Below are 57,671 nucleotides of genomic sequence, written 5' to 3' on the forward strand. Positions count from 1 at the left end.
AGAGACAAAATGCTCTATATGAACAGGGGAGGACAAAACGGGGCAATATTGTGACAAATTCCAAAGCTGGCGAATCCTATCATAACTACGGACTCGCCTTTGATTACGCACTAAAAAATGAAAATGGAGATATCATTTGGGATATTCATTATGATGGAAATCACAATGGTGAAGCCGACTGGTTCGAGGTTGCAGACATTGCAAAGCAGCTTGGCTTTGATTGGGGTGGTGATTGGGCCAATCATAAGGATTATCCGCATTTGCAGATGACATTTGGATTAAGTGTCGATATGTTAGAAGAAGGTTATCGACCTTAAAAACAGATTTTTGTATCGTTTCCGCTTGATGAAGGACGCCCCTTCCAACTTTTTTCCTTGAAAGATAGGAAAGTATAAATTTGCGCTTTGATGTCTAGCTCCATCGCCCAGCGACTAGCGGACTTCCCTCACCTCCGTACGATAAAGAAGTCTTGCCGCCGATTGGTGAAACCAGAGGCTTAGTCGCACTTATACCCTTTCGGTGAAAGTCAACATCGATTCGGGTTTAGGAAGGCCGACTAAAAGCGGGCTAGCGCTCAGGCGTCGGCATACCCCTATGAAGGGGCATGTTTCCTTTTCGCTCTTCAAGCATAAGATTCACTAAGATTTTTACATTCGTAAAAATCAAGATCATCTAATCTCCTACGGGAACTGTTCGGTTAAAACCGCCGCTTTACGCGGCAACACCGAACCACCTGACATGGCCAGGCGCAGTCCGTACGTCGCTAAACGGGCGCTTGCGCTTTTTTTATTCGGTCTTTCATCAGCTGGATCAGTTTTCCACGATAACGAAACTGCTTTTAGAATTAGTTATCCCTTGTTTTGGGCCATCTCCAAACATTGCACAACCTGTCTGCTTCTTTCCATTGCATATTGATAAGCGTGAATATCCCTTTCCATTATGATCCGGATAAATTCATCTGCTTCATAAACCATATCCAATTCTAATTGTTCTTTTCCTAATTCGTGCTGTTGTTTGGTTTCTCGGTTATAATGCGTAATTTTCGTGATTGGAGCAATATGATCAATGGTAATCGTTCCATTTTCTCCATGAATTTCTGAAGGAATTGTTGCGTCTGCGATTTTAGAACATAAAATCGTAACAACAAAATCTTTATACGTTAATACAAGTGTTCCACTACCGTCTGCCCCATTATCTAGTAAAACAGGGAAATATTCCAAACGATTCGGTTTACCAAAAAGATCAACTGCCATACTTAATGGATACACTCCCAAATCCATAAGGGCACCACCGGCAAATTCCTTTGAAAAAACATTTGGTTCTTTCCCTGCTTTAAATGCATCATACCGAGACGAATATTGAATATAATGGAGAATTGCACTTCGAACTTGCCCTATATTAGCTAAGGATTCTTTGAAAACAGTATAGTTTGGAGAATACAAATGCCGATATCCCTCAAATACAAAAACACCCTCTTGTTTCGCTAATTCAGAAACGGCTCTCCACTGCTCTTCTGAAATAACCATCGGCTTTTCACAAAATACATGTTTTTTGCTCTTTATTACTTTTATCATTTGCTCAAAATGCACAGAATTCGGGGAAGCAAGATACACAAAATCCGTATCTTCCTTTAACATTTCATCCAGGTCTGTATACCAGCGCTCTGCTCCATTATTGGATGCAAAACCTCTTGCAGTTTCTTCTGACCTGGAATATATCGAGGAAAGGCGTACTTTGCCCGTTTGCTTCGCAGCCTGTATAAAGGACTCCGTAATCCAGCTTGTTCCTATTGTAGAAAATGTTATCACTTTATATCACTCTTTTCTTCTTGAATGTCTTCACCTGGTAATGGGTCAATTGTATGTTTGTACTCATACCCCTTTTTAATTTGGGTCATCGTAAGCAATAAAATCAATATTACAATAATAACAGAAAGGATGACTCCAACTAAAGTACTCATTATTATCCCTCACTTTTTATTTTGGCTCTTTTCGCAAAGTTTGTTGTTATAGAATCTATATAAACTGCGAAGGAAATACACGGAGACTCCTGCGGGAACAGTGACCAGAGTGAGCCCCCTAAAGAAGACAGCAAGAGGAGGCTCACGGGTCGCCCTAGGTGCACGGAGTGTATTTCTGCAGCGGTAAGTTGATGCTCCAACATCATTTAAAATAAGTTCGAAATTTTCATCAAATGCAAAATAAAACTTTCCTGCAAAAGCAACATTTCTTTTCGGTGGGACGAGTAATCGCAGTCCCACTCTTTTGGAAAGCAGCCTTTTCATTTTATACAACCATTAGCTACACTCTGATTATAATACTATTATACTATCCTTTGCCATTTTATCGAAAAACCCGTATATCTTCTTTCAGTAAATATACTGGTTTTCTAATGTTTTTCCATCCCTCAATAATACTATTCATACAAATCATGAGTATTTGGAAGCATATTTAACTATTTCCAAGCATATCTTTGGATATCACAAATGATTAGTATTTAATTCCCCGAGAAGGCAATTATTCCTGAATTATCAGAATATATTGGATTTGAATCAACTTCCTAACACGACTATCATTATAATAGTAGATATTTAACCATCTTCCCCCTAATCTTTTAATCTATATTTTTGCATCTAAGGTTTTCATCTACAATAGTACTGGAATTCACGTACGAAAAGCACGGAATTTTAGTATGGACTGGATTCATAGTAGCTTAAATTCTAAGCACTGGATATGAGGAAAACGGCCCATTCACGAAAGAACAAGTGGATACAAGTTTTTCTTAATATTAGAAACATAGGTATAATTTTTAAAATTAAACAGGGAGGTCATTTAGACTTGAAGAAATTATTACTTACATTAGTGACAGTATTTGGATTAATAGTACTGGCCGCATGTGGATCAGATGATTCGACATCTGGTGAAGGCGGTGAAGGCAGTGAAGGCGGGAAATTAGCCGAATTACAAGAATCAGGCACAGTGAAAATCGGTTTTTCCAATGAGGCTCCATATGCTTATGAGGAAGATGGAGAATTGAAAGGGGCAGCAGTTGATATTGCTATAGCAGTATTTGCTGAACTAGGGATCGACAATGTGGAATCCCAATTATCTGACTGGAGTCAGTTAATACCAGGGGTTCAAGCAGGACAATTTGATGCTATTACTGCCGGTATGGCTATCAATCCTGACCGATGTGAAAATGTACTATTTGGAGAACCAGAAATGCAATACGGTGAAGGGCTAGTTGTTCCAGCTGGAAACCCACTGGATTTACACAGCTATGAAGATATTGCAAATAACCCTGATGTAACCGTTGTTGTCATGGAAGGAACAACAGAAATTGAATTCTTAAAACAAGAAGGCGTTAGTGAAGATCAAATCACAACCGCACCGGATATCCCGGCTACATTCTCTGCGGTTCAAGCAGGGCGTGCCGATGCAACTACAGGTACAGAAATGACAGTTAAAATGGCGTTAGAATCAGCTGGCACAGATGAACTGGAATTTGTTGAATCATTCGAGCAACCAGATGTGGAAGGTGTACCAAGCTACGGTGCAGCTGCATTTAACTTAAATGATCAAGATTTAGTTGATGCTTATAATGAAAAACTGGCAGAACTAAAAGAAGATGGTACAGTTGCTGAATTGCTGGAGAAAAATGGATTCAGTGGAGAAACCAATTTCGTACCAGTAGGTGAAGTAACAACAGAACAGGCTTGTAACGGGGAAGTTTAATTGACATCTGGCCTATAAAAGTAAAAAAGCATGACTCCATAGGGTCCGGTTCCCTCACCCAGGGGCCTGACCCTATGTTTTTTCCTTAAGCGATTCCTCGGAAAATTACAAATAAATTTTGGGGCTAACTTCCATTTCCTCCTATTTGAACGTTTTAAATATATATACAAACACAAAGGAGTGATTACGATTAACGCAATACTAGATATTTTCCCGCAATTAATGAGGGGGCTTGGCGTTACTGTTACTGTATTGCTGGCATCAGCTGTCCTAGCCTATTTAATGGCCTTTATCGCTGGGCTTTGTCGTCTCTCGCAAAATGTTATTATCCGAAAATTTACCGGTTTTTATGTAGAAGTATTCCGCGGAACTTCTTTAATTGTCCAGTTATTCTGGCTATATTATGCGATTCCGATGCTTTTTGGCATCCAATTAGGATCGAATTGGTGGACAGGTGTTATTGCTATCGGCTTGAATTACGGAGCATACCTATCTGAAGTTGTACGCGGCTCTATTCTTTCCGTTGCAAAGGGACAAACCGAAGCAGCTGTCGCATTAAATATGTCCCGTTTTCAACGAATGCGCCTCATTATTTTCCCGCAGGCCGTTCGTATGATGCTTCCTGAATTTGGAAACTATACAATCCAGATGTTAAAGGGAACCTCTCTCGTTTCCTTAATTGGTATGACAGACGTCCTTTACTATGGTGACATTATGCGAAGTACAAATCTTGCACAAGCACCACTTATTTATTTATTAGTACTCGTCTTCTACTTTATCCTTGCATTACCGTTAATTTGGTTAACAAGAAAAGGAGAGAGTATTTCTAAGAAAGGGGTGGCTAGCGGATGAGCAGTACTTACTGGAGCTGGGAAAGATTCTTTGACGCCCTACCTTTCGTATTACAAGGTCTTGGTATGACCGTGGGCTTAACCATAACTTGTTATCTTTTCGCTTTACTATTTGGTTTTGTTTGGACGTTCTTAAGAAGGATACCAAATAAAGCCTTTCACTGGATTGTGACATGGGTAATGGAATTTATCCGTTCTACCCCGCCACTTGTCCAATTATTCTTTATTTATTATGCATGGCCAATGATTCCAGGAATTGGTGTTACTCTCGGTCCATTTACAAGTGCGGTATTGGGACTAGGTATTCACTTTAGTACGTACATTGGCGAAATCTATCGTTCCGGCATTGAAAGTGTGGACAAGGGACAATTGGAAGCATCGAAAGCCTTAAACTTCTCCACCTTTGATAAATGGAGGAAAATTATTTTACCACAAGCACTGCCACCTACCATTCCGATGCTAGGAAACTACTTTATTATCATGTTTAAAGAAGTTCCCCTTGCATCAACAATCGGTGTTGCAGGCATCCTGCTAATGGCTAATACGTATGGGGCACAGAACTGGGCTTATCTAGAGCCATTAACAATAGTTGGTATGATTTTCTTAGCCCTAAGTTATCCATCTGCAGTTCTTATTAAAAAACTGGAAGTAAAAATGAACACTCGTTTTGATAAAAAAGCGACGGTCGAAAAAGCGAAAAAAGGAGCAGTGATGTAATGACCGAACCAATTGTACAATACCGAGACGTCCATAAATCATTCGGTGATGTTAAGGTTTTAAAAGGAATTAACTTAGACATTCACCCGGCTGAAAAAATTGCAGTCATTGGTCCGAGTGGATCGGGTAAAACTACGATTATTCGTATGCTGATGACACTAGAAGAACCAACATCTGGTGATATTATCGTTGATGGTACGAATCTATGGAAGATGGAGAAAAGCGGAAAAATGGTAAGAGCGAGTGAAAAACATTTACGTGAAGTTCGCGGTGACATCGGAATGGTGTTTCAGCATTTCAACCTCTTCCCTCATATGACAATTTTAGATAATTGTATGGCTGCACCAATCCATGTTAAGAAAGAAAATAAAGAGGAAGTGCGTGAGCGAGCTGTTCAAATGCTTGAACGCGTTGGACTTGGTGACAAATTTGATAGCTATCCCAGCCAACTTTCCGGTGGGCAAAAACAGCGTGTCGCAATGGCACGCGCACTCGTAATGCGCCCTAAAATCATGTTGTTTGATGAAGTAACATCTGCACTTGACCCTGAGTTAGTTGGTGAGGTATTGGAAGTGATTCGTGATATCGCAAAGAACGATGATATGGCGATGGTGCTTGTGACACACGAAATGGATTTTGCCCTTGATATTGCGGATAAAGTGCTTTTCCTTGATGAAGGTGTCATTACCGAGCAAGGTACAGCAAGTGAAGTCATAGAGCATTCGACAAATGAACGACTGCAAACCTTCCTGCATCGATTCAGGAAAGTATAGAATACAATTTTTAATGCTAAATCGCAGTTTATTAAAGCTGATGTCAAAAATAATACGCTTTTAGAATACCGCCTTTTATAAAGGTTAGTTCATATAACTGAAAGAGGATCGTCTAACTCAGAGACAATCCTCTTTTTAAAGGATTAAGAAAGTATAAATTTGCGCTTTGATGTCTAGCTCCATCGCCCAGCGACTAGCGGACTTCCCTCACCTCCGTACGTCGCTAAACGGGCGCTTGCGCTTTTCTTATAATGGTATGAAATGTGAATTTCCTGGCCATCCAGGGATTCTTTTAGATAGAGGGGAATACCTAAACGAAACTCTAATATTATTTATCTTAAATCCTCACCTATAATTCTTACTTCCCTTTCCAATGTTACGTCAAATTTTTCCTTCACCGTTTTTTGAACAAAGTGGATTAAATCGATGTATTCATTTGCAGTTGCATTATCTATATTAACAATAAAGCCGGCATGTTTTAAGGATACCTGTGCACCACCAATTTGTTTACCTTGCAGATTACTATCCTGAATTAACTTCCCTGCAAAATATCCTGGAGGACGCTTAAATACACTTCCGCATGACGGGTATTCTAAAGGCTGCTTGGATTCACGGCGTAAAGTCAGGTCATCCATTAACGCTTTAATTTCCTCGTAGTTTCCATTTTTCAAGGAAAATTCTGCTTCCAGAACAATGTACCCCTTATCCGGGATATTACTCTTCCTATAAGCCAAGTCCAATTCATTGGCTGCAAGTGTCAGAAGTTCCCCTTCCCTTGTCACTACTACTGCACTCGTTAATACATCTTTAATTTCTCCACCATAGGCACCGGCGTTCATGTATAATGCCCCACCTACAGACCCAGGAATACCACATGCAAATTCAAGTCCGGTAAGACGCTCCTTTAAAGCCTCTCTGGAAACATCGATAATTCTTGCCCCGCTTTGTGCAACAATCATATTTTCATCAGTTTTGATTTCATTTAACTTCTGTAAATTTAATACAATTCCACGGATCCCACCGTCTTTGACAATTAAATTGGATCCATTGCCCAGTAAAGTAAAGGACGTATTTTCTTTATTTGCCAGTTTGACAATTCCTTGTACTTCCTCATACGTATCAGGAGTCACATAGAAATCTGCTTCCCCACCTAATTTGGTATACGTATGATTTCTTAACTGCTCATTCACCTTCACATTTTCTTCGGCTGTAATCTCTGTTAATTTATCATAAAGATGATGATTTATTTTCAATGAAATCATTCCTTTTATTTTTTTGCCTCTTACCATTTCAAATATATGTTTAAAACATATAAAGTGAATCTTCAATCAATGGGGGGGTTATCCCCACTGATTGTTAGATGAACGAATCAGGTGTTTACTGGCTGTCCGCCCCCACTTATCATTTAAAGTATCTCGAATTCTTGAAGTGGGGGGCTTACAGCCAGTTAATCACGTGATAAAAAACCACCAAAGAACATGGTGATTTTTAATCCTTTTTCTATTGTAAGTTATTGCAGCTCTTCATGCCACAAAAAAGAATGAATCATCTTATCTACTTGTATGCTTTCATGCATTCCACTGTGACCTAATTCATTATCTTGAATAATGACTTCCCGAAGCTGATTTTCCGAAACCATTTTCCGAATCGCTTTGACACTTTCAGTAAATGCAACAGTATCTCCAGCGCTTCCAATATTTAGAACCTCTATATTTCCAGGTATTTTTCCCTGATGAAGCATCTGAAATGCAGGGGAGTCTGGTTTTAAGTCTGTTGCTGCAGGGTCATGGTGAATACGGAAATATTCTGTGCTGTATATACCATCAAACGGGCTTCCAATGGCAACAAATCGGTCAACATTGGGATAATCATCGGACCTATAATCCATCATGTATTTCATAGAAATAATTCCTCCCATGGAATGACCAACCAAGTTTACCGTCTCTACCCCATATTTTGCTTTGAAATGCTGCAATACAGATGCCAGCCATTCTGCACTATCAGCAAAACTTGCACGGTTATTTTGCAAAATAACTTGAACAAACGTTTGTTTAGCTGGGTCAAATTTCACTGGATGATCAACGACTCTTCCCCTGGAGGAAACGTAATAAACCAAGCCTTTTTTCCCCCACCCATTTTCTTCAAATCGATCGAGCATCGTATGAAAAGAATTGGTTGTTCCTTTATAACCATGGACAAATACGGTTGGAATACCGTATAGTTTTTCTGAATTTGCTCTGTTTGGTACATATATATAAGCAATGGTACCGAAGATAAAGACAATAAACAGAATAATACTTATGATATGCTTTAGTTTATGTTTCAAATGCGTTCCCTCTCAATTAACATTCTGCTGCAACGTTTTTTGTTTGATAATAAACCAAGTAAAATAAGATGCAATCAGCAATAGTAAAATTTTAATGATAACGAGTGGTACAACAAAGATAACGGTAAATAACATAGATACCCATAGTAACGTAACACCAATAACCTTTGCTTTTAATGGAATGCCATTTCCATCACGGTAATTTAAAATATACAGTCCAAAACGTTTATTGGTGATTAACCAATGATATAAACGATTCGAGCTTCGGATATAGCAAGCCGCCGCTAATAGCAACAAAGGTGTTGTTGGCAATAAGGGCAGGAATATTCCTAATACACCTAAGCCTAATGAAAGTGAACCAGCGACGATTAAGAATAATTTTTTTATTGATTTCACAGGGAAACACCTACTATATAAATATATTTACCCCTTTCATTATAACACCCGTAAAACCTTAAACCCTTTAAGAATGGGACAATTTTATGAAATTCCTACCTATCTTTTTATCTGATTAATGGAATGAAAAATCGGTTTCCCGTCCTCGTAGCTTGCTATATAGTTAAAACCAATGGTCTCAAGAAGGTCCAATGATTCTTTAAATTTATACGCAAGGGTCGTCTCCACATGGGAATCAGAGCCAAGTGTGATGATTTCACCACCACATTCCTTATACAAAGATAAGATATCAGTACTTGGCATTCCGCCTCCCAATCCATACCTGTAACCCGACGTATTTAATTCTATACCCTTACCAGCCGGAATGATTTCAGTAAAAATTTCCCGAACGATTTCATGAAAGTCGTTGGAGCTTTTTTCTTCTGTATACCTTTTTACTAAGTCAATATGTCCTAAAATACTAAATCCTTTAAAGCGTTTCACACATTCTAGTAATTCCTCATAATATATTTGATATGCCTTATCAACGATTTTATCTTTGAAGAAATTTCCTGAATGAAGGTCCTTTTGCTCTGTTGAATGCATCGAACAAATGACAAAATCAAAGGTTTCTTCGTTCATTAATTTTTCATACCGGTCCAACAAACGTGGTTCCACACCAATCTCTACGCCTTTCTTTATACGGATTTGGTTGCGATACACTTCCTGGATTTCTTTTACCTTCTTATCATAAGCAGGTAAATCAAATTCAAATATCCAGTCTTGATCGGGATAATCATAATCAATATGATCTGTAAAACAAATTTCCTCCAATCCGATGTCGATGGCTTTTTCAACGGTTTTTTCCATCTTTGTCTCACAGTCTGCCGAAAAATCACTATGTATATGATAATCAAACATCTTAAAACGCTCCCCATGAATTGACTTTTATCTTTTTCTTCTTTATAATACTATATAACTTTAATTAGATAAAGTGATAAAGCAATAAAGTTTTCAAGAAATATTTACTCAATACAAATCATACCAAAAATCAGCAATATTCTTTATACTTATACCTAAAAAAAGTATAATTTTCTTATTATTACATAAACCGAAGAACTACATTTTCCAAAAGCATTAAAAAAAGAAGGAGAATTCTTCATGCAGAGATATGTTATGGATAACAACAAAAATACGAATGTGCAAGACTTTCAAATAAGGGACGATCTTATCTCCACGTTAAAAAACCGTTTCACCACTTATGGCTATAAACAGGTTCGGACTTCTACATTTGAATCCTATGATATGTATTCCAACCTTATCGGTACAGTCAACAAAGATGAAATGATCAAAGTAATTGATACATCGGGAAAGGTTTTAGTTCTTCGACCTGATGTAACGATCCCGTTAAATAGAATGACCACATTGAATGGCTTAAACACCGATAACCAGCGGCTTTTCTATGTACTGGACGTTTTCCGTCAGTCCCCTGAACAGATGGATCAGAAGGAAAGCACCCAGGCAGGTGTGGAATGTTTTGGTGATCATTCAGCTGAAACCGATTCGGAAATTATTATGATGGCCATCCATACGTTAAAGGATATAGGATTCCGTAATTTCAAACTGGAAATTGGCCATGCGGGTTTTTTCAAGGAACTCATTCAGCAAACCAAGTTAACCGAACAGGAATTAGACGCCCTGCAGTCACTCATCCAATCGAAAAACTTAGCTGAAATGGGGCCGTTTCTCACTCAGCTTGATATTGAAGAGGACGTACGAACGGCAATTCAATCCATACCAATGATGTATGGAAATCCTGAACATGTTATTGAACAGGCAAAATCTATTATTCGTAATGATTCCATGGAAGCAATCCTCCAAAATCTGATTGAAATTAATGAACTGTTAAAAGCATACGGTGCTGAAAACTCCGTCCTGTTTAACCTCGGTCTTATTAATAATATGAATTACTACTCTGGAGTTATTTTCCAAGGGTTTGTGGACAGTATTGGAAAGCCGGTGGTAATGGGCGGACGATATGATAATCTTGGCGAACAGTTCGACCATTCTATACCGGCGATTGGTTTTGCTTTTGAAGTCGATTTATTAATTCATGCTATGCAGCAGCAAGGTCTAACTAATACACAGCCATTAACAGCAGATATAATTATTCGTTACCCAAAAGAAAAGCAAACCGATGCACTGCGTTCTGCATATTTTCTTCGTGATCATGGCTATCAAGTCCTTACCTACTCCGTGGAAAAAACGGAAGAAGTGAACGTGGAGGGTAAAAATATTGCTGACTTTTCAGTGAGCCATAATACTTTGTATAAACAGAATATGAAGGAAACCTTCTCGAAACCGGAAGAGCTTTTATCGCTGTTAAAGAAGGAGGAGAAATAATTGCAACCCATCACACTTGCATTAGCGAAAGGAAGACCGGCAAAGAGCACGATTGAATTATTGGAGAAAACAGGTGAACATTTTATTGATTTACATGAAGATAGCAGAAAGCTCGTTTTTTATAATAAGGACAAATCCATTAAAGTGATTTTTGTCAAAGCACTCGATGTTCCTACCTATGTAGAAAAAGGAGCAGCAGATATCGGAATCGTCGGCAAGGATAACATTATGGAATCCCAGGCAGATGTATATGAGCTGCTTGATTTAAAGATAGGAAAATGTAAGTTTTCTGTTGCGGGAAAACCCGATCATCCAATTAAAAATAACCAAAAACTAACGATTGCAACCAAATATCCCAATGTTGCCAAAAAACATTTTCTGAAAAAAGGACAGCCAATCGAAACGGTAAAATTAAATGGTTCTGTAGAATTAGCACCGATTATTGGACTTTCCGACTATATTGTAGACATCGTCGAAACCGGCAGTACACTGAAAGAAAATGGGTTAGTCGTACTAGAGGATATCGAAAAAATAAGTACGAGATTAATTGTGAACAAAGCTAGTTTTGCTACCAAAGCAGCAGAGGTTCAACAGTTCATCAATCAACTAAAATTAGCCATGGAGTGATATGAGATGAAAATAATAACATCCGAGCAATTTTTCGCCGAGAAAAAAGTTCCCTCCTCCTCCAGCCAGTTAAATGAGGAACAGATCGACCGTTCGGTACTGGAAATTATTAAGCAAGTAAAACAAAACAAGGATGCTGCTTTGTTCCGCTATACTGAGCAGTTCGATGGAGCAGAACTTGACAGCCTTCTTGTTTCCGAGTCGGAATTTAATCAGGCGCGAGGAAAAGTCGATCATGAATTTATTGATGCAATCAAGGAAGCAAAAGAAAATATAAAAGAGTTTCACCAGGCTCAAAAAGAACAGTCATGGCTGATGGAAAAGGATAATGGAATCTTATTAGGTCAAAAGGTGACTCCGCTTGAAAAAGTAGGTGTGTATATTCCTGGCGGGAAAGCAGCATACCCTTCCTCTATATTAATGGATGTGATACCGGCACAAATCGCAGGTGTAGAAAAGATTGTAATCACCACTCCACCTCAAGCGGATGGAACAATCAATCCATATGTTCTAGTAACTGCAGAGGAAATTGGTATTCGTACGATTTACAAAGTAGGGGGCGCTCAAGCGGTCGCTTCACTAGCTTATGGTACGGAATCCATAGAAAAAGTAGATAAAATTGTTGGACCTGGAAACGCCTTTGTGGCAAGAGCAAAGAAATGGGTATACGGAGATGTAGCGATCGACATGATTGCAGGTCCAAGTGAAATCTGTGTCGTTGCAGATGAAACGGCCCCTGCTAGTTATATTGCAGCAGATTTGCTTTCCCAAGCAGAACATGATGAATCAGCAAGTGCCATCTGTGTCACAACAAATAAACAATTAGCTGAACAAATAAAAGCCGAAGTGGAAGAACAAACGGCACAGCTGGAGCGAAAAGCAATCATAGAACAGTCCATTGAACAAAATGGAAGAATCATTCTTGCTCAAGACGAACAAGATGCTTTCGCAGTTGTAAATGAGATTGCACCAGAACACTTACAGTTAATGGTAAACAATCCAATGGAAAGTGTTCAGCTGGTAAAACATGCAGGTGCTATTTTCTTAGGGAACTATTCCCCTGAACCACTTGGTGACTACTTTGCTGGACCGAACCATACGCTTCCAACCAGTGGTACAGCAAGATTTGCTTCACCACTAGGAGTTTATGATTTTGTGAAAAAGTCGAGCATCATTCATTATTCTAAAGATGCCCTTACGAAAGCAACCGATAAAATCACAAAAATTGCAAACACAGAAGGACTAACTGCGCACGCAAATTCTATTTCAATAAGGAAGGACAATCGAAATGCGTAATGCAAAAATTTCCCGAAAAACAAGTGAAACGGCCATCGATTTAGATTTCACAATAGATGGAACAGGCAATTCTTCCATCCATACTGGTGTTGGATTTTTAGACCATATGCTTACACTTATGACCAAACACGGTTTATTTGAATTAAATGTAACATGTGACGGGGATTTAGAAGTCGATCAGCACCACTCAGTAGAGGACATTGGGATTGCCTTAGGACAAGCATTCCTAGAGGCTTTAGGAAATAAAGAAGGAATTACACGTTATGCTACGGTAACGACACCGATGGATGAAGCCCTATCCACGGTATCCCTAGATATTAGCGGACGTCCTTACTTTGTTTATCATGTAGAAGGATTAAAAGATAAAGTGGGCAACTTTGACACAGAACTGGTGGAAGAATTTTTCCAAGCATTTGTAAGCAATGCAAAAGTGACACTGCATATTAACCTAGCTTATGGAACAAACTCTCATCACATCATTGAATCTATTTTCAAAGGGTTTGGCCGCTGTCTGGACCAGGCAACATTGAAGAACCCGCGTATACAAGGTGTTCCATCAACAAAGGGATCACTATAGAAACAGCTCTTTTCGTAAGTTTTGTAGCTTTTTAATGCAAGCAGTTGATATAAACTCCTGACTAATGAAAATTCCTATCGTGATGATCTCGCTTGTTCTAATGATGTATAGCGTGCATGCATTCGCTCCGGCAGAATACTTGTGGTTCGTGGGCACGACCTCAGCCTCCTCGCGGAAAAACCACCGCTGCTCAGGTCTGGAACGTGCTATTCCCACAGGACAAATCGGCTTTTATTTTCGAGGAGGCTCCGTATTCTGCCTACGCTAGTACTGGTTTTATGATTGAAGTATAGCTATAACCTATAAAAAGCACGTTTTATAAGCTTCTTTTCACCTGAAGAGAGACCTTACATTACTAATTAATAAGATACGCACTCAACCAGATTGTTTTCTGGTCGTAAAAATTCTAGTTACCTGCAGAACAGCGGTACATCTCAAAAAGGAAGATAGCTTTGTGTATTAGAGAAAAAATGTTCTTTCTTCTAATCAAACATCGATTAGTAACACTCGGGAATAAAGTTGAATAGCTCACAATAGCGGAGGAAATACACGGAGACTCCTGCGGGAAAAGCGGCCAAAGTGAGACCCCTAAAGTCGCTTTAGCTCGAGGGAGGATCACGGGTCACCCTAAGGGGCGCGTAGTGTATTTCCTTAGCGACAAATTAAGCTCCAATATCATTTGAAGTTAGTTCGCAGTTTATATCAAATATGGAACAATATTTTCTGTAAAAGCAACAAATCTTTTCGGTGAATGAGTAATCACAGTTCCAATATTTTTGAAAACAACCGTAAAAATTACTCGGAAAGGAGCATACATGATGATTGCAATTATAGATTACGATGCTGGGAATATTAAAAGTTTACAATTCGCATTAGATAAATTAAAAATCGAATCTGTTTTAACCAAAGATCTTCAAACCATTAGAGAGGCAAAAGCCATTATCCTTCCTGGTGTTGGTGCCTTTAAAGATGCGATGGACTCCCTCAATAAATTGGGTATGACCGAAGTACTGCGGGAAGAGGCCGCCAATGGAAAACCGCTTTTAGGAATATGCCTCGGTATGCAATTATTTTATGAAACGAGTTATGAGGATGGGGAATGGCAAGGGATTGGACTATTAAAAGGAAGCGTCAATCGTATTCCAGATATGGTAAAAGTACCTCATATGGGCTGGAACACACTACAGAAACATAAGGAAAGTCCGCTTTTCGATAAGATTTCTGATGATTCATATGTTTATTTTGTCCACTCCTATGCAATTGGTGGATCTTATGATTCGGATACACTTGTAGCTAGTTCCGAATATGGTACGACCATTCCTGCCATTGTCCAAAAAGGGAATGTAACAGGGATGCAGTTCCATCCGGAAAAAAGTGGTGAAGTTGGACTGCAGTTATTAAAAAATTACGGGGAGCTGATTTCATGATCCTTTTTCCAGCAATCGATATACGCGGTGGAAAATGCGTTCGCCTTACTCAAGGTGATTATAATAAAGAAAAAGTTTACAGTGATGCACCAGCAAATATGGCAAAAGAATGGCAGGAAAAAGGCGCTGAATTCTTACATATCGTTGACTTAGATGGTGCCAAAACGGGCGATTCTACTAATCAAGCTGCTATTCAGGCAATTGCGGAGCAGACGGAAATACCTGTTCAAGTTGGTGGAGGAATCCGTTCATTGTCAGTGATTGAAACCTATGTCACTTCAGGCGTTGATCGAGTGATTATTGGAACGGCTGCTATTCATGATAAAGAATTTTTAAGGAACGCTGTATCCATGTATGGTTCCAAGATTGCCGTTTCCATTGATGCAAGAAATGGCTATGTAGCTACTGATGGTTGGACAAAGGACAGCACGGTGAAAGCAACAGACCTTGTAGAAGAACTGGAAGCTATCGGTATTGAGACAATCATTTATACGGATATTTTAAAAGATGGAATGCTTAAAGGACCGAACTTTGAAGAATTAAAAACCATCAACGAAGCTACAGCAATGAATGTCATTGCCTCTGGTGGAGTTTCTTCAAAAGCAGATATTCAAAAATTAAAATCTCTTCGTATGTATGGTGCCATTATCGGTAAGGCACTTTACGACGGTACATTAAAATTTGAAGAGGTATTGGAGGTTGATGACAATGCTCGCTAAACGAATCATCCCCTGCCTTGATGTGGATAAAGGTCGCGTGGTAAAAGGGAGAAAATTTCAAAACATTCAGGATGTTGCAGACCCAGTTGACCTGGCCAAGCGCTATAATGATGCGGGAGCCGATGAATTGGTATTTTATGATATTACTGCCTCCAATGAAGAGAGAAATATCTTCCTGGATGTAGTGGAACAAGTTGCTCGGGAGATATCCATTCCCTTTTCCGTTGGCGGCGGCATTCGCTCCATCGATGACATCAATAGTGTCCTTCGTTCTGGAGCCGAGAAGGTTTCTGTAAACAGTGCAGCAGTCAATAATCCTGATTTAATTAAAGAGGCCGCCTTAAAATTTGGAAGTCAGTGTATAGTTCTTTCCATTGATGCAAAAGAAACATCTACAGGAAGATGGGAAGTTTTTATAAATGGTGGACGTAAAAACACTGGAATCGATGCAATGGATTGGGCTAAACGAGGCGAGCAGCTTGGTGCTGGTGAAATTGTTATCAATGCCATCGATACAGACGGTGAGAAAAATGGGTACAACTTAGAATTAACGAAAGCAATTGCTGATGCCGTGAATATTCCAGTTGTTGCCAGTGGTGGTGCTGGAGCATTAGAACACTTTTCAACGGTATTAAAAGAAGCGAATGCAGACGCAGCATTAGCTGCATCGGTATTTCATTATGGAGAAATTCCGATTCCAGAATTAAAAGCCTTTTTAGTAGAAGAGGACATCATCGTAAGGAGGTAGACAAATGGATATTAACATAGAGAACTTAAAGTTTGATGATAATGGATTAATCCCGGCCATCGTCCAGGATGCAGATAGTGGCAAAGTTTTAACTTTAGCTTATATGAATCAGGATTCGTTGCGAAAGACATTAGAAACGAATGAAACATGGTTCTTCTCACGCAGCAGACAAGAGCTGTGGAACAAGGGCGAAACGTCAGGAAATAAACAGCAAATCAATAAGATCAGTTATGACTGTGATGCAGATGCGCTCCTAGTACAGGTAACACCACTTGGCCCTGCATGTCATACTGGTAAAGAAACGTGCTTCCACAATACCTTATATACAAAGGATGAGCCTTCACAGGAAATTATCTCTCAAGTCGTGGCAAAGATTACAGAACGACGTGAAAACCCTATTGAGGGATCGTACACCAACTATTTGTTCAATGAAGGCTTGGATAAGATTTTGAAAAAGGTCGGGGAAGAAACGACTGAAGTAATCATTGGTGCGAAAAATAATGATAAGACAGAGCTAACAAATGAAATTGCTGATTTGACTTATCACACCCTAGTGCTCATGGAATTGTTAGGCGTATCTGTGACAGACATTAAAGAAGAATTAAAGAATCGCCATGTAGTAAAAGATAAGAAAAATAAATAGAAAGGAGCATCTCTCATTTACTTGGGAGATGCTCTTTCATTTAGACTATCTTATTCTAAAAGGTTCATTCGGTAACGGAGATATCACGCTTTGTTGATTACCGCTCTACGTAGTCATTTTCTGTAACGACCAGAAAAGGTACCAACCATCATCTCAAACATCTCGCAATGGGAAGAGGTTAGAAAAGATTATCCAAATAAATGGGGTAGTTTTCGAAGCTATTGATGCACATGTGAAGATATGTAAATTATCGGCTTCTTTGAAGGAGGGTAATAATATATTGTATGGAAAAAGAGCTTGAAAATTCAAGCTCCTTTCCGAGTAAACTGTGTATTGAGATTTATTTTGAATTAACCAGTTTTCTTATAAGATTTTTATTTTGCAACTCATAAACAAACCGTTCATTTATTAATATAACTTTTAAATTAAAGTCTCCACTTCCGCCTCTTCTCTCAACTCATTAATCCGAGCTTGCAGCTGTTCACTTTGTTTTTGCTCCTGAAGTAGTGATTTAATATCCTGTTCTACCTCCTCGAACTCACCGATTTCTCCATTTTGTTCTTTTAACTGATTGTAATATTCTTCTACTTCTTTATCTGTGACTTCAACATCTAATTCCTGTTCCATATATTTCGCAGTAAGTAAATCATCAATCAACTGATTTTTAAAGCCTTCTTCATCCATTTGATATTGATCTAATATGGTAGCGAATTGATCTCCTGTTTCGGCTTTAATTGTTTCTAATTCTTCATTTGCCTCTTCTTCCGTCACTTCAATGCCCTTTTTTTCGGCTTCCTGGTTAATAAGCTCTTGTTCCACTAAAATGGAAATAGCCTGCTCTTTTAACAAATCTGTATCACTTACATCTTGTCCATATTGATGCATCATTGTTTTAATTTGCGTGTATATTTGGTTATATTTCGCACCTTCTACCTCTTGTCCATTTACACTAACAACCGAAGTTTCTTCATCAACGCGTTCTTCGTCAGTGATTTCTAATGGTTCTTGCTCTGGTTGCTCTTGTTCCTGTACTTGATCTGTTCCTGTCTCCTGGGCATCTTCTTGCCCGTCATCAGCATTACAAGCTGCTAACACTAATACTAGGCTTATCATGATTGTATAAAAAATAGATTTCTTCATTTCATTCCCTCACTTCTATAGAATGTAGTCTGACTTCATTCAAACATACATAAGGGTCGTATTTCAAGTTTAGAAAAAGGATGTATTTTTTGAATGGGTACTAACATAATAACGATGGGAGAGGAATTTTACATTTTTCTAATAAAATGATTACAGGAATAAGGCGTAGAAATGTGTTTCGTCCTTGAGTGTGTGCTATCCCTTGATTCCTCTTCGCTTAAATAAGCGTTAGCCTTCTTTTGACAAAGACAGCTTTCAATAAAGTGAATCTTCAATCAGTGGTTTTTTTTCCATCCTCCACTGATTGTTAGATGAACGAATCAGGAGTATACTGGCTGTTGGTCCCCATGCCTTCATCCCGTTATTTCAGCTTTTATCTCATTAATTCAGCATTCGTTCCAAGAATTCAGCTTTCATTCCAGTAATTCAGCTTTCATCTCATTAATTCAGCTTTCATCTCATTAATTCAGCTTTCATTCCATTATTTCAGCCTTCATCTCGTTAATTCAGCTTTCATTTCATTAATTCAGCTTTCATCCGATAATTCTGTCACACTTATAATTCATGAGACATCTCGAATTCTTCTCGTTAAGGGTCTTACAGCCAGCTAATTACATGATAAAAAGAAGGGAAGCCTACCTATTGCAGACTTCCCTTCTTTTTTATCTATTTACTCTATCGTTGCATCAATTTCATTTACCATTTCTGCTACAGAACAAGACCTCCACCTGATAAGTACCAGTAATCAGGGGGAAGATAGTAAATTCTATCATTTTGATATGCTTGTGTATTTTCTACTAATTGATTTTCTACAAGTTGCTGAGCGGAAGATTCTCCTCCAACAACAGCTCCTCTATCAATCACATATAATAATTCAGGATCTTGCTCCATTACATATTCAAATGAAACATTCATTCCATGTGTAGAAGCCTCAATCGACTTATCTACCGGAACCACACCAAAAACAACATGTTTTTATTAATCCTTAATTTCGCAACCTTCATCAGTACAATAAGATGTCTCTGATTTAGCTGGGTTTAAGGTTTGTATAGCTGGCTTTTCATTTTCTTCTTCCCATACTTTTTCAAGGACCTCAGAAAATACTTCTTCCGGCTGTGCGCCTGATACAGCGTATTTTTCATTGAATACAAAGAATGGAACACCCTGTACCCCTATTTGATGGGCTACGTTTAAATCCTCACGAACATCTTTCGCATAGCGATTCGTTTCAAGTACTTCTCTAACTTCCTGTTCATCCAGCCCAAGCTCTCCAGCAAGGGAAACAAGTGTGTCATAATCACTCATCAGCTTCGATTCCGTAAAATAAGCGTAAAGGAAACGTTCTGTTATTTCTTTACCCTTTCCTTTTTCTTCCGCATATTTTGCCACTCGGTGCGCATCGAATGTGTTGGCATACTTCATCGAATCAAAATGATATGTTAATCCGACTGATTCAGCCTGTTTGGCAACTTGACCATTCATTGCTTTTACTTGATCTAATGGCATTCCTTTTAATTCAGAAAAGGTTTCATAAAAATCCTTCCCTGGAATGTGTTTTGCATTTGGGTCCAATTGATAACTTTTATATTCAATTGCTATTCGGTCATTATGTTCGAATTTTTCCATTGCATGCTCTAATCTTCTTTTTCCAATGTAACAAAAAGGGCAAACAAAATCTGACCAGATTTCAATTTTCATTACATACACCACCTTTACTTAAAACATTGTAGCATAGCACTATCTCATTTAAGAAACTATGTGCTTACAGAGGATATTCAAAACTTCCTGTAAATCCAACTTAAAAATTACTTCTACATTATTATAAGCAAAACTGACCAAAGTTTACGCATAAAATTGGGTTGTTTTCTAACATATTATTCCTATTGCTGGAAAGTTTTATTTCACATTTGATATAAAAATGTGCAGCAGCTTTTAAAATGATGGTGGAATATTACCGCTACGGAAATACACTACGCTTTCCGCGGGTGACCCGGGAGCCTCCTCGCGCTAAGCACTAAGGGGTCTCACTTTGGCCACTTTTCCCGAGGAGTCTCCGTGTATTTCCTTCGCTAGTTAGTGCTATTATCGTCCCAACATTGAATAGGCTAAATAAATTCTTAACATAGTTAACCACTATTTTACTGGTTGATTGGGGAGCGGTGGAAAGTCGACTCCTGTGGGAAAAGCAACTGCTGAAGACCCCACAGTGAGAGTTCTTTGCGAACGAGGAGGCTGAAGCGTTGCCCTAAGGTACACGACTGCCCGGAGCGGAAATTAACAGAGTGGTACCTTATGTCGCATTTTATAGAAATTCAGAACCACTAAACTATACAAAAAAGCCTAAAATGAAAAAGCAGCTAAAGCTTATAGCTTTAACTACTCATCTAACAGGGACCTTCCCATAATTCTTACTCGTTTTGTATTTTTAAGTTCTTCTAAATTTTTGACTCCGATACCGAACATCGTCATTTTTAATTCCAATTCAATTTGATCCATCGTAGTAATGACAGCTTCCGTCGATTCCGTTGCAGCCTGCAGTAGATGACGAGCGAAACCAATGATATCTGCACCAATCGTTATCGCCTTGGCAGCGTCAACTCCCGTTTTCATCCCACCACTTGATACAAGCGGAACTTCCGGTAGTTTGCTACGGACTGATACAATACAATCCTTTGTTGGAATTCCCCAATTATTAAATGCTTCAGCTGCCGCCTTTTTTAATGCATCCCTTGAACGCAGCTTCTCCACTTGGCTCCAGGAAGTTCCTCCAGCACCGGCTACATCAATATAAGAAACCCCTGCATTGTACAGTTTTTGGGCAACGGTGCCATCAATACCAAAGCCAACTTCTTTCGCTCCTACTGGCACATTTACCGTTTTGCAAAGTTGTTCAATTTTCGGCAGCAGATTTGAAAAATTCAAATCCCCTTCATCCTGAACCGCTTCCTGCAAACTGTTAAAATGGAGAACAATGGAATCAGCGTTAGTTAAATCGACAATACGCTGTGCCTCCTCCGCACCATATCCATAATTCAGCTGTACCACACCTAGATTTACAATTAATGGGACAGTAGGTGCATACTCCTTAATGAGAAAGGATTCTTTATGTGCCTCACTTTCCAGCATTGCTCTAGTAGAGCCCAATGCCATAATCCAGCCTTTTTCCTCTGCCGCTTCCGCCAGATTCTGATTAATGGTAGTCGCTAATTCCGAACCACCCGTCATGGAACTGACTAAAAATGGTGCTTTTAATTCTCTGCCTAGAAAACTCGTATTTATTTGTATATCATCAAAATTAATCTCCGGCAATGCATTATGTATAAAATCAATTCCTTCGAGTCCTGTAGATTTATTAACCCCTTCTACATTCCCCGTCAGACAAAGACGAATATGTTCCGTTTTCCTCTGGTTAATGCCTTTATCCATGCTGAGGTACCTCCACTAATAAAAATAGTTGTTGGTACTAGTTTACCCATTTCCTTATAAAAATGAAAGGAAAAGCGCATTAATAAGAAATGGTTCTGATTTCTCCTTTTGAAGGAAATTTTCAAAAGGTATAACCTGTTCAAAATATAGTTTGCTTTCTAAAAGAAAAAAACTGTGACGTAACATACCGCTCCGGAAATACACTTCGCTTTCCGCGGGCGGCTGGTGATCCTCCTCGTGCTGTCTTCTTTAGGGGTCTCACCGATGCCTCTTTTCCCGCAAGAGTCTCCGTGTATTTCCTCCGCTAGTTTTGCACCATTCTTATTCCTATCACTATTTTTGCTATCCCCACGGTTGGTGAGTGCAGTCGACTACTAAAGTTAAGGGAAAGCGATGAGCCCTGCAGTTAGCAGTTTTTTGCTCCCAAAGAGATTCAAGCGTCTCCCTAAAGCGCGCGACCTGCCCGGAGCGAAAATCAACGTACGCTTATGTTGGATTTCAGATTAACTGCGAACAAAACTTGCGATACGAGTCAAAATATAAAATGCTATAGTTAGTATCATAAGATACAAAAACCAAAGGAGAGATAGAAGTGATCGAAAAAGCAAAAAAATTCGCTGCAAAGGCTCATGAAGGCCAAACACGTAAAAATTCCGATGATCCATACATCACTCACCCTATTCGCGTTGCCGAGCGGTTACAGGCTGAAGGATTTAGTGAGAAACTAATATGTGCTGGATTCCTTCATGATGTAGTAGAAGATACTCCTTTTGATTTAGAAGATATTAAAAGAGAATTCGGATCAGAAGTAGCCCGACTTGTGGCCGCCCATACAGAAGAGAAATCGAGATCATGGCAGGAGAGAAAACAGCATACCATCGATACTATTAAGGATGGCGATAAAGAAATTAAGTACCTGATTGTAGCTGATAAATTAGATAATTTACTGGGGGTAGAGATCGATCTAAAAGAACAAGGAGATACCATTTGGAAAAATTTCAATGCAGGATTTAAAAAACAAAAATGGTATAACGAATCGATTGCGAAATATATGTATACCGGCTTAAAGGAGGATGAAATTCCAAACTATTTTCGCGAGTTTGAAGAAGCTGTAAAACGTGTATTTGGTTAAGCATTTCATTGTTACGATTCAATGGCTTTTATATACGATTACTATAATTGAAAATTGGCTTTATCCATTCTGTTCGAGGAGACGATACACTTCATCTTTCAGCAACAATAATATACCAGACGCTAAAACGCCTGGTATATTTCTTATCTTTTATTAAATTCACTCGGTAGGCTACCTACTCGATAATTACGGTCCAGCTCCGCTATTTTATTCATATCTGTTTCACTCAGTTCAAAATCAAACACATGGAAATTTTCTTCGATCCGAGATGGTGTTACAGATTTCGGTATCACCACAACATCTGTTTGTAAGTGCCAGCGAAGAATGATTTGTGCTGATGTTTTCCCATATTGTTCAGCAAGACGATTGATCACATTATCCTGCAAAATGTCACGACCATTCATGAGCGGACTATATGCTTCCAACTTGATATCATGACTTTCACAAAATACTTTCAGTTCTTTTTGCTGTAAATATGGATGGTATTCCACTTGGTTAACAACTGGAACCACCTCACACTCTTTTAATATACGCTCTAAATGCTCGATATCAAAATTACAAACACCAATCGCTTTAACACGCCCATCTTTATATAGCTTTTCTAATGCTTGATAGGTCTCCACATATTGATTATATTTAGGAGTCGGCCAATGAACCAAATACAAATCAACATAGTCGAGGCCTAATCTTTCCAAACTTGCATCAAATGCTTTTAGTGTATTGTCATAGCCATGATCACTGTTCCAAACCTTCGTTGTGATAAATAGTTCTTCCCTTGGAATATCACTGTCAGCAATCGCCTTTCCTACACCAACTTCATTCCCGTAAATCATTGCTGTATCAATGGAACGATATCCGGTTTCAAGCGCTTTTTCTACTGCAGGAGCAGCCTCATCATCCGGTACTTTCCAAACTCCAAATCCTAATTGTGGCATCTTTAATCCGTTGTTTAAGGTAACATAATTCATTTGAAATGCTTCCTTTCCTATGAGATACCTTTAGTTTATCAAAGTTTATTCTTTTCCTAAAATAGAACGTGAAAAATAATTCAGCCTCCTCGCTTGCAAAGAACGCTCACTGCAGGGTCTTCAAGCAGCCCGTTTTCCCGCAGGAGTCGACTACCCTCCGCTCCAATCAACCATTATGAACAGGTTAACAATAAATTAATGGATATGTTTTAGCGCACTATACTAGCGGAGGAAATACACGGAGACTCCTACGGGAACAGTGACCGGAGTGAGACCCTAAAGACGCGACAGCACGAGGAGGCTCACGGGTTGCCCTAAGGTGCGCGACTGCCCGTAGCGGAAATCAACAGCGCACTTACTTAGTTAGGAGTTTATATCAAATGCGAAATAAAATATTTCTGTAAAAACAACAAATCTTTCGGTAGGACGAGTAACTGTAGTCCTAGTCTATTTGCAAGAGGACAAAAAATAAGACCATTTCCTTCGCAGAAACAGTCTTATATCACCCATCATTCCATATAATTTCACCGCATTTTTCCTTGTAATTGATTTTCACATCAAAATAATGCTTTTTATAAAAATACTCCAACCGCTCAAAATGATCTGCATCACGTTCGGCAATATCTCCGGTAATATACTGAATATTTTCGTCACGTGCTACATCTTTTAAATGTTTCATTAATACGGACCCATAACCTTGATTATTTTCACCTTTAATATCGGCAATGTGCAAGGTATGCGCATCCTTATATTCCGCTTGTATCGCCGAATCCCATTTACCACGAAACGGTTTCGTACAGTCATGCAGCATTAGCTGGAACAAATCCTTTTCTCTATCCGCATAAATCACAACCCAATTATCATCTTTTGCTTGATCAATACTAATGATTTCGGAGTCTTTTGCAACCTCTTTGATGTTGTTTTGCATACGGAATAGCTGGATTTCCAGGGTGTCCAATTCTTCTTTTAATTCACTTTTGCTTTTTTCTCTTTCCAAAAAAGCAGAATATACCATAGCAATCACCCTTCATTACATTATGCATGAACACACAGTTTGCTATTGTACTAGATAATTCAGGGGTGTTCAAGAGTATATCAACAATTCCCTTATAAAAGATTTTATAATTACCAAACTGAAGATATAGGAATCTTTCATTACTTCGCAGTTTATAGATATAGGAACAAAAACGACAAATCATTTCAAACGGATGAGTAACTGCAATCCCAAGTCTTTTAGAATACAGCCTTTAGAAAAACTCGCATTCGCTCGTCCTTTAGCGAATGGGTAGTTTTTCTTATACTTAGGACGTTAAAATTTTAGCTACGTCGAAAAACTTCTTTGCTAAAATTTTATACTTTCCTAACGTGTGAAAATAAAAAAATCCGAACTAATTCATATTCTAACTAATAGAATCTTGAATCACAGTTCGGATTTTTCTTTAACTAAAACACTTTGGTTCGATTTCCATTAATTTTCGTCTAGCTCAATCTCATTTTCCTCATATGAAATCCAGTCACTAAAGCTTCCTGGATACAATTTAATATTTTTATAGCCGAGTGATTTAAGTGCTAAGATATTCGGGCAAGCGGAAACACCTGAACCACAGGAAACAATAATCTCTTCATCTTTTGACAGAGCGGAAAAGTGCTCCGACAGTTGCTCTTCGTTTTTCCAAGTCCCATCCTCATTGAGGACATCTTTCCAGAAGTAATTCACAGCCCCCGGTATATGTCCTGCTTTCCTGTACAATGGTTCCTTATTGCCTAAATATCTGTCCCTTTCCCGGGAATCAATTAAAATGGCTGTTTTGCTGTTCATTTTTTCTTTCACTTCTTTCATATCCACTGTTTCATTTTCCCGAATATTTGGCTCAAATGATTTCTTGACTAAAGTGGGAATTTCATCCGTTACAAGGTTACCTTGCTCCACCCAGTTCTTATACCCACCTTCTAAAATATAGACAAGTTCATGTCCTACATGCTGCAGTAACCACCAAAGTCTTGCTGCAAACATATCATTTTCCTGGTCATAAATGACAACGGTTGTCTCATGATCAATCCCTATATTACCGATTTTTGCAGCAAACATGTCCATATCAGGCAATGGATGACTCCCTCTATGTTTTTCTGTTTTCCCGGATAAATCCCGATTTAAATCTATGTAAACAGCGCCTGGGAGATGGTCTTTTAGATACATTTTCCTTCCTGCATCTGGATCCGTCAGTACAAAGCGAACATCCACAATGACCAAATTAGTTGACTCCTCTTCCAATCTTTCCTTTAATTCGTCTATACGCATAATGTGTGACATCATTTATCCCTCCAGTAGTTTTCCCATGTAGTATTCATCTACAAATCTATTGTCCATATAAAGAGAATGCTTTTTTACACCCTCAATGATAAATCCAGCTTTTTCATATAAGTTTATGCCAGCGTTATTTTCCGTTATGACCGTTAATTCAAGGCGATGTAACTTTCCCTTCGCCCATTTTTCCAATTCGCGAAACAAGGAGCTGCCAATCCCTTTACCTCTATATGCCTCTATAACACCAATCACTATATGGGCGCAATGCTTCGTCTTGTTGGTACTGCCACCTATGGCAAATAGGTAACCAACGATGTGACCATCCTGTATGGTAACAAAAATGTTGGAATTATGTTTGTTAACAAGATGATGAATCATTTGAAGCTGCTTTTCTGTGGAGATGTCCCTTTCTCCAGATTCGTACAGCATAAAGGGACTCTCCCGTTCTACTTGTTTCACTACCTTTGCTAAGTCGGCGGCATCATCTAACACAGCTTGTCTTATCACATCAACGACTCCCCTCTTTTATCATTTATACTATTCGACAAAAGTGGCCTCCTATCCTTCCATCCCTATTTCGAATCCCGTTATACTTTGTGATAAGATACAAGTAAATGAATAAAGGAGCAATGACGATGAAAGACGAACTGATTAAACGGTTTACTACATATGTAAAAATGGATACGCAATCCGATGAAGATTCCAGCACAACCCCTTCCACTCCAGGACAATTAGAGCTTGCTAAAGTCCTTGCTGCAGAGTTAAAGGAAATTGGAATGGAAGATGTGCAAATAGATGAAAATGGCTATCTCATGGCTACCCTCCCTTCCAACACAGAGAAAGAAATTCCCACCATCGGATTTTTGGCCCATTTAGATACGGCAACAGATTTTACAGGGAAAAACGTGAACCCGCAAATCGTGGATAACTTTGATGGAAATGACCTAACCTTAAATGAAGAATTAAACGTTGTATTATCAGCAAAAGAGTTTCCAGAGCTTCCGAGCTATAAAGGGCATACATTAATTACTACCGACGGAACTACCCTTTTAGGTGCTGACAACAAAGCCGGTATTGCAGAGATTATGACTGCGATGAATTATTTAATAAATCATCCGGAAATGAAACATGGACGAATTCGTGTTGCATTCACTCCAGATGAAGAAATTGGTAAAGGGCCACATAAGTTTGATGTGGAAAGATTTGATGCCGCTTTTGCTTACACGATTGACGGTGGACCTTTAGGTGAACTGCAATTTGAGAGCTTTAATGCCGCAGCAGCAAAAATCACGTTCAAAGGAAATAATGTTCACCCAGGAACAGCGAAGAATAAAATGGTAAACTCCGGGAAGCTGGCTGTAGAATTTATCAATAAATTTCCTGAAAAAGAAGCACCTGAACATACTGAAGGCTATGAGGATTCTATCATTTAATTTCACTACATGGCGATGTAGAAAAAACACAAGTGTATTATATTATCCGAGATCATGACCGTAGTAAATTTGAAGATCGTAAAGAATTAGTTGAACGGTTTGTCAATGAGATCAAGGAGAAATACGGTAAAGATAGTGTTTTATTCAATCTAAATGATCAATATTACAATATGCGTGATCGAATTGAACCGGTAAAGGAAATTGTTGAACTGGCCAAACAAGCAATGGAAAACTTGGACATCGAACCAGTGATTGAACCTATTCGAGGTGGAACAGACGGTTCTCAGCTATCGTACATGGGACTGCCAACACCAAATATCTTTACAGGCGGAGAAAACTTCCATGGAAAATACGAATACATTTCTGTAGACAACATGGAAAAGGCTGCCAATGTAATCGTTGAAATTTGCAGGATTTTTGAGGAAGAAAATTAATTCGGAGTGCGAGCCGAAAGTCAGATTCATCATGCCTGAATCTGGCTTTTTCCTTTTAGCCGAATGAAGAATGATGCAGTTAAACCTATCCCAAGCAATAAGGCAAGTACTTCTATTGTTATCATAAAACTTCCCCATTCCATTATCCTTAGAGCAATGATTGGCCCAAGCGTTGCTCCGATAAATAAAATAAAAGTGTAGAAGGAAGAAGCGATGGCACGGTATTTCCCTCCCAATTTTCCAACCAGCAGCATAATAGATGGAAATGTAATAGAAATACCAGCTACATAACAAATACTCATGATAATAAGCAGTACAAGATTCGAAGTAAAGCCAAGTACAACTAATCCGATAACACTAATTGTCAGCCCCAGCTTTAGAATACGAAGCACCCCATATCGCTTAATCAATAATCCTGCAACCGGTGATAAAAACATACCAATAATCCCCAATGCTCTTATCCCCAGTATTTGCTCATCAGACAGAAGAAACGGTGCTCTGCCTAAGTAATCCCCAATTACTGAATACATCCCAATAAACGTTAATAACAGCATCATAGTAATTACATAACATAAAACTAGATTCTTCTCTGTAAAGATTTCTTTTATCCTTAAAAGATATTCCTTTACATTCGTTTTGCTTTTCTCTCCTTTACCCGGCAAAACGATGAAAACTGCAACCATACTGGCAAAATATAAACATCCAAAAAACAGAAATACAGCGTTCCAGTCAAAGGATTGATAAATGGAATCGGAGGCAACTTGACCAAAGATTCCAGAAGCCACAAACCCAAAACTAATAAACCCGATTGCTGTAGCTACCTTATCTTTAGGAAACACCTCAAAAACATAGGCTAACGCAGACGGGGCAAATGTTGCAGCAAAAAAGCCCTGTAATCCACGCAAAAAAACTAACGCATAGAAATTAGCAGCAAAGCCAATAAGGATGGTTATTACAGTTAGTACAATCAATCCGAAGACAATCATTTGTTTACGACCATATCGGTCAGATAACGGTCCAAAAAGTAAAAATCCGATTCCGTAACATATCGAAAAGATACTTGAAGTCCATGCCGCCATACTCTGATTTACTTGAAACGCAGATGAAAATACGCCCATTAAAGGGGTTGCCACGTACACACTGGATACGACAAACAATGCACAACAAAACAGTAGGAACGTAATCAAGGAATACTTCTTTTGTCCAAGCTGAACGGCCGACTCTCCCATTTTCATATCCCCCTTTTTTCCTAATAAAGAATATGAAAAAAATATGTTCAATGTTCTATAAAGCATGCATCCCGATTTTGAAAGCAATAGGATTAACGTTCATATCTTTCTAAAAACCACCTATTGTTGAAGTGAACCATCTATGAGAAAATGATTAAATATGAATCTTCTATTTAAAATTTACAAAGCATATATGTAAAGGAAATTACCATGTAAGGAGTAAAAATGATGTTCATAAAACGTATAACAGCTATGGTGCTCTCTATCTTTTTCATGCTTTTTATTTCTGCATGTTCACCCTATATGGATATAAATGAAAATGAGGAAAACCATGAACCAAATGAGCAAGAAGCAACGGATTCACCTGAAAAAACACCAAATTCAGGTAACAATTCTCAACCAGAAATTACTGCTCCAGAAACCGAACTTCAAAAGAAGGATCAAAGTGAAGAGGTGGAAATGCTGCAGCATGCCTTCCATCAAATTGGTTATGACATTACTATAAATGGAATCTATGATGAATTAACTACATGGGCAGTGACAGATTTTCAATTACAGCATGAGGATTTAATGGCAATTGGAATTTATGATGAAGAAACAAAAGCCGTTTTAGAACAATATATAGAAGATAATGAAATGGTGGAACCTGGTTTAGGCTTGCCTTTTACAGAGGAAACGGTATCTACTAATTCCGGCGCCGATATTTTAGCCAATCCTTACGATCAGCTGGCCCTCATTAATAAAGAATACGCCTTACCTGATAACTATGAACCAGAGGACTTAGTGATTCCTAATGTACAGTTTCCATTTACAGATGAACTACCTAAAAAACAAATGCGGGAAGTAGCTGCAATAGCGTTAGAAGAAATGTTTCAAGCAGCAGATGAAGCAGGCCTCGAATTATATGCCCAATCCGGATATCGTTCCTTTGATAGACAGGAGGCTATTTTCGCTGCAAATGTAAGTGCCAATGGGGAAGAAGAAGCAAATAAATTTAGTGCTCGACCTGGAGAAAGCGAACATCAGTCTGGCCTATCGATGGACATAACCAGTCCTGAAGTTAGATTTAAATTGGTCGTTGAATTCGGAGAAACCGATGAAGGACAGTGGATCCTGGAGAACGCAGCAGACTATGGTTTTATCATTCGTTATCCTGAAGGAAAAGAGGATATCACCAAATACCAATATGAACCATGGCACCTCCGTTATGTTGGTGAAAAAGCCGCAAAAGAAATTACGGAGAATGACATCACGTTAGAAGAATATCTCCTTTATGAGTAATAAAAAAATCCTGTTCCAGTGAGCAGGATTTTTTCATTCGTTCTCCGCAACCTGCTTGACGCGTTTAACAAATTGAAGAACTACTTTATCAGAAGCAAAAAATTAGAAAAACTCGGATTCGCTCGTCCTTTAGGAATGCGTTAGTTTTTCTTATACTTGGTACATTAAAATTTTAACTACGTCGAATCCTCTTCGTGCTAAAATTTTATACTTTCCTAACGTTCAAAAAAGGCTTTACATACCATTTAAGCGGATAATTTGTTGTTATATAATTGAAGTATGTTGTATCTTTTTCCATCTTTTTTAATTGATAGGTTGTAGCAATTTCAAACATATTCGAGATCGTAAATGCCGTTTTTAATTCTTTTTCGTTTGGAAGATTAACGTAGTTTTTGACCTCAACATCATATGTCTGTACCCTTTTCCCCTCTTGGTATGTTTGCCTGTAAATCGTACCAACGCGATGTTCCGTTACTTTTACCGGTTTGTTCTTTATTACATCTGGCATAATCTTTTGCATGTCTTCAAGTGTACCGTCAAATAACTTCCAAACCTGATTAATATTTGCATGTATTTCGATATTCTTTGACCACTTTTTTCATATACTTCTTACCCCTCAGGCTCTTATTCTTCTATTCTATCATTTTATCCCTGAAAATGAATATGAAAGCAGAGATGTCAGAGTCTGCTCTATCTAAAAAGGTTTCAAGATCATTAACGCTATAATTATGAGAAAAATAATATTTTCCATATGCTCGATGTGAAACAGTTTTTTGGATAAGGTATCATATTCTCCCGGTATATCTTCTCCATTATACACCTCAAATAATCTTTTTATTGGCTTGGACCTTGGTTTAAGAAGCAGTGGACCAAATGCTAATGCGATTAAAAATAAAATAAGACTCGTAATATACCACCCTTGAGTAAACCAATATGTGTTTAAAAACCCCATCCATATCCCAGTTATTAGCAGTAGACTCCCTCCTACCATCGTTAAAATGTGAAGGGAGTTTCGAATTTTAAAAGCATGTTTTAACTCCGTCATATTGGTAGGTTTTACGTTTGTTACAACAAACGTCATCACTAAACCTGGACCCATTCCTAATATCGCAGAAAATATATGGATGAATACGAGAAATTCATAAAATGTCATATCTGTTCCCCCAATCTATCCTTATTTTACACCCATTACATGGATAAAAGGTTGTGATCATTATCACTTGGATACAGATATTTTTTAACAATATCATGACATACAGAACTTCTATTTCATAAGGTTAGTAGAATTGTTCATATGTGGGATAGCGTCATAATTTAGATTCTCCTAGAATATTCTTATGTTTATATAGAAGGTCTCCATACTTGACAACACCTTTCCAATAGAATGGAAATTTGCTTTTCATGACGTTATTGAGTAAAATCAAATGATAATGATTATCATTTCAAATGAGTTTAGGGGGGAAGGAAATGGGACAGGAAAATTATTTAGAAAACCTCATACGTGAACGTCGTGCAGTAAAGAAGGGCTATACAGATAAAGAAGTGACAGCAGACCTTATTCGCGACCTGTTAGATACAGCAATTTGGGCACCAACCCATGGAATGCGTCAGCCATGGAGGTTTATTTTTATAGGGGCAGAGGAATTGCCTGAGTTCGCCAAAAAAGTCGCTGCAACTTATCCAAAGGAACTCCAGCAAAACCGTGAGAACTACCTGAACGAGCCAAATGCCATTCTCGTTGTTGTCATGGAGGAACCAGATAAGCAAAAACAATGGGATGAAAACTTTGGAGCAACCGCATCCATGATTCAAAACTTTTGGTTACTTGCTTGGGAAAAGCAGCTCGGTGTGGTTTGGAAGACAAATCCACATATTTACGATCCAAAAGTAAAAGAAATCCTAAAAGTTGCTGACAATGAAAAAATCGCCGGGTTCATTCATCTTGGCTATTTTCAAGAAAAGCCAGAAAAGCAAAATCGAATTTCAATAGACGAGAAATTTAGCAATTTTAGTGATTTAAACAGATAACAGAGCCTGGATTATTCCAGGCTTTTTTTCACGTTAGGAAAGTATAAGAAAAACTACCCATCCGCTAAAGAACGAGCGAATGGAGTTTTTCTAACATTTCGTTCCGTTGCTCATGTATGGTAGAGGAACCACTACTAAAACTGCCACGTCCTGTGGAAGCCTGCCACGATAATTCAAACTTTTAGGTCCTTTTCAACACGACCTGTTAATAACTCAAATTCTAACTAAGTTATCCACAAAAACCCTAAAATTGTTAATAAGAAATTAAAGTCGAGATATGAACCCTATTTTTATTCACAGATTAATGTGGATAAACACATGAAAATTTGTGGGTAATGTGTATAAATGAGATTTAACCTTATAAAACCGCCGCTTAGCTTGTGGATATATGGTATCAGTTTGATTAATACAAACGTTTGTTTTAACATTAGGAAAGGATACAATTTCGCACAATTTATTTAAGTATAAATCCAAATCCTAAATCAAATATTTAGAAATATTTTTTAAATCCCCTTGACATTTATTTCTAATTATTCTAAGATAATTATCAATAATTCAATTAATTAAAGCAATGATGAAGAAGAGTATTCTAATTTGACTCTGAAGAGAGCTGGTGGTTGGTGTGAACCAGTGTGATCAAATAGATGAATGGGCTTCTGAGCTTCCAAACCGAACCATAATGATGCAGTAGGCTTTGGCGAACTGGTCTCATCGTTACCTGAGACAGATATAAAGCAAATTTGCTTTATATTGCTAAAGTTGAGCTGTTTTAGCTAATAAAGGTGGTACCGCGGTCCCTCGTCCTTTACGGATGAGGGGCCTTTTTGTATTTAAAAAACAAATAAATTAAATCACTGAGTAAGAGTAGTAAGCAACGTTTTTAGCGTTACAGAGAGCTGGTGTTGGTGGAATTCCAGTACGCGAACCTTGCTGAATGGACTTATGAGAGGTTTTCTGAACTAATTAGTAGGGAAACACGTATTTCCGACGTTATACGGATAGGATATCGGATTTTTCAACCTTTTAACATGTTAAAAAGCTATAAAATAAATCCCGTATCCGAACGAGAGGAAAAGAAAACAACTTCTTTTCAAATGAGGTGGCACCGCGACATGCAATCGTCCTCAATAAGCACAAACACTGTGTTTATTGAGGACTTTTTTTATTGTAAGAACACTTTTATTTACGAAAGGAATGAGTGAAATGCCAGTCCCCCCTTACAAGTACACAAAGTTACATGCAAATTCCTTAACACCTATTGATATCTACAGAAAATTAACCGGACATAAAAAATTTCTGCTTGAAAGTACATTTCCGCATGATAAAAAAGGAAAATACTCATTTATCGGAGCAAATCCGTACATGGAGATTATCGGCCATTCTGATACGACAACCAAACTGGATCACGAAATAGGCAGTAAAGAAACACTCTCAGAAAATGCACTGACGTTTATCAAAAATCATCTTCCAAAAATAGATATCGATATTCCCCTTCCCTTTTATGGTGGAGCGATTGGATATGTCGGTTATGATGTGATTCGCCAATTTGAGGACATCGGTGAAGTATTGCCGGATGAACTAAACATGCCGGACATTCACTTTATGGTTTACAAGGACATTATCGTATATGACCACAGTAATCAGGAAATCTATGTCATTGCTGTCCATACGAATCAAACTTCTGAAAAGGAATTGAATGAAAACATTGCTCATTTAAAAAACATGTTATTTACAGAATACAATACAGAGGAATTTCAAAACAGCACGATTGAGTTTGAACCGCAAATAACGAAAGAAGCATTCATGGAAAAGGTGAAAAGCGCAAAAGAGTACATTCAAAAAGGAGACATATTCCAAGTAGTCCTATCCCAGCGAATGGCTGCAAAGATGGAAGGTGACCCATTTATTTTCTATCAAAAGCTTCGGGAAGCCAACCCTTCTCCTTATATGTTTTATATTGATTTTGAGGATCACCTGCTACTGGGGGCTTCTCCTGAAAGCCTTGTGCAAACTCAAGGCAGAGAGATTATCACTAATCCGATTGCCGGCACCAGAGCAAGAGGAAAAACACCAGAGGAAGATGAGCAATTAATGAAAGAACTCCTTGAGGATGAGAAGGAAATTGCCGAACATCGAATGTTAGTGGACTTAAGCCGAAACGACCTTGGCCGTGTATGTGAAGTTGGTAGTATAACCATCCCAACTTACATGAACATCGAAAAATACCAGCATGTCATGCATATTGTTTCTGAAGTAAAAGGAAGATTGCACTCCAATTACTCTAGCATCGATGCACTGATTTCCTGTTTGCCGGCAGGAACCGTTTCTGGAGCACCAAAAATTCGTGCAATGCAAATCATTAATGAATTAGAAGAAAAGAAACGTGGGGCATATGCTGGCGGGATTGGCTTTATTAACTTTAACCATGACATCAATATTGCCCTAGCCATTCGGTCACTCGTCGTAAAAGACAATAAAGCATACTTACAGGCCGGTGCAGGAATCGTATTCGACTCCAGTCCCGAAATGGAATACAAGGAGACATTAAACAAAGCCAGATCGTTAATGGAGGTAAATAAATATGATTTTGTTAATTGATAATTACGATTCCTTCACCTATAACCTGTACCAGTACTTTTCCGAAGAAGGAGTCGATGTCAAAGTAGTTCGAAATGACGTCATTACCATCCATGCCATTGAACAGCTGAATCCGGATGCCATCCTTATCTCCCCTGGCCCCGGGTTACCACAACAGGCAGGGATTTGCATAGAGATGATACAGCATTTCTATAAAAAAATACCGATATTCGGAATATGTCTAGGGCATCAGGCCATCGCTGAAGCACTTGGCGGGTCACTTAGACAGGCAAAGGAAATTAAGCACGGAAAAACATCATTGATTACACATAATGGGAAAGGAATTTTCCGGTACTTGCCAAATCCACTGGAAGTCATGCGATACCATTCTTATGTTGTGGAAAATATCCCAAGTGATTTGGAAATCATAGCTGACTCCATCAACGATGATGAAATGATGGCGTTCAAACATAAAGAATATCCGGTCTATGGAGTACAGTTCCACCCTGAGTCCATTGGCACCGTATCAGGAAAGCATATGATTCACAACTTTTTAGAAGAAATCGGAGAGGAGATTGTTAAATGAAAACCTATCTTGAAAAATTGATTAATCGTGAAGATTTAACGCTGGAAGAAATGAAAAACGCAACGGAATACTGCCTCTCAGAAGCTGCAACAGATTCGGAAATAGCCGCAATGCTGACAGCTTTACAAGGTAAAGGAGAAACTGCTGAGGAAGTTGCTGGAATTGTAGATGTTATTCGTTCAAGATCAACTTTTAACACCACACCTATACCCGATGCAATCGATAATTGTGGTACCGGTGGTGATAAATCCTATAGCTTTAATGTTAGTACTACTTCTGCATTTGTTCTGGCAGGGGCGGGAATAACTGTCGCCAAACATGGAAACCGCAGTATTACGAGTAAATCAGGAAGTGCGGATGTGTTGGAAGAATTAGGTGTTTCCTTATCTTTGTCCAAAGACCATGTAGAAGAATTGCTGCATGAAAACAACATCGCATTTCTGTTTGCACCAAATGTACACGCCGCATTAAAGCCTTTCACCAAAGTAAGAAAAGAGCTTGGTATCCGAACGGTTTTTAATGTCATTGGTCCATTAACTAACCCAGTTGAACTGGATTCGCAATTACTTGGAGTATACAGCCGGGATTTACTACAAATGCTCGCAGAATCCTTAAAAAAATTAGGAAGACGGCGGGCAGTAGTTATTACTGGAGCTGGAAACGTGGATGAGGCTACCCTTTCCGGTGAGAATCATTTAATCGTTTTGAACGAAGGAAAATTAACGGAGGTGACACTTACTCCCGAAAAAGTTGGGTTACCAACGTACACAAAAGAGGATATCCGCGGTGGAGATGCAAAGCAAAATGCTGAAATACTCTTAAGTGTTCTAAAAGGAGAAAAAGGTGCCTACTATGATACGGTACTGTTAAATGCAGGACTCGGTATATTTACGAATGGAAAAGCCGAGACGATTCAGAAGGGAATTGACCTAGCCCGGGAGAGCATTGAATCGGGTGCAGCACTCAAGAGATTGCAGCGTCTTGTTGAATATAGCAAAAAAATTCCAAGTGGGGTGTATTAAATGACTATTTTAGACAAAATTTTGGCAGAAAAAGTAAATGAAGTAGAAGCATTATTAAATCAAACGTTTGATCATATAGAGAATGACTCCATTACCCCTTTTAATGAAAGGGTTCAGTCGTCTCATTCCATGAACATTATTTCCGAAATTAAACGCTCCTCCCCTTCCAAAGGAGATATTGATATGAGTGTCGATCCAGTTGCTCAAGCAAAACAGTATGAAGCCTTAGGTGCATCAGCAATATCCGTGTTAACGGATCAGACCTTTTTTAATGGCAACATGAATGATCTGCGTGCCGTCAGAAATGCAGTCAAACTTCCAATCCTATGTAAAGATTTTATTATCGACCCTGTACAAATTGATTGTGCAAAAGCAGCTGGGGCAAACATAATTTTACTTATTGTTGCCGCATTAGAAGATTCTGATTTAGAAATGCTTTATAACTATGCAAGAAAGTTAAATCTCGAGATACTCGTGGAAGTTCATAACGAAGACGAGATGAAACGGGCATTAAGACTAAATCCGGACATAATCGGTATTAATAACCGTAACTTAAAAACATTTGAGGTGGATATTGCAGCAACCGAAAACCTGGCATCTATGGTAACCAATCCTAATACTATCTTAATCAGTGAAAGCGGAATGAAAACGAAAGCAGATGTTCTACGCGCAAAAGATGCTGGAGCAAAGGCCATTTTAGTAGGAGAGACACTTATGCGTGCTGCAAATCTACAAGAAACCTTTGAAGAATTAAAAGTCACTCTGCCTATGAAGGGAGGAATGTAATACATGCTAGTTAAAATATGCGGAATCCAGACGAAGGAAGCTGCAGAAGCGGCTGTAAAAAACGGTACCGATTTAATTGGCTTTGTTTTTGCCGACAGTAAACGAAAAATCACTGCTGAGAAAGCAGCGACGATTGCCGCTTCTATTCCGAATTCCGTTCAGAAAGTCGGCGTGTTCGTTAATGAAACAGTGGAAAGAATGAAGGAAACTGCGGAACTCGTCGGTTTGGATTATATTCAATTACATGGTGATGAAACACCTGACATTGCGGAACAACTCCCATATAAGATCATTAAAGCATTTGCCGTGGATCTTGAAAATCTATCAGCGATTCAGGCTTACCCTTGTGACTACTATCTATTGGATAGCCCGAAAGGAAAATACCGTGGTGGAAATGGAAAAACATTTAATTGGGAGTTAATCGACCGTCTTTCCCTTAGCCGCGGGAAAATTATTCTCGCAGGAGGATTACGACCAGATAATGTAGATGAAGCGATCCAGCTTGCCAAACCTGCTGGTGTCGACGTATCCAGCGGTGTGGAAACAAATGGCGTGAAAGATATGGAGAAAATAAAACAATTTATTAAACAAGCAAAACTTACTAAGAAAGGATGAGTCCATTGACAACTTACACTATGCCTGATCAAGCAGGACGATACGGCAGATTCGGAGGACAATTTGTACCGGAACTGCTCATGCCTGCCTTAATTGAATTAGAAAAAGCATATGATGAAGCAATGAACGACCCATCATTTACCGAAGAACTAAACTATTATTTAAAGCAATATGTCGGACGTGAAACACCACTTTACTATGCGGAGCAGCTCACAAACCAGCTTGGCGGAGCCAAAGTCTACCTGAAACGCGAAGATTTAAGCCATACTGGTGCACATAAAATTAATAACACCATTGGTCAGGCACTTCTGACTGTACGTATGGGCAAGAAAAAAGTTGTTGCTGAAACCGGTGCTGGACAGCATGGAGTGGCAACCGCTACAGTTTGCGCCCTGCTTGGACTTGATTGTGTAGTGTTTATGGGTGAAGAGGATATTCGCCGGCAAAAGCTGAATGTATTTCGTATGGAGTTATTGGGCGCTGAAGTCCGTGGTGTCGCCCAGGGAAGTGGAACATTAAAAGATGCGACAAATGAAGCACTACGCTATTGGGTAAGTCATGTCAATGACACCCACTATATCCTAGGGTCTGCGGTCGGACCACATCCTTTCCCTAAAATCGTTCGAGACCTTCAATCAGTGATCGGAAAGGAAACCAAACAGCAAATCATCGAACAGACTGGAAAGCTTCCAGATGCCGTTGTTGCCTGTGTTGGTGGCGGGAGTAACTCGATTGGCATGTTCCACCCGTTTATCGAGGATGAAAAAGTAGAGCTGTATGGTGTGGAAGCAGCAGGAGTAGGTATCGATACAGATCAGCACGCTGCCACGTTAACAAAAGGGAAATTAGGAATCCTCCATGGGACACTATCCCATTTATTACAGGATGAGCACGGTCAAATTGAAGAGGCATTTTCAATATCAGCTGGCCTGGATTACCCTGGGGTTGGTCCTGAACATAGTCATTTGCATGATACGAATCGCGTCACATACACGTCCATTACAGATGAAGAGGCACTGGAGGCATTTCAATTTTTATCCAAAACAGAAGGAATCATTCCAGCATTGGAAAGTGCTCATGCCATTGCATATGCTATCAAACTGGCAAAAGAAATGCGTGATGACGAAACACTGGTTATCTGCCTTTCCGGCCGTGGAGATAAGGACGTAGAACAAGTGAAAAATAGATTGGGGGCCAAATAGCATGGGAAAGCAAAAATTAGAACAATCATTAAAAGAAAAACAAGCAGCTAATCAACATTTATTTGTACCATATATCATGGCTGGTGATGGTGGCCTTGACATATTAAAAGAACGAATTAACTTTTTAGCCGATAGTGGTGCATCGGCCATTGAACTCGGTATCCCTTTTTCTGATCCTGTTGCTGATGGTCCAACCATTCAAGCTGCCGGTATCCGCGCACTGGAAAATGGTACAACACTAAAGGCCGTGCTTGAAATCCTTGCGTCTTCCAAGGAAGAACGAACGGTCCCTATTATTCTGATGACCTATACTAACCCGATTTATATGTATGGTGTCGAGCAATTTGCCAAGGACTGTGCGGCATCTGGTGTAGATGGTGTCATTATCCCGGACTTACCGATGGAGGAAGAAAAATTGGTGGATAGGAGTTTATTAGATCATCAGATTGCTTTTATTCGCCTCGCTGCAATGACTAGTTCAGAAGACAGATTGATTGACATTGCCAGTCGTTCAGAAGGTTTCCTTTATGCAGTATCTGTTATGGGTACAACTGGTGCAAGAAAAGCACATCATGATGACGTAAAATCTTATTTGGAAAACCTAAAAAAACATAGTTCAGTCCCGGTCCTGGCAGGATTTGGTGTTTCCAGCGCAGAACAGGCACAAGAACTAAGTACACACTGTGATGGTGTCATTGTTGGAAGCAAAATCGTTGACCTGTTTCACAACGGCAAATCCGATGAAGTGAAGAAATTAATAGAAGGAAGTATTCATGTCAGTGTGAATACTTAACATTATTCCCAGAAAATAGAAATTAAAAGTCTTTACTTGAATTTTTAGAATTGATATGATTGATATGTAATATATTAGCACTGGGGGAGCCCTAATGGCTGAGAATGACTTTCCGTCTAAACCCTTTGCACCCGATATAGGTAATACTAGCGTGGGTAAGTGCAGTCATTATAGTTTCATGTGTCATGTTTATTGATGCATACAAACGACTGCACTCCTTATTTGAGTGCGGTTTTTTTATGCAACTAATTTTGGCTGCTCACAACAAGGAGGTGTTTATTTGCAAGAAGAATGGTTTTTTTTAGACAGTGGGCATCAAAGCGCGGCGGTGAATATGGCGTTGGATGAGTCCCTATTAAACTGGCATAGTGAAGGGAAAATCCCACCAACATTGCGCTTTTATGGCTGGTCAACGCCCACTTTATCTGTTGGGCAATTTCAAAAGGTTCAAAAATCTATCAATTTTGATGCGGTACATAACTATAACTGTGAGTTTGTCCGCCGCTTAACCGGAGGGAGCGCTGTTCTTCATGACAATGAGTTAACCTACAGCATCGTTGTTTCTGAGGATCATCCAGCTATTCCCGCTTCTATCAGGGAAGCTTACTATATTTTATCGAAAGGGCTTTTTGAAGGATTTAAAAACCTAGGGATCACCGTTGACTATGCAACACCGGAAAGAAGTGAAGCAAAAGAAAGAACTGCCGTCTGTTTTGAAAAGGCAGCTTTTTACGAAATGATGGTAGATGGAAAAAAATTATCAGGTAATGCGCAAACAAGAAAAAAAGGTGTCTTACTGCAGCATGGATCGATTCCAATGAGTATGAATACCGAAATGCTTTATGACTTATTCCGTTTCCCTTCTGAGAAAATCAAACAGCGAAAACGGAATGCTTTTCAAAATAAAGCAACCACCATTGATCAACTTACGAATCATTCACACTCATTCAGCATGATGAAAGATGCTTTCTATCAAGGTTTTAAAAAAGGATTAAACATTACACTCCATCCTTTTGAACTAACTAAACAGCAATGGGAAGAAGTTCATCACTTAGCAAACACGAAATATAGCTCAAAAGAATGGAATTATCATCGATCAAAGGAGTCTATACAAAGTGTCTAAACAAGAAGAGTACGTTCGCAAACCAGAATGGTTAAAAATTAAGCTAAATACGAATAAATCGTATACTGGATTAAAGAAATTGATGCGTGATAAAAGTTTGAACACCGTTTGTGAAGAAGCAAGATGCCCTAACATCCATGAATGCTGGAGTGAACGCCAAACCGCCACATTCATGATCTTAGGAGATACATGTACACGTGGATGCAGATTCTGCGCGGTTAAGACAGGTCTTCCAAATGAACTCGATTGGGGAGAACCAAAACGGGTAGCAGAGTCCGCGAAAGTTATGGGCTTAAAACATGTCGTGGTGACAGCGGTTGCACGGGATGATCTAAATGATGGCGGTGCTGCCGTTTTTGCTGAAACGGTTCGTGCCATTCGCAAGGAAAATCCTGGCTGTACCATTGAAATACTTCCTTCCGATATGAAAGGTGATTATGAAAGCCTTCACACTTTAATGGATAGTAAACCCGATATTTTCAACCATAATATCGAGACAGTTCGCAGGTTAACGAAGAAGGTACGTGCTATTGCCAAATATGACCGTTCCTTGCAATTATTGCAGCGCGTAAAAGAGATTGCACCTGACACACCGACAAAATCCAGTATCATGGTCGGATTGGGCGAAACAAAAGAAGAAATTGTTGAAGCAATGGATGATTTACTCGCACATGATGTAGATATTATGACGATTGGCCAATATTTACAGCCAACGAAAAGCCATTTAAATGTGGAACGTTATTATCATCCTGATGAATTTGAAGAATTAAAAAAAATTGCACTACAAAAAGGATTTAAGCATTGTGAGGCTGGCCCACTAGTTCGCTCCTCTTACCATGCGGATGAACAAGTAAGTGCCGCTTCCAAACAAAATAGAATTAAATATATGAAAGGCATTGAAGAACAGGAAGAAAAGCAGATTTTTTAATGAACGCACAAAAGGCAATTGCTCCGAGCTGTAGCAATTGCCTTTTTTTCATAATGCTGTTTTCTAAAAGCTCTTCTCGCAAAGTTTGTTGTTATGAATAGATATAAACTTTGGACTAACATTAAGTAATGTCGGAGCAAATCTACTACTGGACCGGGAAGTCTTATATATGAACGCTCCTCTCCCTTTTATGAGCGGAAATTCTTATTTATGAGCGCTCCCCTCCCTTTTATAAGCGATAGTGGCCGGAAGTTTATTTAAAATACGACTTTCATTAAAATGCAACAATCTTTTAGAAAACAGCCTTTCTAAGAAAACTGGGACTGCAGTTACCGCCCCACCAAAGATTCTTTTCTTTTTGCAGAAAAATTTTATTCCAGACTTGATATAAAATAGGTCTAACTTTACATCTTGTTGGAGTAATAATTACCGCTACGGAAATACACTACGCTCACCTAAAAAAAGGAAAGCCAGTATACCGGCTTTCCACCAAAGAGAACGAATCATGGATTGAAGGAAAAACTCAATCTAAACAATTTCTTGTCTAGATTTAATATATATATATTCCATCTAAGTGGACTTGTATAGTTTGCCTCCCCTAAGATATATGTACAATTTTGTTGAGCTTCCACTTATTATAGAAATTCAGTAGACTGGTATACTAAATAAAGAACATTTCTGATGAGGTGAACATATGAGAAGCTTTAAAGAACTTACCAACATGGATATGGTGGAACAATTTATCCAAGACAATACCTTATCTTTTCTATATATTTCCCGACCAAATTGCAGTGTCTGCCACGGACTCCTTCCACAAGTACAAGCATTATTGGAAAAATACCCAGAGATACAATTAGGCCATATTAATACAGAAGCAGTAGAAGCGGTTGCTGGGCGCTTTAACATATTTACAGTACCTGTGCTTTTACTTTTCGTCGAGGGCAAGGAATTCATTCGGGAAGCACGCATCGTTCATATGGATCTATTGGAGGATAAACTGGATAAGATATATGAAAATGTGGCTGGCATATAATCAAGCCAGCTACATTTCCTTAAATTATTCAACGATTATTTGATTAAAATCTAAATAACCATCCTTGAAGCTTTGCTGATCCGTAGATTCTACTTTTCCTTCATAAAGCAGCTCTTCCGTTTCTGTATCGATAACCAATACGTTTGCTCCCTCATCACCGAAATTCGTAATATACATGTTTCCATTTTTCACTATAGGGAAATAATTCATATCATACACTTCTTCTGTTGTTTGTATGTCTATTGTATTTAGTTCCTGATTTTCGATATGATAGGCTGTTATTTGTAACTCCTCTTCCTTTGTCTCGATAAAGTATATAGTCGAACCATTTACGTGTACTATATTCTCAATCCCTTTTAATTTATCGGGAAGGTCGATTTCCACTAATTCATTGGCAGCATATTCGTAAGCAATATATTCTGTTCTTGTATGCATGGAAGAATCAGCTCTATCATCTTGTTCCACATAATCTAACCGAAAGACAAAATAGTCCTCCTGCCCAATACTTGAATAACTGTTTACTTCCCCCAAATGGGTCCATTCGCTGCCAGTGTAGTCTCCCTCATTCGAATAGATGACATCATCACTAATGATCTTCTGATTTCCTATATCTACACGATATACATGAAATTCCTCTGTATCTGATTGAGATGGACCACCTGAATAAAAATTACGTGTAACAATAGATAACTCATCTTGAATCATTTGAACATCCTGTATATTCATATACTGATAGTTCTTATCAGGTATGTTGACTTGAAAACTTGTGACATCCTTCGTATTCTTATCCAACATCTCTACTTCAAAGGAAGTTTCATGATAATCAATCCCAAATGGCCCTACATGTACTAGCCATTCTTCATTTTCAAAAAAGGTGGGAATACTCTCCCCTTTTCCGCGCATGAAATTGCGGTAGTCTTTCTGAAGTCTTTTAATCTCAGAATCTATATATAGACCCGTGAGTCGATCCATATAAGATAATTCGCTCTGATAAACACTGCCTTCCCTGGTAATCTTTAAATAATCTCCATAGCTATGATTATTACTGACATACCGGGTGATTAATGTTAAATCTTCTACTGCTTTGTCATCGCCGCTTATTTTTTGTATGGAAAAATCCGGATAATTATTGCTTGCTAAACCTGCTTGAACATAATATGTTCCTACACTTAAAATAATAATTGTAAAAATACCTATTAATTTCCAGTATCGCAACATTCTTCCCCCTCCCTTAAACCGTTACCTTCTGATTGATAAGGTAATTGCTCAGCCAAATAGAAAAAACGGTAATAAGTAGTCCTAAGATAATTTCTAATACAAAAATCTCACTTGGATATAAATAACCAAATCCCCAATAAATCTCTGCCATAATCGGAAATAAAAATACGGTTACGGCAACAAAATAATAAACAATACCAAATATAATTCCTTTTATTCGAAAGCTTCTTTCAAACAAAATAGAAGTAAACAATATAAATACCATCATAAATCCGATTCCATAATTAATAAGAAACTGAACGAAACTATTAGGAATAAGAATTTGAAGATATCCATAGCCAGCTCCATTGATGATCTCATTTAAGGGCATATCCATCCGCAAATCTACAGGTATGATTGATTTGAATATCGTATTTTCAATTGGAAGTAAAATAAGTTGAATCCCTACCAATCCTAATACCATTAAAAAGATTGCAGTTGCTTTTGCCAGAAACACGTTTAACCTTGCTGTCGGCAGCATCAGTAAACGATAAATAAACGTATTTTTCCCAAACCAGTCCCTGTACCAAATTAAAAAACAATAAAAAATTAAAGCAGCTGCACTTAAAGCAATCGGAATCATAAACCAGCCTGTTTGTAATAATTGATGTATACTTAATTTTCCATTTTGTGATATAAATTGCTCTAAAGACAGTGAATTTTCATATATAGCGACATTTGCCCGTTCTAAATAATCTCTGGATTTCAGAATGACTCCGGTAATTTGTGAAATGATAGTTAAACCGATTAACACGAAATAAATGTTTATAAATCGTTTTAATTCAAAATCAACTAATTTTAAATAGTTCTTCATCGCTGATAAACCTCCCTCATTACATCGACAACTGACTTCCCTTCGTTTTCACGCACTTCTTCTGTACTAAATTCCCTTAACACCATTCCATCATCAAGAAGGACTGCTTTATCGATTAAATGTTCAATATCATTAATTTCATGGGTGGTAATGATCACACCACGGTCTTCTACTAAATGACTCGTGAATACATTTGCAATTTGTTCCCGGCTGAAAATATCAATCCCAGAGAAAGGTTCATCCATGAGTAAATAATCAACATCTAAGGCGAGCCCCAGTAATAGATTAACCTTTGCAGTATTCCCCTTTGACAGGCTGGAGATTTTCTCATTTTCTTTTAATCGAAAGAATTCCAGTAATTCCTTCGCCCGGATTTCATTCCAGCTTGTATAGAAATCCTTCATAAATTGTAAAGCTTCCCCAATGGTCATTTGTGGCAGCATCGTTATCGCATCAGGAATAAAAGTGATTTTTTCATAGCTATGTTTATTTAACTTCTCTCCATCTATTAATATTTCACCACTTTTAAAGGAAGTAAGATTCATAATAGCATTCATAATCGTAGTTTTCCCTGCACCATTAATACCCATTAAACAGGTAATTTCCCCTTTTTCAGCCGTAAACGAAATCCCCTTCAGCACCTTTTTACGCCCAAAGTTTTTAGCTAGATCCTTTACTTCAATCATTCTATCTCCCCCCTAACCTTCTTCATCATCATGGTATTTCTCTTTGATTAACCCTACTACTTCATCGATTGGTACATGAATTGGCCGAATAGCCGATACAAAATTATTGACAGCTTCCAAAATTAATTCTTCACGCACATTGTCGATCACTTTTTCATTCTTCGTTATTTTACTCGGACTATTCCCCTCGGTATAAATCAAACCCGCTTCCTCCATTTCCTTATACGCACGCTGCGCTGTATTTGGATTAATTTTTAATTGAGTTGCCAATTCTCTTCGTGATGGAATTTCCTGTCCGGGTTCAAAGTGGCCAGTTGCAATTTGTTCTTTAAAGTGCCGAACGACTTGCACATATACTGGATCCCGTTTATTAAATGTCACTTTCATAGCAACAGCTCCTATATTCTTCTCTGTTGTTTCCGCGTATTACAACCATCATACACTTTGCGTATAAAAAAAGTGTATGAGTCACTTCATACACTTTCAATAAAAAATATGTATGAAGGATGTAGTACACCTTCGAGTTGTATTATATGATTCATACACTATAAATGTCAACCGTATTTCAAAATATTTTTCAGGATTTCCTAATCATCCTTGATTTAACCGGTTCAGAGTTATGTCTACGATTATAGTATTTATGTTAAAATTGGCTTATCTTGAGAAGCTTAATTCTACTAGTACTAGAATATATATTGAACAGGAAGAGGAGAATAAACCACCAATGAAACTCGTATCTTGGAATGTAAACGGACTGCGTGCATGTGTCCGAAAAGGATTTTTAGATTATTTTCATGAAATCGATGCAGATATATTTTGTGTTCAGGAAACGAAATTACAAGAAGGGCAAATAAACCTAGAACTTGAAGGATACCATCAATATTGGAATTATGCAGAAAGAAAGGGCTATTCTGGTACAGCTATCTTTACGAAGCAAAAACCGCTGTCTGTTTCCTATGGAGTCGGGGAAGAAGAAAATCAGGAAGAAGGCCGAATCATTACTTTAGAGTATGACGAATTCTATTTAGTTAATGTTTATACCCCAAACGCAAAAAGAGATTTAACGCGGTTAGCTTATCGTTTGCAATGGGAAGACGAGCTCTTTGCCTATTTAAGACAGCTTGATGAAAAAAAGCCCGTGATCTATTGCGGAGATTTAAATGTAGCTCACAAAGAAATCGATTTAAAAAACGATAAAACCAATCATGGTAATTCAGGGTTTACGACAGAAGAACGCGGCAAAATGACCAGACTCCTGGATTCCGGATTTATCGATAGTCTCCGTTACTTTTACCCGAATAAAGATGACGTTTATACGTGGTGGTCGTATATGAAGACGATTCGTGAACGAAATGTTGGCTGGAGAATCGATTATTTTATCGTTTCTGATCGGATAAAAGATTGGTTAACCGATTCACAAGTACATTCTCATATTTTAGGCAGTGACCATTGTCCTGTTATGCTGGAATTAGATTATCGAAATAAATAGAGGTTTAACCCAAGCATTATAGATAATATTTTCGTAATGTTGTAAAATAAAGATAATGAAATATGTGCAGGGTGGTGGATTCATATGCGTTCGGTTAAGATGAGTAAAATAGAAAGAAATATTAAAACAAATCGGCAAAATGTAAATGCGCAAATTCAAGAAACTCACAATAAATATCCACGTATAAGAAGAAGCAGACCAAGAGATTTTGATGAACGGAATGCTTTAACACAAATTACTAAAGCAAGTATTGAACGTGCTAAACGTGATGGGAAAATGAAAATGATTGGAAAGCAGAAGATGTATTATGATCCAACTGAGTGAACTGAAAAATGAATTTGCCGAACTTATTCATCTGCCCAAACATGAGAGAATGCTCAAACTAACTGCTCTATTAACTAGCTATTTTAAAAAAGATAAGATTAAACCTATTATTGTCGGTGGACTATCCGTTGAAATTTATACACGTAATAACTATACAACTTATGATATTGATTTAATCACCGATGGGCGTGAAAAATTTGATAAGTTATTAGTACATGAGCTAGGCTTTTTAAAAAAAGGCAGGAGTTGGTATCATCGGCAATTAGAAATTTCCATTGAAATACCAGATAATTACTTGGAAGGAAATAGCAAAAAGGTATTAGAAATAGAATTAGACAACGGCCATCATATTTTTGTAATTGGAGTTGAAGATATCATTATTCACCGTTTAGAATCAGCAATGGTATCACATCCAAATAACCCTGAATGGACGGATGATTATGAATGGGCTGAACGAATGTTTTTTATCCATAAAGATGATAAAGATATGATGGATATAGATTACTTGCTGCAGGCCTCCGAAAAAGCTGATGTTCATTTTATTATTAAAAACTGGTTAAAAAATCTAAGAGAAGATATTTAAAGAGGTAAACACCAGTGAGCTATCTCATTTAGTGTTTACCTTTTTATTGTTCTCACTAATGCTTCAGCTTTTGAAAATAATCAATAATACCCAATGAGCTAACTTGCATATCCAGATTTATAATAATATAAATCTCATGCTCATCCGCTATTCCCTGTTCTCTGAGGTATTCTCTTACTTTTTCCAATAACCTCCCAGCAAGGGTATCATAGCCTTTTTGTTCCGCTATCGTCTGCTCTCCCCCTTCAACAAATACATCCAGCCACTCGGTAACTTGACGTAAGGCATTCTCTACGTTTTCTGTCATTCCAAAATGACCAAAATAAATTCGTTCAAGATTCATCCTCTTCATTCGGTCAATCGATTTTTTCATCTCACTCGGATCGAAATGATTTGGAGAAGTGGTAGGCAAGAAGAAATCTATTCCTTGCTGTGAAAGCAATTCATAGCGAATTCCCGCCGTATCACCCGTAAACATCCCATGACTAACAGGATCGTAAATGCTAAAATGATGCTTAGCATGACCAGGTGTATCGAAAAATTCCAACGTACAATTCGGCCCTATTTTTAGTGTATCCCCTTCTGATTTTACAAGTAAACGATCCTCTGGAACAGGCAGGATTGGATCAAATAAATCAGAAAAATTATCGCCATATATTGCTCTGGCACCTGCTGCTAATTTTCTTGGATTGATTAAATGCCTTTCCCCTCTTGGATGTACAACCACCTTTGCATTAGGACATTCTTTAATTAATAGCCCCGCACCACCTGCATGATCCAGATGAATATGGGTAACGATGATATACTTCACTTGCTCTAGTTTATATCCAAGCGACTCTAAGCCTTTTTTCACATATTTAATCGATGGGCTTGGGCCAGTCTCCACAAGTGTCAGCGCTTCTTCATTAATGACATATGTACCTGTACGATTGGGAATATCCATATCAAACCCATCGATTAAGGAAATACGATCATCTAATTGAATCGGATCTTTCTCCTTCATTTGCAGCTTCCCCCTCTGCTCCTTATACATTCTTTCTTTTATGTTAGCATAGATCAATCTAACTTACTTCATAATTATTTATACATTTCTCTCTTCTTTTAAAAAGGGTCTTTTCGTAGGATTTGTTGCTGTTCGTTTACCTTATAATTGGACGTTAAAATTTCATCTACGTCCAACCCACTTCTAAGCTAAATGGTAACACTTTTCTAACATGCCAGAAATAACAAATAGACACAAACCCCTTTGTGCCTATTATTATTTTCAGAGAACTAATTGACTTACCAGCCAAGGTGCTGCATACAAGATCATAAATTGCACACCATAATTGACACCCCAGCGATGCAGGATTCCTGCCACCAGGCCAATTAACAGCACACCAAAAATGTTAATAACCCCTGCATCCATATATGCTAACATTAACACAAGGCCAAAAAATACTCCCAGCAATGCTTCGTGTGGTATGTACTTAAAAACAAAGGAACAAATTTGCTGTGCATATTTCATCGTTACAAAATATGTAATGCTAATTGCAATAATCGCTCCGATGACCGTAGCAATGACAAATTCATTCATCGATAATAGATGATGCAAATTATGATCCTCATTAAAAACTGGAGGAGCATTAAACAATGCCATCCCAGGTCCTAGTGCGGTTGGGGACAATGGAGCTCCAATAGCAATCAGTGGAATTAAAATTCCGGCAATATAGCCAGCATTCGTGACACTGTCCATACTGGAAATTGCACGGGACGCTCTTTTAATGGGATCTTTAATACGGCTTGTTAGTGTTTCCCCAAGGAATATGGTCATACCTACAGGACTCATAAAAAACGTAAAAATCCCTAAAACTGATGCACCTGAAGAGGACATCACTTCCTTCTTATCCAAAATCTTAAATGGATTTGGAAATCCCTTTATCGGTTTTTGCCGTTTTAAAACAATCTCATTTTTATATCTCCGTGGCATTTTTTCCCGCAGTTCTTTATTTAGTAATTCAAATAACCGCAATATGACTGGACCAATCGTTATCCCTAAAAAGAAAGATGTAAAAACATTAACATCTTCCGGCACAGCGCCTATTCCCCAATATAAATGTCTTAGCCCTTGAATTAACAATGCAAAAGGGACGATGGATACAAGTGCCAGCCATCTATTTTTTGACATTAATGCTAAAAATACTGCTCCACCAAGGAAAATTTGACTGGAGTAGGCTGCTAATACATCTCCTATAGGTATAAGGAGATTGGCGAGAAATAAGCTTAATGGCACCGAAATAATAGTACCAATCACCGATCCGGATGCCATTTTGCGTATACTTACATTGGCCAGTCCATGTTTTTTCAGAACCATGGCATGTTCAACCATTGGCGCTGACATGACTCCACCAGGAATTCCAGCAATGGCAACAGGAATGGAATCTGTCAATTTTTTTGCAATTATTGCTGACATAAAAAAGGATAAAAGGACGATCGGTTCCATCCCAGATAAAACTAATATTAAGGTTACTGGTGCTAAAACAGCTGTTTCATCCGTTCCTGGAGCTATACCAATTAATGTGTACAAAACTGCTCCAAATATAGCTGCAATCACCATTTCAAAAATTAATGAAAATTCCATGTATTACTTCTCCTCATCTTCAAATCGTAATATTCTTTTCGGCTTAAATATAATGCTGCAAACAATAAATCCAATAACTACACCTCCGAGTCCAAACAATAATGGTTGCTGGGACTCATTAGGTGCAATCAAATATCCTCCAAGTGCAGCACCGCTACATATCATCATACTAATTACTAAATCCCTTATATTTACGACATCTTCCCATACTTCAATATTGTCAGCTTTTTGCTGATTTGTACTTACTTGTTGTTTATCGGTCATTCTCTCCCTCCTTTCCTACTTATTTTTTGTGTTAAAAAAATTATACTGAATGCTGGAAATAAGTACAAACCAAAAATTGCTTGTTTTTACAGTTTTAAAACAGAATAAGGACCTGTTTCTTGTTAAAAATAAGCTTGACTAAATTCAAGGAGGTCATAATATTGCATACTCAACAACAAAACCAAAATTTACAGGGTTCTTCTCAAATTCCCGACCAATTTAGTCATGGTGGACATGAACTTTTAGATGCGCACGAAGCAATTGGTGGATTAGTCGGTGGCATGGAGCAATATTTACTTTATGAACAGCACGCTCAAGACCCCGAATTAAAAACAATGATTAACAAGCATAAAACGTATTTAACTCAGGTGTACAATTCCATTGTTCAGGCTATTCAAACTGGGAAAGAGCCGAATGTGAAAACACAAACGTATCATTTCTCACAAGACAGCAACAATACAATTTACGGTATGGAGCCTTCCCAGCCTAAAACACCTGCACAATCTGTTAATGAAATTAACGATGAATGTATTACTGGTTTTATGGCGGGAGCATTAAAATCCAACGCATCTGCTTTTACAATGACTGCCCTTGAATCAACAAACCCTGTAGTAAGAAGAGTATTTGCAGACTGTATCCCAAATATTATTGAGATGGCATATGAAGTATTTTTGTACCAAAACAGAAATCAATATTATCAAGTACCACAATTAAAGCAAGAGGACATGCAAGCATATATAAACGGCTTTGCTCCTGCCCAAGGTCAAACTCATTAAAAATTACGTGCGCTCTATTATTTAGGGCGCACGTTTTTTCACTTCTTAGAAAGTTTTTGAATCTTTCTAAACACTTAAACGTATGAATATGTAGTTTAAGTCGAAAGGAATGGTAATATATGAATAATCATGAGATTGATTACAAATTATATGGAGACGACATGCAATTTGTGGAAGTGGAACTGGATCCACAGGAAACCGTTATCGCTGAGGCAGGCAGTTTAATGATGATGGATGATCACATTAATATGGAAACCATTTTTGGAGATGGTTCCTCCAATAACGGCAATGGTATAGTTGGCAAGCTACTTGGTGCTGGAAAACGTGTACTAACAGGGGAAAGTTTATTTATGACAACCTTTACAAACACAGGTACAGGGAAAAGGCGGGTCTCCTTTGCATCTCCATATCCTGGTAAAATTATTCCAATGGATTTAAGCGAAATAGACGGGAAATTGATTTGCCAAAAAGACGCTTTTCTTGCCGCTGCAAAAGGGGTTTCAGTCAGAGTCGAATTCCAGAGAAAAATTGGAACTGGATTTTTTGGCGGCGAAGGATTTATTATGCAAAAAATGGAAGGCGATGGAATGACCTTCGTGCATGCAGGAGGAACCATTCATAAACGCGAATTATCCGCAGGCGAAACATTACGTGTTGATACTGGATGCCTTGTAGCTATGACAGGGAATGTGGACTATAACATTGAATTTGTTGGCGGAATTAAAACAGCGTTATTTGGTGGAGAAGGCTTGTTTTTTGCTACACTTCACGGGCCTGGAACGGTTTGGATTCAATCGCTTCCTTTCAGCAGATTGGCAAGCAGAGTGTTCGCTTCTGCCCCACAACGTCCCGGATCCAGTTCCAAAGGAGAAGGAAGTATTGCTGGTGGTTTATTCGACATATTGGGTGGAGACAGAAGATAAGCATTGGCTGAATTACCATAATATGTTCCAGTATTTTGGCGTGTAGAATAGTGCTTTTACACACATACTATCTTTGTAAATTCCTTTGAAGGGGTGGTACACATGGGTGGCAGAGATGATCACAAAAAGAAAAGAAACAATGTGTTAGCACAAACTCCAAAAAATCAATTATCCGATGGAATTGATATCGAGTTCTCAGAGGAATTAGCTGATGCCGAGGATAGAGAAGCACAAGCAAGAAGCCGTGCTGCGGATCGGCGTGCAAAAGATATTAACTCTAACCCGACACTTCGAAATGGCTAAGATAGATTAAACGTAATATTTGGACTAACTCCTATAAAACTGGAGTTAGTCCTTTGTTATTCATTCTAAAATCGGGTAAATTATACATAACTACAAATAAAAGGATTGAGTGGTATGGCTGACAAAAATGTAAATGATTACTTAACAGAAGGAATGTATGGCACACGGTTACCAAAAGAAGATGAAAGAAAAAAATACTTAGGCACGTTAAGAGAACGTATTGTCTTAGCTCTTACTGTTGGTCAAGTAATGACAGATAAAGGAATCGATAAATTAGAAGAAATGATGAAAGAAAATAAAGAAGCCAAATTACTAATCAATGGACAGGTTTCCACACGCTTTATGTCGAAGGAAAAAGCTTTAGCTAATAAATATAATATACCATATACTATCATAACGAATGAGGAGAACAGTACAGACATTGGTGCAGTGTTAACCTATGATTACGCTATTGACAAAGAAGATATCTATTTGAATGATAAACTCGAAGAAATAGAAGCAAAAGAGGAAAATAAGGAAAAGCAAGGGTCCTTCTTTTCCCGAATGAAAACCTGGTTTGAATAATGATGACATTTCTAAATCTAGTGCCCATTTTTGGTGTACTAGATTTTTTCATAAGTTACATCTAATGAGGAATAATAACCCCAGGAGGTGTTTTGTAATGAGTCAAGCTTATCGTTGTCCAAATTGTAAAACAAACAGTTCACGATTTAATCTTATTGAACAAGTAGCTAAGCCAGTAAAATTAGATTCTGACACTGGTGAAATTATCAATGACTATACCAATGAAAATGTGGAGGTGTTCCATCACCTTTATAAAGGACCGAAATATCGTATACAATGTGCGTCATGCGGATTAATCGAGGATGAACATACATTTGCGAAATTTGCAGAATACAACAGATAATAATGCTTTAGAGACATTGCTCCCTAGTGAGTAATGTTTTTTAAGAGGATGTTCAAAAAGTCCGGTGAAAAGGACACATCGACAGAGGACCTTCTACTAAACCGCCCACGTCCTTGAAAAAGAAAAGCACTTTTTCTGCGTGCGATGTATCGCTGACGAAGTGTTCCTTGTCCTGTGGGCAACGTAGAAGTCACAACAACACGCGCAAGCTCGTTGGTTCGCTTTTCCGCTCCTCATGTACCTTTTAATGTAAACTCCGGTGCCGGGAGCTTTCGCCGCCTCGAACTTCTCGGTCCCTTTCATCCTCCTTTTTGAACACGCACTTTAAGTACATACCTTGCAAATAGGTCGAAATGCAAACCAACCTTTGATACACTTTAGTTATCAATAATTTTGGAGGGAAATACATGCGTTTAGAAAATAAAAAGGTGATTGCTCTTGTTGAGCATGACTTTGAAGATTTGGAACTGTGGTACCCTATTTTACGTTTGAAGGAAGAAGGTGCCACTGTTCATTTAGTCGGAAAAGAAGCAAAGAAAAAATATATTGGTAAATATGGTGTACCAGCTGAATCGGATTATGCATTTGGCGATGTCAAAGCAGAAGACTATGATGCCATTTTAGTTCCTGGTGGCTGGGCACCTGACAAATTAAGACGTTATCCAGAAGTGCTCGAAATGGTTCGCAAAATGGATCAATCCAAAAAACCAATCGGACAAATCTGCCATGCTGGATGGGTACTTATTTCGGCCAATATCCTAAACGGTGTAAAAGTAACCAGTACACCTGGAATCAAAGACGATATGACAAATGGCGGTGCAGAATGGTTTGATGAAGCAGTTGTTTCTGATGGACATATCATTTCCAGCCGCCGCCCACCGGATTTACCAGTATATATGAAAGTATTTGCAGATACTTTAGCAGAAAAGTAATGGTTATTGGCGGGAGGAGAAAAAATGAAAATTACTTCGATTGAGCCTACACCTAGTCCACATTCCATGAAAATAAATGTGAGTGAAGAATTGCCTGCAGGTGTGAGTTTTAATTACACGGACAAGGACAGTCTTTCGGATGCTCCGGATTATGTTAAGCAGTTATTTGCTATTGAGGGTGTTAAGAACATTTACCGCGTGGTAGACTTTATCGCCCTTGCCCGAAACCCAAAAACACCTTGGGAATCCATTCTGCCAGAGGTTCGAAAAGTACTTGGAACTGAAGAAAATGTAACTATTCCAGAGGCCCAACTATCCAATAAAGAGGAAGCTTTCGGAGAAGTACGTGTTTTTATTCAAATGTTTCGAGAGATTCCAATGCAGGTAAAACTGGACGATGGAAATGAAGAAAAACGCTTTGGACTGCCAAAAATGTTTATGGATGCTGTAATGGAAGCTTCGTCTTCTTCCCCTAACTTTGTCATGGAAAGGAAGTGGGTCGAACAGCATCCAAGATACGGTACAATGGAAGAGATTGGAACAGATGTTGTTGAGGAGCTAAATGCGAGTTATGACCAGGAACGAATGAACAAGTTAGTGGAGATGGCCTTACAAAATAAGCCAGCCGGAGAAGCTCCTTCTAAAAGAAGAAATATTTCATTGGAAACCTTGGATCATCCCGATTGGAAAGTACGTTACGCAGCACTTGATGCATTAAATCCAACGATAGAGGATTTGCCATTACTAGAAAAAGCATTAAAAGATGAAAAATCTTCTATTCGAAGGCTAGCGACCGCATACCTAGGTATGATTGAGGAACCTGAAGTTCTACCATATTTATATATAGCTTTAAAAGATAAATCAGTTAATGTTAGAAGAACGGCAGGAGATTGCATTTCGGATTTAGGATTCAAAGAAGCCATTCCTGAAATGATTAAAACCCTTTCCGACCCAAGCAGACTAGTGCGTTGGCGTGCCGCAATGTTTTTATATGAGGTTGGTGATGAATCTAGTATTCCTGCTCTGGAGGCAGCCGCAGAAGATCCGGAATTCGAAGTACGGATGCAAATTAACATGGCGCTTGAACGCATTCAAGGCGGGGAAGATGCAAAAGGATCAGTATGGCATCAGATGACAAAAGCTGCTAGATCAGATTAAAAACTCCAGTTATTTTTACAGTAAATGAGCATACCATTTACTATAGGAAATGTAGGCATTCGCTAAACAACAAGGCGAATGCCCCATTTTTTATGACTTGTATAACAGAATACCTTTACATAATCGGACTGTTCTAATATAATTGTGTAAATAGTCTAACAATTAAGGTGGGGATAACGTGAGTACAATTAAAGAAGGAACGTTGTTATGGGAACCGGATGAGAAGCGAAAAGAACGATCCAACCTTTATCATTATATCGATTGGTTAAGGACTAATAAGAATTTAAGTTTTTCGGATTACCACTCCCTTTGGAAATGGTCTGTTAATCACATAGAATCCTTTTGGGAATCCATTTGGGAATATTTTAATATCCAGTCCAAAACCCCATATCAAACCGTCTTAACCACCCATAATATGCCAGGTGCAAAGTGGTTTCAAGAGGCCTCTATTAATTATACAGAACATATTTTTAGAGACAGAAACAAAGATGATATCGCTATCATTCATACTTCCGAAAATCGCAAGACATCGGAAATTTCCTGGAAACAGCTTTATGAAGATACCGCCAAGATGCAGTATACATTAAGGAATTTAGGAGTAACAAAGGGAGATAGGGTGGTTGCCTATGTACCTAACATATACGAAACCGTGGTTGCTTTCCTTGCAACAGCGAGCCTTGGTGCTATTTGGTCCAGTGCATCCCCTGATTTTGGAACTCAAAGTGTGATTGATCGGTTCAAACAAATCGAACCAAAAGTCATGATTACCATCGATGGTTATGAATATGGCGGCAAAAGATTTGAGCGAATCAAAACCGTTACAGAAATACAAACAGAACTTCCAGCTTTAGAGGCAACGATAGCCATCCCTTACTTAGATAAGAATCCTGATTTCAGTCAATTTAAACATGCTATCCCCTGGGAGCAAGCTGTAGCGGAAAGTGCAGAAAAGCCAACACTTATTTATGAACATGTATTATTTAATGACCCGCTTTGGATTTTGTTTTCATCTGGTACAACAGGTAAACCTAAACCAATCGTACAAAGTCAAGGTGGTATTTTAATAGAACATTTAAAAGCGTTAACATTCCATTGTGATTTAACTGAAAATGACCGTTTCTTCTGGTATACAACGACAGGCTGGATGATGTGGAATTTCTTGATTGGCGGACTGCTTACTGGAAGTACCATTATCCTGTACGATGGAAATCCATCCTATCCCGACAATAATAGACTTTGGAAATTAGCGGAAGAAACAAAGATGACTGTTTTCGGTACAAGCGCAAGCTATATAACCGCTTGTATGAAAGCCGAATTAAAGCCTGGAAAATCATTCGACTTATCTCATTTGCATAATATTAGCTCAACTGGGTCCCCG

General features: G+C 38.4%; 60 protein-coding genes, 2 pseudogenes, 1 riboswitch and 2 other annotated features (2 of these 65 cut by a window edge). Of the genes and pseudogenes, 38 read left to right on the top strand and 24 right to left on the bottom strand.

Annotated features, from left to right (window positions below; genetic code table 11):
- Positions 1-317 carry the 3' portion of a M15 family metallopeptidase gene (locus GMJ66_RS10465; protein WP_156290267.1) on the top strand. Its footprint begins 232 nt before the window's first position, so the window shows 317 of its 549 coding nt (coding positions 233-549); its start codon lies off the left edge, out of view; it ends in the stop codon at positions 315-317.
- 531 nt (positions 318-848) lie between these two features.
- Here GMJ66_RS10465 and GMJ66_RS10470 read toward each other — a convergent pair.
- Positions 849-1,808, bottom strand: a complete 960-nt coding sequence (locus GMJ66_RS10470) for a Gfo/Idh/MocA family protein (protein WP_156290268.1) — start codon at positions 1,806-1,808, stop codon at positions 849-851.
- On the bottom strand, positions 1,805-1,960 hold the full coding sequence (gene ytzI, locus GMJ66_RS10475; RefSeq protein ID WP_156290269.1) for a YtzI protein: 156 nt from the start codon (positions 1,958-1,960) through the stop codon (positions 1,805-1,807). The genes GMJ66_RS10470 and ytzI overlap by 4 nt, the downstream gene beginning before the upstream one ends.
- 877 nt (positions 1,961-2,837) lie before the next feature.
- Here ytzI and ehuB point away from each other — a divergent pair.
- From ehuB to ehuA, 4 genes are all read left to right on the top strand, one after another.
- Complete coding sequence (ehuB, locus tag GMJ66_RS10480) at positions 2,838-3,734, top strand: ectoine/hydroxyectoine ABC transporter substrate-binding protein EhuB (RefSeq protein WP_156290270.1); 897 nt, start codon at positions 2,838-2,840, stop codon at positions 3,732-3,734.
- A 189-nt stretch (positions 3,735-3,923) separates the two neighbouring features.
- Entirely contained in the window at positions 3,924-4,586 is a 663-nt protein-coding gene (ehuC, locus tag GMJ66_RS10485; RefSeq protein WP_231514903.1) for an ectoine/hydroxyectoine ABC transporter permease subunit EhuC, read from the top strand.
- On the top strand, positions 4,583-5,302 hold the full coding sequence (ehuD, locus tag GMJ66_RS10490) for an ectoine/hydroxyectoine ABC transporter permease subunit EhuD (RefSeq protein ID WP_156290271.1): 720 nt from the start codon (positions 4,583-4,585) through the stop codon (positions 5,300-5,302). Before ehuC ends, ehuD begins: the two co-directional genes overlap by 4 nt.
- Positions 5,302-6,075: an ectoine/hydroxyectoine ABC transporter ATP-binding protein EhuA gene (ehuA, locus tag GMJ66_RS10495; RefSeq protein WP_156290272.1), complete on the top strand. Its 774-nt coding sequence runs from the start codon at positions 5,302-5,304 to the stop codon at positions 6,073-6,075. The genes ehuD and ehuA overlap by 1 nt, the downstream gene beginning before the upstream one ends.
- Before the next feature lie 332 nt (positions 6,076-6,407).
- On the opposite strand, the gene murB is transcribed toward ehuA, so the two are convergent.
- The 4 genes from murB to GMJ66_RS10515 all read right to left on the bottom strand — a co-directional run bounded on the left by murB (position 6,408) and on the right by GMJ66_RS10515 (position 9,697).
- Positions 6,408-7,328 (bottom strand): UDP-N-acetylmuramate dehydrogenase, encoded by a 921-nt coding sequence (gene murB / locus GMJ66_RS10500; RefSeq protein ID WP_156290273.1) that lies wholly within the window; start codon positions 7,326-7,328, stop codon positions 6,408-6,410.
- A gap of 257 nt (positions 7,329-7,585) precedes the next feature.
- Complete coding sequence (locus tag GMJ66_RS10505) at positions 7,586-8,401, bottom strand: alpha/beta fold hydrolase (protein WP_156290274.1); 816 nt, start codon at positions 8,399-8,401, stop codon at positions 7,586-7,588.
- Positions 8,402-8,413: 12 nt separating this feature from the next.
- The gene (locus tag GMJ66_RS10510) at positions 8,414-8,797 is read right to left on the bottom strand and encodes a YbaN family protein (RefSeq protein WP_156290275.1); all 384 of its coding nucleotides are present in this window, start codon (positions 8,795-8,797) and stop codon (positions 8,414-8,416) included.
- Positions 8,798-8,896: 99 nt separating this feature from the next.
- Positions 8,897-9,697, bottom strand: coding sequence for a histidinol-phosphatase HisJ family protein (locus GMJ66_RS10515; RefSeq protein ID WP_156290276.1), 801 nt, complete (start codon positions 9,695-9,697; stop codon positions 8,897-8,899).
- 240 nt (positions 9,698-9,937) lie between these two features.
- On the opposite strand from GMJ66_RS10515, the gene hisZ reads away from it, so the two are divergent.
- The 8 genes from hisZ (at position 9,938) to hisIE (ending at position 17,216) form a co-directional block, all read left to right on the top strand.
- Entirely contained in the window at positions 9,938-11,179 is a 1,242-nt protein-coding gene (hisZ, locus tag GMJ66_RS10520) for an ATP phosphoribosyltransferase regulatory subunit (RefSeq protein ID WP_156290277.1), read from the top strand.
- Positions 11,180-11,806, top strand: a complete 627-nt coding sequence (gene hisG / locus GMJ66_RS10525; protein WP_156290278.1) for an ATP phosphoribosyltransferase — start codon at positions 11,180-11,182, stop codon at positions 11,804-11,806.
- A gap of 6 nt (positions 11,807-11,812) precedes the next feature.
- Positions 11,813-13,102, top strand: coding sequence for a histidinol dehydrogenase (gene hisD, locus GMJ66_RS10530; RefSeq protein ID WP_156290279.1), 1,290 nt, complete (start codon positions 11,813-11,815; stop codon positions 13,100-13,102).
- Entirely contained in the window at positions 13,095-13,679 is a 585-nt protein-coding gene (gene hisB, locus GMJ66_RS10535) for an imidazoleglycerol-phosphate dehydratase HisB (RefSeq protein WP_156290280.1), read from the top strand. The genes hisD and hisB overlap by 8 nt, the downstream gene beginning before the upstream one ends.
- An 818-nt stretch (positions 13,680-14,497) precedes the next feature.
- Entirely contained in the window at positions 14,498-15,106 is a 609-nt protein-coding gene (gene hisH, locus GMJ66_RS10540) for an imidazole glycerol phosphate synthase subunit HisH (RefSeq protein WP_156290281.1), read from the top strand.
- Positions 15,103-15,825 carry a 1-(5-phosphoribosyl)-5-[(5-phosphoribosylamino)methylideneamino]imidazole-4-carboxamide isomerase gene (gene hisA / locus GMJ66_RS10545; protein WP_156290282.1) on the top strand — a complete coding sequence of 241 codons (723 nt, stop codon included), beginning with the start codon at positions 15,103-15,105 and terminating at the stop codon, positions 15,823-15,825. Before hisH ends, hisA begins: the two co-directional genes overlap by 4 nt.
- The gene (hisF, locus tag GMJ66_RS10550; protein ID WP_156290283.1) at positions 15,815-16,573 is read left to right on the top strand and encodes an imidazole glycerol phosphate synthase subunit HisF; all 759 of its coding nucleotides are present in this window, start codon (positions 15,815-15,817) and stop codon (positions 16,571-16,573) included. Before hisA ends, hisF begins: the two co-directional genes overlap by 11 nt.
- A gap of 4 nt (positions 16,574-16,577) precedes the next feature.
- The gene (gene hisIE, locus GMJ66_RS10555) at positions 16,578-17,216 is read left to right on the top strand and encodes a bifunctional phosphoribosyl-AMP cyclohydrolase/phosphoribosyl-ATP diphosphatase HisIE (protein WP_156290284.1); all 639 of its coding nucleotides are present in this window, start codon (positions 16,578-16,580) and stop codon (positions 17,214-17,216) included.
- Positions 17,217-17,636: 420 nt separating this feature from the next.
- Here hisIE and GMJ66_RS10560 read toward each other — a convergent pair whose 3' ends face one another.
- From GMJ66_RS10560 to fni, 4 genes and pseudogenes are all read right to left on the bottom strand, one after another.
- Positions 17,637-18,356, bottom strand: a complete 720-nt coding sequence (locus GMJ66_RS10560; protein ID WP_156290285.1) for a SurA N-terminal domain-containing protein — start codon at positions 18,354-18,356, stop codon at positions 17,637-17,639.
- Positions 18,357-19,026: 670 nt separating this feature from the next.
- Positions 19,027-19,328: pseudogene (locus GMJ66_RS10565) on the bottom strand (ABC transporter substrate-binding protein); the annotation flags it as partial.
- Between the two features lie 6 nt (positions 19,329-19,334).
- Positions 19,335-20,054, bottom strand: a complete 720-nt coding sequence (locus GMJ66_RS10570) for a DsbA family oxidoreductase (protein WP_156290286.1) — start codon at positions 20,052-20,054, stop codon at positions 19,335-19,337.
- A gap of 678 nt (positions 20,055-20,732) precedes the next feature.
- Positions 20,733-21,782, bottom strand: a complete 1,050-nt coding sequence (gene fni, locus GMJ66_RS10575) for a type 2 isopentenyl-diphosphate Delta-isomerase (RefSeq protein ID WP_156290287.1) — start codon at positions 21,780-21,782, stop codon at positions 20,733-20,735.
- 592 nt (positions 21,783-22,374) lie between these two features.
- Here fni and GMJ66_RS10580 point away from each other — a divergent pair.
- The gene (locus GMJ66_RS10580) at positions 22,375-22,914 is read left to right on the top strand and encodes an HD domain-containing protein (protein ID WP_197046662.1); all 540 of its coding nucleotides are present in this window, start codon (positions 22,375-22,377) and stop codon (positions 22,912-22,914) included.
- Positions 22,915-23,057: 143 nt separating this feature from the next.
- On the opposite strand, the gene GMJ66_RS10585 is transcribed toward GMJ66_RS10580, so the two are convergent.
- From GMJ66_RS10585 to GMJ66_RS10600, 4 genes are all read right to left on the bottom strand, one after another.
- The gene (locus GMJ66_RS10585; protein WP_156290289.1) at positions 23,058-23,882 is read right to left on the bottom strand and encodes an aldo/keto reductase; all 825 of its coding nucleotides are present in this window, start codon (positions 23,880-23,882) and stop codon (positions 23,058-23,060) included.
- A gap of 502 nt (positions 23,883-24,384) precedes the next feature.
- On the bottom strand, positions 24,385-24,897 hold the full coding sequence (locus GMJ66_RS10590) for a hypothetical protein (protein WP_156290290.1): 513 nt from the start codon (positions 24,895-24,897) through the stop codon (positions 24,385-24,387).
- Between the two features lie 453 nt (positions 24,898-25,350).
- Positions 25,351-26,193 (bottom strand): sulfurtransferase, encoded by an 843-nt coding sequence (locus GMJ66_RS10595; protein ID WP_156290291.1) that lies wholly within the window; start codon positions 26,191-26,193, stop codon positions 25,351-25,353.
- A 3-nt stretch (positions 26,194-26,196) separates the two neighbouring features.
- Positions 26,197-26,694: a GNAT family N-acetyltransferase gene (locus tag GMJ66_RS10600; protein ID WP_156290292.1), complete on the bottom strand. Its 498-nt coding sequence runs from the start codon at positions 26,692-26,694 to the stop codon at positions 26,197-26,199.
- 128 nt (positions 26,695-26,822) lie between these two features.
- Between GMJ66_RS10600 and pepT the strand changes: the two are divergent.
- A pseudogene (pepT, locus tag GMJ66_RS10605) lies at positions 26,823-28,054 on the top strand (peptidase T).
- 29 nt (positions 28,055-28,083) lie between these two features.
- Here pepT and GMJ66_RS10610 read toward each other — a convergent pair.
- A complete protein-coding gene (locus tag GMJ66_RS10610; RefSeq protein ID WP_156290293.1) occupies positions 28,084-29,283 on the bottom strand; it encodes an MFS transporter in 1,200 nt (399 codons plus the stop codon).
- Positions 29,284-29,511: 228 nt separating this feature from the next.
- Between GMJ66_RS10610 and GMJ66_RS10615 the strand changes: the two genes are divergently transcribed.
- A complete protein-coding gene (locus GMJ66_RS10615) occupies positions 29,512-30,564 on the top strand; it encodes a D-alanyl-D-alanine carboxypeptidase family protein (RefSeq protein WP_231514894.1) in 1,053 nt (350 codons plus the stop codon).
- A 205-nt stretch (positions 30,565-30,769) separates the two neighbouring features.
- Here GMJ66_RS10615 and GMJ66_RS10620 read toward each other — a convergent pair whose 3' ends face one another.
- Both GMJ66_RS10620 and GMJ66_RS10625 read right to left on the bottom strand, forming a co-directional pair.
- On the bottom strand, positions 30,770-31,084 hold the full coding sequence (locus GMJ66_RS10620; protein ID WP_156290294.1) for an SRPBCC family protein: 315 nt from the start codon (positions 31,082-31,084) through the stop codon (positions 30,770-30,772).
- 174 nt (positions 31,085-31,258) lie between these two features.
- Positions 31,259-31,717 carry a DUF2269 family protein gene (locus tag GMJ66_RS10625; RefSeq protein ID WP_156290295.1) on the bottom strand — a complete coding sequence of 153 codons (459 nt, stop codon included), beginning with the start codon at positions 31,715-31,717 and terminating at the stop codon, positions 31,259-31,261.
- A gap of 314 nt (positions 31,718-32,031) precedes the next feature.
- Here GMJ66_RS10625 and GMJ66_RS10630 point away from each other — a divergent pair, with 314 nt between their 5' ends.
- The 11 genes from GMJ66_RS10630 (at position 32,032) to GMJ66_RS10680 (ending at position 43,257) form a co-directional block, all read left to right on the top strand.
- Positions 32,032-32,592 carry a nitroreductase family protein gene (locus tag GMJ66_RS10630; RefSeq protein ID WP_156290296.1) on the top strand — a complete coding sequence of 187 codons (561 nt, stop codon included), beginning with the start codon at positions 32,032-32,034 and terminating at the stop codon, positions 32,590-32,592.
- A 562-nt stretch (positions 32,593-33,154) separates the two neighbouring features.
- Positions 33,155-33,401, top strand: a binding site (T-box leader).
- A gap of 36 nt (positions 33,402-33,437) precedes the next feature.
- Positions 33,438-33,721, top strand: a binding site (T-box leader).
- A 74-nt stretch (positions 33,722-33,795) separates the two neighbouring features.
- Positions 33,796-35,190: an anthranilate synthase component I gene (gene trpE, locus GMJ66_RS10635; protein ID WP_231514895.1), complete on the top strand. Its 1,395-nt coding sequence runs from the start codon at positions 33,796-33,798 to the stop codon at positions 35,188-35,190.
- Positions 35,174-35,755, top strand: coding sequence for an anthranilate synthase component II (locus GMJ66_RS10640; protein ID WP_156290298.1), 582 nt, complete (start codon positions 35,174-35,176; stop codon positions 35,753-35,755). Before trpE ends, GMJ66_RS10640 begins: the two co-directional genes overlap by 17 nt.
- Positions 35,752-36,777, top strand: coding sequence for an anthranilate phosphoribosyltransferase (gene trpD / locus GMJ66_RS10645; RefSeq protein ID WP_156290299.1), 1,026 nt, complete (start codon positions 35,752-35,754; stop codon positions 36,775-36,777). The genes GMJ66_RS10640 and trpD overlap by 4 nt, the downstream gene beginning before the upstream one ends.
- Positions 36,778-37,563: an indole-3-glycerol phosphate synthase TrpC gene (trpC, locus tag GMJ66_RS10650; RefSeq protein WP_156290300.1), complete on the top strand. Its 786-nt coding sequence runs from the start codon at positions 36,778-36,780 to the stop codon at positions 37,561-37,563.
- Positions 37,564-37,566: 3 nt separating this feature from the next.
- The gene (locus GMJ66_RS10655) at positions 37,567-38,178 is read left to right on the top strand and encodes a phosphoribosylanthranilate isomerase (RefSeq protein ID WP_156290301.1); all 612 of its coding nucleotides are present in this window, start codon (positions 37,567-37,569) and stop codon (positions 38,176-38,178) included.
- A 5-nt stretch (positions 38,179-38,183) separates the two neighbouring features.
- Entirely contained in the window at positions 38,184-39,380 is a 1,197-nt protein-coding gene (gene trpB, locus GMJ66_RS10660; protein ID WP_156290302.1) for a tryptophan synthase subunit beta, read from the top strand.
- Position 39,381: 1 nt separating this feature from the next.
- Positions 39,382-40,173: a tryptophan synthase subunit alpha gene (gene trpA, locus GMJ66_RS10665; protein WP_156290303.1), complete on the top strand. Its 792-nt coding sequence runs from the start codon at positions 39,382-39,384 to the stop codon at positions 40,171-40,173.
- A 72-nt stretch (positions 40,174-40,245) separates the two neighbouring features.
- Positions 40,246-40,348, top strand: a riboswitch (TPP riboswitch).
- Positions 40,349-40,507: 159 nt separating this feature from the next.
- Positions 40,508-41,296 (top strand): lipoate--protein ligase family protein, encoded by a 789-nt coding sequence (locus GMJ66_RS10670; RefSeq protein ID WP_156290388.1) that lies wholly within the window; start codon positions 40,508-40,510, stop codon positions 41,294-41,296.
- Entirely contained in the window at positions 41,289-42,224 is a 936-nt protein-coding gene (gene lipA / locus GMJ66_RS10675; protein ID WP_156290304.1) for a lipoyl synthase, read from the top strand. The genes GMJ66_RS10670 and lipA overlap by 8 nt, the downstream gene beginning before the upstream one ends.
- A gap of 694 nt (positions 42,225-42,918) precedes the next feature.
- A complete protein-coding gene (locus GMJ66_RS10680; protein WP_156290305.1) occupies positions 42,919-43,257 on the top strand; it encodes a thioredoxin family protein in 339 nt (112 codons plus the stop codon).
- A gap of 24 nt (positions 43,258-43,281) precedes the next feature.
- On the opposite strand, the gene GMJ66_RS10685 is transcribed toward GMJ66_RS10680, so the two are convergent.
- Genes GMJ66_RS10685 through GMJ66_RS10700 form a run of 4 tightly spaced genes read right to left on the bottom strand, consistent with a single transcriptional unit; the run spans position 43,282 to position 46,401 of the window.
- Positions 43,282-44,475: a hypothetical protein gene (locus tag GMJ66_RS10685; protein WP_156290306.1), complete on the bottom strand. Its 1,194-nt coding sequence runs from the start codon at positions 44,473-44,475 to the stop codon at positions 43,282-43,284.
- Between the two features lie 13 nt (positions 44,476-44,488).
- Positions 44,489-45,328, bottom strand: coding sequence for a hypothetical protein (locus GMJ66_RS10690; RefSeq protein ID WP_156290307.1), 840 nt, complete (start codon positions 45,326-45,328; stop codon positions 44,489-44,491).
- Positions 45,325-46,014, bottom strand: a complete 690-nt coding sequence (locus tag GMJ66_RS10695; protein ID WP_156290308.1) for an ABC transporter ATP-binding protein — start codon at positions 46,012-46,014, stop codon at positions 45,325-45,327. Before GMJ66_RS10695 ends, GMJ66_RS10690 begins: the two co-directional genes overlap by 4 nt.
- A 12-nt stretch (positions 46,015-46,026) precedes the next feature.
- On the bottom strand, positions 46,027-46,401 hold the full coding sequence (locus GMJ66_RS10700) for a GntR family transcriptional regulator (RefSeq protein WP_156290309.1): 375 nt from the start codon (positions 46,399-46,401) through the stop codon (positions 46,027-46,029).
- 337 nt (positions 46,402-46,738) lie between these two features.
- On the opposite strand from GMJ66_RS10700, the gene GMJ66_RS10705 reads away from it, so the two are divergent.
- The 3 genes from GMJ66_RS10705 (at position 46,739) to GMJ66_RS10715 (ending at position 48,410) form a co-directional block, all read left to right on the top strand.
- Positions 46,739-47,503 (top strand): exodeoxyribonuclease III, encoded by a 765-nt coding sequence (locus GMJ66_RS10705; protein ID WP_156290310.1) that lies wholly within the window; start codon positions 46,739-46,741, stop codon positions 47,501-47,503.
- Between the two features lie 84 nt (positions 47,504-47,587).
- On the top strand, positions 47,588-47,827 hold the full coding sequence (locus GMJ66_RS10710; protein ID WP_156290311.1) for a hypothetical protein: 240 nt from the start codon (positions 47,588-47,590) through the stop codon (positions 47,825-47,827).
- Positions 47,811-48,410, top strand: a complete 600-nt coding sequence (locus GMJ66_RS10715; protein WP_156290312.1) for a hypothetical protein — start codon at positions 47,811-47,813, stop codon at positions 48,408-48,410. Before GMJ66_RS10710 ends, GMJ66_RS10715 begins: the two co-directional genes overlap by 17 nt.
- A 55-nt stretch (positions 48,411-48,465) precedes the next feature.
- Here the strand turns inward: GMJ66_RS10715 and GMJ66_RS10720 are convergent, their stop codons facing one another.
- From GMJ66_RS10720 to GMJ66_RS10730, 3 genes are all read right to left on the bottom strand, one after another.
- The gene (locus GMJ66_RS10720) at positions 48,466-49,413 is read right to left on the bottom strand and encodes an MBL fold metallo-hydrolase (RefSeq protein WP_156290313.1); all 948 of its coding nucleotides are present in this window, start codon (positions 49,411-49,413) and stop codon (positions 48,466-48,468) included.
- Between the two features lie 261 nt (positions 49,414-49,674).
- Positions 49,675-51,030: a tripartite tricarboxylate transporter permease gene (locus GMJ66_RS10725; RefSeq protein ID WP_156290314.1), complete on the bottom strand. Its 1,356-nt coding sequence runs from the start codon at positions 51,028-51,030 to the stop codon at positions 49,675-49,677.
- A gap of 3 nt (positions 51,031-51,033) precedes the next feature.
- A complete protein-coding gene (locus tag GMJ66_RS10730; protein WP_156290315.1) occupies positions 51,034-51,294 on the bottom strand; it encodes a hypothetical protein in 261 nt (86 codons plus the stop codon).
- A gap of 161 nt (positions 51,295-51,455) precedes the next feature.
- Here GMJ66_RS10730 and GMJ66_RS10735 point away from each other — a divergent pair, with 161 nt between their 5' ends.
- From GMJ66_RS10735 to GMJ66_RS10770, 8 genes are all read left to right on the top strand, one after another.
- Entirely contained in the window at positions 51,456-52,070 is a 615-nt protein-coding gene (locus GMJ66_RS10735) for a spore coat protein (protein WP_156290316.1), read from the top strand.
- Positions 52,071-52,189: 119 nt separating this feature from the next.
- Positions 52,190-52,993: a TIGR00266 family protein gene (locus tag GMJ66_RS10740; RefSeq protein ID WP_156290317.1), complete on the top strand. Its 804-nt coding sequence runs from the start codon at positions 52,190-52,192 to the stop codon at positions 52,991-52,993.
- A gap of 102 nt (positions 52,994-53,095) precedes the next feature.
- The gene (locus tag GMJ66_RS10745) at positions 53,096-53,296 is read left to right on the top strand and encodes a YfhD family protein (protein ID WP_156290318.1); all 201 of its coding nucleotides are present in this window, start codon (positions 53,096-53,098) and stop codon (positions 53,294-53,296) included.
- A 114-nt stretch (positions 53,297-53,410) separates the two neighbouring features.
- Positions 53,411-53,860: a YueI family protein gene (locus tag GMJ66_RS10750; RefSeq protein WP_156290319.1), complete on the top strand. Its 450-nt coding sequence runs from the start codon at positions 53,411-53,413 to the stop codon at positions 53,858-53,860.
- Between the two features lie 97 nt (positions 53,861-53,957).
- Positions 53,958-54,203, top strand: a complete 246-nt coding sequence (locus tag GMJ66_RS10755) for a DNA alkylation repair protein (RefSeq protein ID WP_156290320.1) — start codon at positions 53,958-53,960, stop codon at positions 54,201-54,203.
- A 407-nt stretch (positions 54,204-54,610) separates the two neighbouring features.
- Positions 54,611-55,135 carry a type 1 glutamine amidotransferase domain-containing protein gene (locus GMJ66_RS10760; protein WP_156290321.1) on the top strand — a complete coding sequence of 175 codons (525 nt, stop codon included), beginning with the start codon at positions 54,611-54,613 and terminating at the stop codon, positions 55,133-55,135.
- A 24-nt stretch (positions 55,136-55,159) separates the two neighbouring features.
- A complete protein-coding gene (locus GMJ66_RS10765) occupies positions 55,160-56,293 on the top strand; it encodes a conserved virulence factor C family protein (protein ID WP_156290322.1) in 1,134 nt (377 codons plus the stop codon).
- 178 nt (positions 56,294-56,471) lie between these two features.
- Positions 56,472-57,671, top strand: partial view of an acetoacetate--CoA ligase gene (locus tag GMJ66_RS10770; protein WP_156290323.1) — the 5' portion only. Its footprint extends 789 nt past the window's final position; only the first 1,200 of its 1,989 coding nucleotides appear in the window; it begins with the start codon at positions 56,472-56,474; its stop codon lies off the right edge, out of view.

The organism is Oceanobacillus salinisoli, assembly GCF_009733865.1.
GTDB lineage: Bacteria > Bacillota > Bacilli > Bacillales > Amphibacillaceae > Oceanobacillus > Oceanobacillus salinisoli.

Coding starts and splice junctions, on each gene's coding strand:
- ytzI (WP_156290269.1), bottom strand. CDS start 1,960: ATGAGTACTTTAGTTGGAGTCATCCTTTCTGTTATTATTGTAATATTG.
- ehuD (WP_156290271.1), top strand. CDS start 4,583: ATGAGCAGTACTTACTGGAGCTGGGAAAGATTCTTTGACGCCCTACCT.
- ehuA (WP_156290272.1), top strand. CDS start 5,302: ATGACCGAACCAATTGTACAATACCGAGACGTCCATAAATCATTCGGT.
- GMJ66_RS10515 (WP_156290276.1), bottom strand. CDS start 9,697: ATGTTTGATTATCATATACATAGTGATTTTTCGGCAGACTGTGAGACA.
- hisZ (WP_156290277.1), top strand. CDS start 9,938: ATGCAGAGATATGTTATGGATAACAACAAAAATACGAATGTGCAAGAC.
- hisD (WP_156290279.1), top strand. CDS start 11,813: ATGAAAATAATAACATCCGAGCAATTTTTCGCCGAGAAAAAAGTTCCC.
- hisB (WP_156290280.1), top strand. CDS start 13,095: ATGCGTAATGCAAAAATTTCCCGAAAAACAAGTGAAACGGCCATCGAT.
- hisH (WP_156290281.1), top strand. CDS start 14,498: ATGATTGCAATTATAGATTACGATGCTGGGAATATTAAAAGTTTACAA.
- hisA (WP_156290282.1), top strand. CDS start 15,103: ATGATCCTTTTTCCAGCAATCGATATACGCGGTGGAAAATGCGTTCGC.
- hisF (WP_156290283.1), top strand. CDS start 15,815: ATGCTCGCTAAACGAATCATCCCCTGCCTTGATGTGGATAAAGGTCGC.
- hisIE (WP_156290284.1), top strand. CDS start 16,578: ATGGATATTAACATAGAGAACTTAAAGTTTGATGATAATGGATTAATC.
- GMJ66_RS10560 (WP_156290285.1), bottom strand. CDS start 18,356: ATGAAGAAATCTATTTTTTATACAATCATGATAAGCCTAGTATTAGTG.
- GMJ66_RS10570 (WP_156290286.1), bottom strand. CDS start 20,054: ATGAAAATTGAAATCTGGTCAGATTTTGTTTGCCCTTTTTGTTACATT.
- fni (WP_156290287.1), bottom strand. CDS start 21,782: ATGGATAAAGGCATTAACCAGAGGAAAACGGAACATATTCGTCTTTGT.
- GMJ66_RS10585 (WP_156290289.1), bottom strand. CDS start 23,882: ATGAATTATGTTACCTTAAACAACGGATTAAAGATGCCACAATTAGGA.
- GMJ66_RS10590 (WP_156290290.1), bottom strand. CDS start 24,897: ATGGTATATTCTGCTTTTTTGGAAAGAGAAAAAAGCAAAAGTGAATTA.
- GMJ66_RS10595 (WP_156290291.1), bottom strand. CDS start 26,193: ATGTCACACATTATGCGTATAGACGAATTAAAGGAAAGATTGGAAGAG.
- GMJ66_RS10610 (WP_156290293.1), bottom strand. CDS start 29,283: ATGGGAGAGTCGGCCGTTCAGCTTGGACAAAAGAAGTATTCCTTGATT.
- GMJ66_RS10615 (WP_231514894.1), top strand. CDS start 29,512: ATGTTCATAAAACGTATAACAGCTATGGTGCTCTCTATCTTTTTCATG.
- GMJ66_RS10620 (WP_156290294.1), bottom strand. CDS start 31,084: ATGCAAAAGATTATGCCAGATGTAATAAAGAACAAACCGGTAAAAGTA.
- GMJ66_RS10625 (WP_156290295.1), bottom strand. CDS start 31,717: ATGACATTTTATGAATTTCTCGTATTCATCCATATATTTTCTGCGATA.
- GMJ66_RS10630 (WP_156290296.1), top strand. CDS start 32,032: ATGGGACAGGAAAATTATTTAGAAAACCTCATACGTGAACGTCGTGCA.
- trpE (WP_231514895.1), top strand. CDS start 33,796: ATGCCAGTCCCCCCTTACAAGTACACAAAGTTACATGCAAATTCCTTA.
- GMJ66_RS10640 (WP_156290298.1), top strand. CDS start 35,174: ATGATTTTGTTAATTGATAATTACGATTCCTTCACCTATAACCTGTAC.
- trpD (WP_156290299.1), top strand. CDS start 35,752: ATGAAAACCTATCTTGAAAAATTGATTAATCGTGAAGATTTAACGCTG.
- trpC (WP_156290300.1), top strand. CDS start 36,778: ATGACTATTTTAGACAAAATTTTGGCAGAAAAAGTAAATGAAGTAGAA.
- GMJ66_RS10655 (WP_156290301.1), top strand. CDS start 37,567: ATGCTAGTTAAAATATGCGGAATCCAGACGAAGGAAGCTGCAGAAGCG.
- trpA (WP_156290303.1), top strand. CDS start 39,382: ATGGGAAAGCAAAAATTAGAACAATCATTAAAAGAAAAACAAGCAGCT.
- GMJ66_RS10670 (WP_156290388.1), top strand. CDS start 40,508: ATGGCGTTGGATGAGTCCCTATTAAACTGGCATAGTGAAGGGAAAATC.
- GMJ66_RS10680 (WP_156290305.1), top strand. CDS start 42,919: ATGAGAAGCTTTAAAGAACTTACCAACATGGATATGGTGGAACAATTT.
- GMJ66_RS10685 (WP_156290306.1), bottom strand. CDS start 44,475: ATGTTGCGATACTGGAAATTAATAGGTATTTTTACAATTATTATTTTA.
- GMJ66_RS10690 (WP_156290307.1), bottom strand. CDS start 45,328: ATGAAGAACTATTTAAAATTAGTTGATTTTGAATTAAAACGATTTATA.
- GMJ66_RS10695 (WP_156290308.1), bottom strand. CDS start 46,014: ATGATTGAAGTAAAGGATCTAGCTAAAAACTTTGGGCGTAAAAAGGTG.
- GMJ66_RS10700 (WP_156290309.1), bottom strand. CDS start 46,401: ATGAAAGTGACATTTAATAAACGGGATCCAGTATATGTGCAAGTCGTT.
- GMJ66_RS10705 (WP_156290310.1), top strand. CDS start 46,739: ATGAAACTCGTATCTTGGAATGTAAACGGACTGCGTGCATGTGTCCGA.
- GMJ66_RS10710 (WP_156290311.1), top strand. CDS start 47,588: ATGCGTTCGGTTAAGATGAGTAAAATAGAAAGAAATATTAAAACAAAT.
- GMJ66_RS10715 (WP_156290312.1), top strand. CDS start 47,811: ATGATCCAACTGAGTGAACTGAAAAATGAATTTGCCGAACTTATTCAT.
- GMJ66_RS10720 (WP_156290313.1), bottom strand. CDS start 49,413: ATGAAGGAGAAAGATCCGATTCAATTAGATGATCGTATTTCCTTAATC.
- GMJ66_RS10725 (WP_156290314.1), bottom strand. CDS start 51,030: ATGGAATTTTCATTAATTTTTGAAATGGTGATTGCAGCTATATTTGGA.
- GMJ66_RS10730 (WP_156290315.1), bottom strand. CDS start 51,294: ATGACCGATAAACAACAAGTAAGTACAAATCAGCAAAAAGCTGACAAT.
- GMJ66_RS10740 (WP_156290317.1), top strand. CDS start 52,190: ATGAATAATCATGAGATTGATTACAAATTATATGGAGACGACATGCAA.
- GMJ66_RS10745 (WP_156290318.1), top strand. CDS start 53,096: ATGGGTGGCAGAGATGATCACAAAAAGAAAAGAAACAATGTGTTAGCA.
- GMJ66_RS10750 (WP_156290319.1), top strand. CDS start 53,411: ATGGCTGACAAAAATGTAAATGATTACTTAACAGAAGGAATGTATGGC.
- GMJ66_RS10755 (WP_156290320.1), top strand. CDS start 53,958: ATGAGTCAAGCTTATCGTTGTCCAAATTGTAAAACAAACAGTTCACGA.
- GMJ66_RS10760 (WP_156290321.1), top strand. CDS start 54,611: ATGCGTTTAGAAAATAAAAAGGTGATTGCTCTTGTTGAGCATGACTTT.
- GMJ66_RS10765 (WP_156290322.1), top strand. CDS start 55,160: ATGAAAATTACTTCGATTGAGCCTACACCTAGTCCACATTCCATGAAA.